This is a genomic window from Rahnella bruchi (genome assembly GCF_003614975.1).
GTDB lineage: Bacteria > Pseudomonadota > Gammaproteobacteria > Enterobacterales > Enterobacteriaceae > Rahnella > Rahnella bruchi.
In genome coordinates this window covers 114695-172365 of the sequence record NZ_QZWI01000001.1, presented here as the reverse complement: position 1 = coordinate 172365, position 57671 = coordinate 114695, and the positions used below count along the sequence as shown (strand labels likewise).

Here is a 57671-nt window from a genome sequence, read left to right as displayed (position 1 = left end):
ACCGGACCGGCTTCACGGGTCACTTTCCCGCCCGCGTTGCGGATGTCATCGCAAGTTTGCGCGACGTTATCAACGCCCAGTGCGATATGACCATAAGCGGTGCCAATGTCGTAGCTGTCAACGCCCCAGTTGTAGGTCAGTTCAATCACTGCGCCTTCGCTTTCATCGGTATAACCCACGAATGCCAGAGAGTATTTATATTCAGTATTTTCGCTGGTACGCAGCAGGCGCATGCCTAATACATCGGTATAGAAGCTGATCGCGCGTTGCAGATCGCCAACACGAAGCATGGTATGGAGTAAACGCATAGGTTCCTCTTTATTTGCAGGATGAGAATTATCGGTTCAAGCCTAACTGATAGAGACCATTTTGTCTGTAAAACGACGATCAATTGCTGAAGGCTTGACCAAAAAAAGCAGCAGAAGGAGGGCCTCTTCTGCTGCAAGGATGGGATCACATTTTTTTAATCATTACAGCGTCGGGTAGTCGGTATAACCCTGTGAACCGCCGCCGTAGAAAGTTTCTGGTTTCGGATCGTTAAGCGGCGCGTGGGATTTCAAACGCTCAACCAGATCCGGGTTAGCGATATAGCTGCGCCCGAAAGCAACGGCGTCGATGTAACCTTTTTCGATAAGCTCTTCGCCTTTCTCAGCGGTATAAGCACCGGCACCCACAATCACACCCTGATAATGGGCGCGGATCACCGCACGGAATTCAGCCGAGTAAGGTTTACCGCCTGCCCAATCTGGCTCAGAAATATGCAGGTAAGCGAGTTTACGTTTGTTCAGTTCATCGAGCAGATAGATAGCTGCCTGTTCCTGATCTTCACCGTTGTCCAGCCCGTTAAAAGGACCCATTGGTGAAATACGGATACCCACGCGGTCTGCGCCGATAGCGCCGATGGCGGCATCGACCACTTCCAGCGTCAGGCGGGTACGGTTTTCAATGCTGCCACCGTATTCGTCTTCACGCAGGTTAGACGCCGGAGACATGAACTGGTGCAGCAAATAACCGTGCGCAGCATGCAGCTCAATGTAATCAAAACCGGCTTCGGCAGAACACTCAGCAGCATGACGGAAATCATTAATGATCCCCGGGATTTCGCTCAGTTCCAGCGCACGCGGAGTAGGGGAATCAACGCGAATGGCGTTGCCTTGCTCATCGCGCAGGCTGGTGCGGGTATTTGGATTGACAGCTGAAGATGAGACCGGCGTCTGGTTATCCGGCTGCACGCTGTTATGAGAAATACGGCCTGTGTGCCACAGTTGAACCGCAATATGTCCATCTTTCTGATGCACGCCTGCTACAATTTTTTTCCACGCAGCGACCTGTTCTGGCGTGTGCAGACCCGGCGCGCCGGCATAACCTTTTGCCTGGAAGGAAACCTGAGTGGCTTCTGTAATAATCAGGCCGGAAGTGTGGCGCTGAGCGTAATATTCGCCCATCAGCGGGGTAGGAATGTCACCCGGCTCGATACTGCGCAGGCGGGTAAGCGGCGCCATAAAGACACGGTTAGGCAGTGTATTTTTGCCGACAACAATGGGGGTGAAAAGCTTGGTCATTTCAATAACTCCGGATTTAATAGACTGATCGGCAGGGTATTCAGGAACATAGTTCCCGCTACACGATCGTTTCGCAATGACTCTTTCTAACGCATCTGGCCTCTGTCTGACTACGCGTACGGTGCCTTTTTGCAGATCCTCTTGCAGGATGGGCAGAAAACGTCTTGAATAAAAGTTCACCGTTATTTGCGGAGGGCGTGTGGCCCAGCAACTTGAGTTTTTCGACATTCCCAGTCCGTGCCGTGGCATTTGTCAGGCCGATGAGCGTGGTTATTGTCGCGGTTGCCTGCGCAGCCGCGAGGAGCGCTTCGGCTGGATGAAAATGACGGATACGGAAAAACGTCACGTGATCCGTTTATGCCAGCAGCGGCTTTTACGTCAGACTCGGGCCGGAAAGCAGCCCGACGAACCTCTGCCGGAACAACCGGAACTGTTCTGATTTTTCACGCCAGCTGTCAGTGTCGTGACCGTTGTCTGCTTCTTTGCAATTCTTACGTTTCGCATCAATACAGCGCCGAAGGCGTTGTGTATTCTGTCGATCGAAAATCAAAAACTTAAGGGATTTATAATGGAAGCGCGTACCCTGATTTCTCCTCAAGGCCCAGTATTCTCAAAACTGATTTGCGGTTACTGGCGTCTGATGGAATGGAACATGACGCCGCAACAGATTCTGGCTTTCATGGAACAGCATATTGAGTTGGGCATTACTACTGCTGATCATGCTGATATTTATGGCGATTACCAGTGTGAAGCCGCGTTCGGTGAGGCTCTGCGACTCAAGCCATCCTTACGCGAAAAAATGCAGCTGGTCAGTAAATGTGGCATTGCGACGCGTGCCAATCCTGATAACAAAATCGGCCATTACATTACAGACACAAAGTACATTGTGGAACGTGCCGAGAAATCGTTAAGCAACCTGCATACCGATTATCTGGATTTGCTGCTGATCCATCGCCCGGATCCGCTGATGGATGCTGACGACGTGGCTGAGGCATTCACGCAGTTGCATAAAAGCGGCAAAGTAAAACACTTCGGCGTTTCCAACTTTACCCCGGCTCAGTTCAGTCTGTTGCAGTCACGCTTGCCGTTCCAGCTGGCGACGAATCAGCTAGAAATTTCTCCCATTCATCAGCCGGCAATTCTGGATGGCACGCTGGACCTCTGCCAGCAATTGCGCATCAGGCCGATGGCGTGGTCCTGTCTGGGTGGTGGTCGTCTGTTCAGTGATCCTGAGTTCCAGCCGCTGCGCGACGAACTTCAGACGGTGGCAAACGAAATGGGTGCCGATACTATCGAACAGGTGGTTTACGCCTGGGTGATGCGTCTGCCGTCTCAGCCATTGCCGATTATCGGTTCGGGCAAAATTGAACGCGTGAAATCAGCCTGGAAATCATTGTCTCTCGAAATGACTCGTCAGCAGTGGTTCCGCATTCGCAAAGCCGCGCTGGGCTACGACGTTCCTTAATCGATCCGATTTCAGGCTGCGGTCAACATCCGCAGCCTGAAGTGTTTAGAGTCAGGCAGGTTTGGTGGTACTGACCACTGGCTGTGCCGGACCATCCTCTGTTGAAATGGCCTGCTGCAACTGTGACAGCGAGCAGTACAGACGCCAGATAACGCCAGCCAGTTCGCGTGCTGCCGGTTCAGGGTGATGCGCCAAGGAATTGCTCATCCGCAGCAGCTCAATTAACGTAGCATCCAGATTTTCGTGGCTGACGCCGCGCTCCGTCATGACCCCTTTCAGACAGTGAATACACACGTCACGCACGGCAGAAAGCGGATCCGAACGCGTTTCCCATTCACGTAACTGCCAGACAATGTGGCTGCAATTGAGCAGCACCACCCCCCACCGCAACAGCCAGGTGCGGGAGAGCTGATCTTTACTCTGGCTGAGCTGATTCATCCGGTGATAAATCAGCGATTCAAACTGGAAATGGCTCAGGGAAGGTTTGCGGCTGAGCTGATCCATAAAATCACGGCGCAGGGCGCGGATAATGCGGCGGCTCTTGCGCTTATCCGAACTCGGCCTTAAGACCTGAAACGCGACGCCCGCGAGCATCACACCGGCGATTTTCGCCACACCGTCGTTCATAAACGACTGATAGTCAAAATCCGGCGGGTTAGTGACGGCTAAAAACGAGCCCATAAAGACAATCATTTGTCCCCACAACCCGGCATAACGTTTGTACTGCAATTTCATCATCTGCATTGTAACCAGCATCGGCAGGAAGAAAGCGCAGAACACCCAAAAGTTATCGATTTGAACCATCAGCCCGAACTTGAGCAGAAAACAGCCGACAAACAGTAAGCCCAGCGATTTGATTAACAGGGTGACGCTGCTGATAGGCGAGGCGGTCGAGGAATAGAGCACACAACTGACGGCCGTCAGCGCCACGGCACCGGCGCCTGAATCCCACTGCGTGCTCATCCAGAACCCGCAACCAATCACGATACACAAAAAGGTTCTCAGCCCGTTGTAGGCAGCTTCCAGCGTGTCGGTATGTTGCGCAAGATGGCTGATTTTGGGGGGCTGGAGTGTTTCAGCTTCCGCCACATTGGCGTTTTCCACCCGGCGCAGCCAGCGTTCACTGCGCAGATACAGCCAGCAGAAATCACGTAACCGTTGCCAGAAGGCCTGATGACGAAAGTCGGACGTGTCATGAGGTTTAATGTGCTGGAGAATTTTAGACAGTTTATATTTGTCAGTGTCGGGCTTGCGCAGTTCATCGAGCAGAACGCTCATCACTTCAGCCAGGTTTTCCGGCGGAGTCGGCCAGTTAAGCAACATGCGGCGCAGGCTGGAAATATAACTGGTCATGCGCAACTGCTGATGAAGCAGATAATTGAGCACATTATTCTGACGGCGGAGGCGGTAATGGCTCCAGACTGCCTGAATGCGCAACAGATTCAGGGTGAGGATTTGCCCGATCAGCCCTTCATGCGAGGTGCGGATCTGGTCGGATATTTCGGTACGCCATAACAGCTGCGCATGTTCCAGTAGTTGGGTATGCATTTTCCGCAGTGACGTGAGCAGGGCATCGCCGTCGGATGTGCTGGGCAGCACCATCATCATAAAACCACCGCACAAAATACCGGTGATGACTTCACCGACACGCGCCTGGGCGATATCAAAAATTTGCGTCGTATCCGTGACGTTGACGGTTGAAAACGCAATGATTGCCGCTGTGTAGCCCGCGAGAGCGAAAGCGTACGAGACGTTGTTTTGATAATGGTTGGAGACATAAGTACAAATCCCCAGCCAGGCGGCGATGGCAAAAGTAAAAAGCCATGGCTCATTCAGACAATGTCCGGCAATAAATACCGCGCCCACGGCACCCAGGATACTGCCAATTATCCTGCCGATACTTTTACTGATGACGCCGCCCACCGTCGGGAAACTGACGACGGCTGCTGAAGTCAGCGCCCAGTAAGGCTCGTCCATCTGGAATTCAAAAGCGATATACAGCGCAAGTACCATTGCAATGGAATTACGCAAGGCATAGCGCCATTGACCGCCAGTCGCTTTCCCCCACGGGGTATTTTTCCATTCGAGCCAGGAAAGATTCACGACGAAACCTTAATTACGCACGGAAATCGTACAGGTGGTTCCGGCCACCAGAACAACATGTTCTGGTACGTTTTCAAGTTTAATTCTCACCGGTATTCTCTGAGCAAGACGCACCCACGGCACATTCGGTTTTACGTTCATCAGTAAATCTTCCGGTGTATCGAGGCTCTGGTCGTAAATGGCACGGCCAATACTTTCCACCCGTCCCTGCAACGGAATATTGCCGTTAAAGAGAGTGATATCTGCCATATTTCCTTCGCGAATATTTTTGAGTTTGGTTTCTTCGAAATATCCAAGAACATAAAAGGAATGGATATCCACCAGCCCGACCAGCGGCGTACCGGTCGTGGCATAGTTGCCTCTGCGGGTTTGCAGATTGGTGATATAACCGTCAGTCGGCGCGACAATAGTGGTTTTACTCAGATTCCACTTCGCCTGTTCTAATGACGACTGTGCTGCCTGATATTGCGCCTGCATTCCTTTGGCGGTGATATTTGATTCATCTAACGATTCAGCAGAAATAACGTTAGTGCCGAGCCCGCGGCGTCGCTGGGCCTCATGATTGGCTTTGGCTAAATCAGCCGCGGCTTTCGCCAGTGCGGCTTCGGCGTTATCGACTGCGATTTTAAAGGGCACAGGGTCAAGACTGAACAGCAGATCGCCGCTTTTAACGAACTGGTTGTCGTGGACTTTTATTTCAGTGATCCGCCCGGAAACTTCCGGCGTGATATCCACAATTTCGGCCCGAACTTTGCCATCCCGTGTCCACGGGGACTGCATATAATAATTCCACATCCACCATCCGGCGCATATTGCGACTGCGAAAATCAACACTGTCGAGAAATATTTGAGAGTCTTAAATTTCATTTCAGAGGTTCACCATAAGTATCAGTGCGGCACAAATAGAGATAACGAAAAGAGATAAATCCATCAGCGTGGGATGCCAGACTTCACCAGAATAAATCCAGTCGCGCAGCAGTCGGTGTATCAGAAGCCAGAATACCAGCCCCAGTAAAAGCGCTTTGAACATCGGGGGGAAATAAAGTGAGGCACCCAGGACCAAATCCGGTAGCGGGAAGCCTGAGTGAAACATTTGCGCATTCACAATATTAATCTCTGCCGGTGATTGTGTTATAAACAAGTTTAAATCTGAAAGCGGGGACACCGCTCCCGGATGCAATAGTACCTATCATTATATATAGAATTGTAATTTATCGATTAAAGTTCCAAAAACTAAGCTAAACTCCGGGGAGTTATCTTAGCATGCTAATTATAAGGAGGGGATAATTGGAATCGAATCTGGGGTCAGATTTAGCACGATTAGTTCGTGCCTGGCGTGCGTTGATTGACGATCGGTTAAAGCCGTTGGAACTCACGCAAACACACTGGGTAACACTGCACAATATCAACATGTTGCCTCCGGAGCAGTCTCAGATCCAGCTGGCGAAAGCCATCGGAATTGAGCAGCCGTCTCTGGTCCGTACACTGGATCAACTGGAAGAAAAGAAGCTGATTACCCGTCAGACTTGTGCGAGCGATCGCCGTGCTAAGCGCATCAAACTGACTGAAGAAGCCGCGCCAATCATCAACGAAATGGAATCGGTTATTGATTCCACGCGCAAAGAAATTTTGTCCGGCATGTCTTCTGTAGAAATTGAACAACTCGGCGGGATGTTATCCCGGCTGGAAAAAAATATTGCTTCACTGCAAAGCAAATCATAAGAACCGGTTGTTAGCTCTTTTCGTCACACAGCGTCGTATTTGCTCTACCCATAAAAAAACCGAAGCCATTGGCTTCGGTTTTTTATTTGCACTCAGTGGCCGGAATCAGGCACCCGGAGAGACGGTGATGGTGCTGCCGCTGCTCGCCATGCTGACACGCTGACCTACGCTGAATTTGGTCGCGCCGACTTTCTGAACCACCTGAATTGTGGTGCCGTCATCACGACGGATTTGCAGTTCTACGCCCTGAGAGCGGTTAAGAGAACTTTGCACGCCCTGACCCGCAACGCCACCGGCCACTGCGCCCGCCGCTGTTGCCAGGCTACGGCCTGTACCGCCGCCAACCGTGTTACCCAGGAAACCACCCAGTACCGCGCCGCCCAAAGCACCGACGATATTTGAATCATCTCCGCCCTGAATTTGTACCGCACGCGTAGAAACGATAGTCCCGTAGGTCACTTGTTGAATTTGTTTTGCCTGAGACGAGGAGTAAACGTCGCCAGACAGTGAGTTATCGCTGACGCAACCAGCAAGTGAAATGCCGGCGAGTGCGACGACGAGTAAACGCTTAATCATAAATAGCTCCTTTATAATGCTGCTGTACAGCTTCAGACTAGCCACAACAACAGAGAAAAAACAGTACACAGTTCAACATCAGTGTCGAGAGTGGTCGTATACCATATTTACTTCACTTTCACCTAGTATACAGGAAGCGTGCTCAACTAATAATAAACGCTGGTTTAAGTTTTCGACAGCGACGGGTGTGATCAAATAAGTGCATCTTAAATGTTGTTCTTGCCTGATTAATCGCCAGTCTGTTTTCAAAAATTAAAATTCGTAACACGAAAAACACGAAGCCATCACAGGGTGTAATAAAAACTGAGTAACTCATGGCGTTATGCTTCCTATACCGATTACTCTGTCACTATTACTTATGTCGGATGTTTTCCGGGAGTTGAGGATGTTATCTATGAAGTCAGGTCGTTATATCGGCGTGATGTCCGGCACCAGTCTCGATGGCGTGGATGTCGTGCTGGCTGCAATCGACGAACGCATGGTCGCGCAACAGGCAAGCTATTCGCATCCCATTCCTATTGCATTAAAAAATGCCATTCTCGGCATGTGCCAGGGACAACAGGTGACGCTGGAAGAAGTCGGCAGGCTTGATACGCAACTGGGGATCTTATTCGGTGAAGCCATTTTAGCGCTGCTGAAAAGCGCCGATATTTCACCGGAAGAAGTCACCGCTATTGGCTGCCACGGACAAACAGTCTGGCATCAGCCTAAAGGCGAAAACACGTTTTCAATGCAACTGGGTGATAACAACCGCATTGCGGCCATGACCGGCATTACCACTGTCGGGGATTTCCGTCGTCGCGATATGGCGTGGGGCGGGCAGGGCGCGCCGCTGGTGCCGGCATTCCATCAGGCGCTGCTGTCTGATCCGGCCGAACGCAGGATGATCCTTAATATCGGCGGGATTGCGAATCTTTCAATGTTACTGCCGGGGCAGCCGGTGCGCGGTTACGACACCGGTCCGGGCAATATGCTGATGGATGCGTGGATCTGGCGTCATAAAGCGCAGCCTTATGACAAAGGCGCTGAGTGGGCGGGTGAAGGTCGGGTGAACTTACGTCTGCTGCAACAAATGTTGTCCGACGCTTACTTTGCCGAGCCTGCGCCCAAAAGCACCGGCCGCGAATACTTCAATATGGCGTGGCTGGAAAAGCAGCTTGCGCGTTCACCGGAAATCTCTCCGGCTGATGTGCAGGCCACGCTGGCTGAGCTCACGGCAGTCAGTATCGCCGAACAGGTTCAGCTGGCTGGCGGCTGTGACCGTCTGATGGTCTGTGGCGGTGGTGCGCGTAATCCGCTGCTGATGACGCGCTTGTCTGCGATGCTGCCGGGTACTGAAGTATGTACTACCGATGCCTGCGGGATCAGTGGCGATGATATGGAAGCGCTGGCGTTTGCCTGGCTGGCATTCAGAACGTTGTCCGGTCAGTCGGGTAACTTGCCTTCCGTGACCGGTGCCAGTCGCGAAACCCTGCTCGGAGCGATTTATCCGGTGGTTTCAACCCGCGCCTGAAGCGTTCTCGGTTTTATCTCAATGTGTTGTGCAACCCGGCATGGTACATAACAGATAAACCGAGAACACTCAGGGAGTTCAGAATGAAAAAGGCGATCATCGCTTCTCTTGCAGGATTAACGCTGGCCGGATGTAGCCAGTTCAGCCACCAGACAGAAAGCCCGACGCAGGAACTGCACTACCAGTGCGGAACATTGCCGCTGACCGTTACGCTGGATAAACCTGCGAAGCAGGTTGATATGGTGCTCGACGGCGAGCAGCTGAAACTGAAACAGGTTGAAGCCGCTTCCGGCACGAAATACAGCGATGGTCGTTATACGTTCTGGTCAAAAGGTAATCAGGCCTTTGTGCAGCGCGGTGAGAACGTCATCATTGACGATTGCGTTCAGCAATAAAAATTATTAAACCTCCGCTTTCCCTTTCTAAACCCCGCGTCAGGAACGTTGAGATCCTGACGCTGCGGGTGCACAATGCGTTTACCTTCCCTTGATACGCAATTGATCCATATGGCTGATAATAAAGAATTTGATATTGCGGACTCGCGCCGCGAATACACGCGTGGCGGATTACGTCGTGCGGAGTTAACGCCACAACCGCTGCCTTTGTTTGAACGCTGGCTAAAACAGGCGTGTGATGCCCGTTTGGCGGACCCGACGGCGATGGTTGTCGCGACGGTGGATGAAAACGGACAGCCCTTCCAGCGTATCGTGCTGCTCAAACATTATGATGAAAAGGGTCTGGTGTTTTACACCAATCTCGGCAGCCGTAAGGCACAGCAGTTGGCGGGCAATTCCCGTATCAGCCTGTTATTCCCATGGCATATGCTCGACAGACAAGTGAATGTTCTCGGTCAGGCAGAGCGTTTATCAACGCTGGAAGTGATGAAATACTTCACCAGCCGTCCGAAAGACAGCCAGATTGGCGCGTGGGTTTCTCAGCAATCCACCCGCATTTCAGCGCGCGGCGTGCTGGAAAGTAAATTCCTCGAACTGAAACAGAAATTCAGTAATGGCGAAGTCCCGTTGCCAAGTTTCTGGGGTGGTTTTCGCGTTAAAGTCGATTCAATGGAATTCTGGCAGGGCGGCGAGCATCGTCTGCACGACCGGTTCATTTATCAGCGAGATGAAGCAGAGACAGAAACTGGCTGGAAAATAGACCGCCTCGCACCTTAACCACGAAAAAACACGCGATTCCCTAGCGCTCGGACGACGAGCGCTTTATTCTATGTCGTTCCCCGTAAAGGTGAGAGAAAAGGCACATGCGTGGCATGATGTCGGACATGAATCTGCACACATTCAGTACATATTTCTAAGTACAAACAAACGGAGTCTTTGATGGCGAGCAGCAACCTGATTAAACAACTGCAAGAGCGGGGCCTCATTGCCCAGGTAACGGATGAAGAAGCGTTAGCAGAGCGACTGGCGCAAGGGCCAATTGCACTCTATTGCGGTTTCGATCCTACCGCAGACAGCTTGCATTTGGGACATCTGGTGCCTTTGCTTTGCCTGAAACGTTTCCAGCTGAACGGGCACAAGCCTGTCGCACTGGTCGGTGGCGCAACCGGTCTTATCGGTGACCCGAGCTTTAAAGCGACTGAGCGTAAGCTGAACACCAACGAAACCGTGAATGAGTGGGTGGAGAAAATCCGCCACCAGGTTTCTCCGTTCCTGGATTTCAACTGTGGCGAAAACAGCGCGATCACCGCCAACAACTACGACTGGTTCGGCGGCATGAACGTGCTGACCTTCCTGCGTGATATCGGTAAACACTTCTCTGTTAACCAGATGATTAACAAAGAAGCGGTGAAACAGCGTCTGAACCGGGATGACAGCGGCATCTCCTTCACCGAATTCTCTTACAACCTGTTGCAGGGTTATGATTTTTCTTCCCTTTATGACCTGCACAAAGTTGAACTGCAAATCGGTGGTTCCGACCAGTGGGGTAACATCACGTCAGGTATCGACCTGACCCGTCGCCTGCACCAGAAACAAGTGTTCGGTCTGACTGTTCCGCTGATCACCAAATCTGACGGCACCAAATTCGGTAAAACCGAAGGCGGCGCAGTGTGGCTGGATCCGAAGAAAACCAGCCCATACAAATTCTACCAGTTCTGGATCAACACCGCGGATGCCGATGTTTACCGCTTCCTGAAGTTCTTCACCTTCATGAGCATTGAAGACATCAATGCGCTGGAAGAAGAAGACAAAACCAGCGGCAAAGCGCCACGCGCGCAGTACGTTCTGGCCGAAGAAGTGACCGGTATGGTTCACGGCGCAGAAGGTCTGGCAGCTGCGAAACGCATCACGCAGAGCCTGTTCTCCGGTTCCCTGAGCGAAATGACCGAAGTCGATTTCGGTCAGCTGGCGCAGGATGGTCTGGAATTGTTTGAAGTGCCACGCGACACAGACCTGCAACAGGCGCTGGTCATTGCGGGTATGGCACCGTCGAAAGGTCAGGCGCGTACCATGATTTCTTCCAACGCGGTTTCTGTAAACGGCGAAAAACAGACTGACACAGAATACAGTTTTACTGACAGCGATCGTTTGTTTGGTCGTTATACTTTGCTGCGTCGTGGTAAAAAGAACTACACCCTGCTGCTCTGGGCATAAGTTTTAGGCCGGCATAACGGGGGACTGAAAAGTCTCCCGTTTTTGTTCACTGATATCAGTTATTCCGCCATCTCCCGATGACGTTGCAATCGGAAACTCCTCATGAAAAGCATTCTTTCTATCCAGTCACACACCGTTTTTGGGCACGCGGGTAACAGCGCGGCGGAATTCCCTATGCGTCGTATGGGCGCAAACGTTTGGCCGCTGAATACCGTTCAGTTTTCCAATCATACCCAGTACGGCCACTGGACAGGCTGTGTGATGCCTGCCACGCATCTGACTGAAATCGCACAGGGGATTGCGGACATTGACCGTCTGAAGGATTGTGACGCGGTGCTGAGCGGCTATATCGGCTCACCGGAACAGGGACAAAGTATTCTGGAAATTGTCCAACTGGTGAAAGCGGCGAATCCTGACGCCTGGTATTTTTGCGATCCTGTCATGGGACATCCTGAAAAGGGCTGTATCGTGGCACCGGGCGTTGCCGAGTTCCATTGTAATCAGGCACTGGTGAACTGCGACATCATTGCCCCGAACCTGCTGGAGCTGGAATTACTGAGCGGGCATGCGGTGGCAAGTGTTGAAGAGGCGGTCGCCACGGCGCGTGAGCTTATCAGCAAGGGCCCGAAAATTGTGCTGGTGAAACATTTAAGTCGTGCAGGTTATCACAGCGATCGCTTTGAAATGCTGCTGGTGACGGCGGATGAAGCCTGGCATATCGACCGTCCGCTGGTTGATTTCGGTGTGCGTCAGCCGGTCGGCGTTGGCGATCTGACCAGTGGTTTACTGCTGGTCAATCTGCTCAAAGGCGAGGCACTGGACAAAGCATTGGAACACGTCACCGCGGCGGTTTACGAAGTGATGCTGACCACCCATGCAATGGGTGAGTATGAGCTGCAAATCGTGGCGGCGCAGGACAAGATGGTCAAGCCTGAGCACCATTTCCCGGCGGTAAAACTTTAAGATTTACCCCCATAAAAAACGCCCCGTGCTGTGCTCAGACGGGGCGTTTTTGTTTGTGCATTGCTATTTAAAACTTTCAGGCGCAGAAATTATTTCAGGCCTTCCGCCGTCATTGCAGCGTCAACCGCAGGACGTGCAGCCACACGATCCAGATACGCATTCAGTTCGGCCAGTGCGCTCAGGTCAAACTTCAGGGCTTTTGCCCAGCCCATCACGGTGAACAGATACGCATCTGCCACGCTGAAACGTGCACCGAGCAGGAACTGATTGCCTTTCAGGGACTCATTCACGTAAGCAAATTTCTTGCTCAGCGCTTCGCGGGTCACGGCTTTAAAATCATCCGGCGTTTTGGGATTAAACAGCGGAGAGAAGCCTTTATGCAGCTCTGTCGCAATATAGTTCAGCCATTCCAGCGCGTGATAACGGGCCAGCGTACCTTGTTCCGGCATCAGCTGACGATCGGGTTTCTGATCGGCCAGATACTGCACGATAGCCACGCCTTCAGTCAGAATGCTGCCATCATTGAGGAGCAGCGTCGGGATTTGTCCCTTCGGGTTCACCGCCAGGAAGTCGTCACCGGTTTCAGTTTTCTTGGTCGCCAGATCAACTTTTTCGATGCTGAAGTCCAGCCCTGCCTCACGAAGAACGATATGCGGGGAAAGGGAACAGGCACCGGATTTATAATACAGTTTCATAAGTACTCCATTGGATGAGCAACCCGTCTGACGCCGTAAAACAACGAGGTTTTGCGGGACACGATACGGCTATATAAAATCTGCTTCTATCCTAGAACCGGCGGGCGCAAATGTCAGTGTTTTAATTGTGAGAGTGAGCCTGATTGCTCATATTGTGATGCGCAGAGTGACGGCCACCGCTGACCGTCACCGGGATTATCAGCGGGAATGCTGATTCAGGTAGTCCCTGACAGCCACTTCAACATTTTCCGGCGCAGGGAGCATCGGTGAACGCAGCTCATTGTTCATCAGCCCGTCGAGAGATAATGCGTACTTAATCGCCGCCGGATTGGGGGCGGAAAACATCAGGCGGATCATCGGTAGCAAGCCGAAAAACGTTTTACGCGCGGCCACCATATCCTGTTCTTTGAACTGACGGATGAGTTCTACAAACTCTTCCGGGAAAATATGCGAAGAAGCTGCAATGGCACCAGCACCGCCCAGACTCAGCGTCGAGAAAATCTGCACGTCTTCCCCGCACAGCACATCGAGTTCTCCATCAGAGAGCAGTGACAGCGTCAGGTCAATGCTACCGCCGCAATCTTTGACGGCGCTGATTTGCGGATGCTTAGCCAGCTGACGAAATGTTTCCAGCTCCATCTGCACGCCGGTACGGTAAGGAATGTTGTAAAGCATCACAGGCACTGTGGAATGGTCGGCAATTTCAGTAAACCAGGCAACCAGTGCGGCTTGAGAAGGGCGGATATAATAGGGTGCGGGGATCAGCAGGCCGGCGACAGGGCGACGAAGGATCGCATCCTGCATCTCGCGGATAACCGGCATGTGGGTACCGGAGAGACCCATGATGACCTGATGTCCGGGCACGACTTCCAGCACAGCATCCAGCACCTGAAGTTGTTCTTCTTTGGAAAGCATCGGCGCTTCTCCGGTGGTGCCGCAGACGACAACGCCATCAACGCCCCGTTTGAGCAGCCGGGTGCACAGAGATTTCAGTGCAGTAAAGTCGATCTCACCCTGTTTGAAAGGCGTGACCAGCGGGACCCAGATACCTGAAAACGATGACATGATGTATTTCCTTAAACGGCGTGATTTATCAGCCCCGATCATGTCAGTAAAACAGGGACGAGCGCCAATTGAATGAATTAATAAGGTGTTTTGAGTTATCTATGAAGCTTATGTATCCGTGTTTCAGATACTGGCTGACATATTCATTTCAGTGGTAAGCAACGTTGATAATACTTCAACCGGCACCGGCCTTGAGAAAAGATAGCCCTGAAGATGTGAGCAACCTGCTGATACTAAAAAGGATTTTTGAAGCTGATTTTCCACACCTTCGGCGATTACGTTAAGGTGCATTTTATTGCCCAGCTGGGACACGGCAGAAACGATGGCGGCAGTATCATTCACTTCTGTGACGTACTGCACAAACGAACGGTCGATTTTCACGCTGTCGACCGAGATATCTTTCAATAAACTGAGGCTGGAATAACCGGTACCGAAATCATCGAGCGAAATTTTGACGCCCGCTTTGCGCAGTTTAGCCAGATGACTCAGACTTGTCGCATTGGCGTTCATCACCGACGTCTCAGTCAGTTCAAGTTCCAGACGTGAAGGCGGGAAATTCTCTTCAGCCAGAACAACCAGAATTCGTGGCCCGAAATCCGGTTCGCCAAGTTGTACGGCGGATACGTTAATCGCCAGATTCAGCTGACCGAAGTTTTTAATATCCCGGCAGGCCTGGCGCAGAACGATCTCGCCAAGCTGGATAACCATACCGGTTTCTTCTGCCAGAGCAATAAACTGAACCGGGGAAACCTGACCGAGTACGCCGTGGTTCCAGCGTGCCAGCGCTTCCACACACACGACTTTTTCATCACGGCTGCGCAAAATCGGCTGGTAGACGCAGGAAAGATCGCCTTCTTTTGCCAGCGATTCTGCCAGCGCTTTCACCATAATCCGTTTACTGACGCTGCTGGCATCCAGCAATTCAGAATAAAACGAGAACATGTTTTTGCCGCGTTGCTTGGCTTCCAGCAGCGCGGTATTCCCGCGACGCATAATTTCACCAGCAGTAATATTTTCAGCGCCAAACATCACGATACCGAAAGAAATCGTGATCATCGGGTTTGCGCGCGTCAACGTGAAAGGTTGGCGCATCATCACCAAAATTTCCAGCGCCAGATTATTGGCCATTTCGCTGGTCGGATTATTTCGCAAAATAATGGAGAACTCATCACCGCCAATACGGGAAACTGTTCCGCTGTTACCGACTTCATTTCGTAAACGCTGCCCGAATTCACACAGAATCGCATCACCGGCCTGATAACCGTAAGTGTCGTTGATGTAATTGAAATCATTGAGATTGAGCAGGAAAAGCGCGTACGGTTCAGGGCGATACATCCTCTGCGCTGCGATCTGGCTGAGCTCTTCACTCAGCGCCGTGCGGTTCGGCAGACCGGTCAGCACATCATGGCGGGCGAGATAACGGATCTGCGCTTCGGAACTGCGCAGCAGGGAGATATCCATAATGGAGGTCAGAATAAAATGCCGTGTCTCAAGGGTGACGCGCGACTTACGCACCAGCACATTGCGCCGCTTTCCGGAAGGATCCACCAGCGTTTCTTCATTAACCGTTTTCTCACCGGTTTCCAGGACTTCGATATCACGCTGACGCTGACGGGTCGCCTGCTCGGGCTCGGTGAAAAATGACACATCCTGACCAATCAGCTCCTCACGCGAACGACCATAAAACTCACAGGCTTTCTGATTGAGAAATACCAGTTTACGGCTGTCGTCTTTGAGCACCGTTGCCTCGGGAAGAGCATCAAGAACCGCCTGGCATATCGCAATATCAGTAAGCATGAGTTAACTACCCCGAGCAGGAAATGAGTGTGGGTGTGGCACGGTGTATAAGCCGGTGACTCATCAGGTTGTTTTTGCAATTATTACTCACAATTGGATGAGAATATTACGGTTGTTTTTAAATTCTAAAATTCAATCGGTTATCACGCCCTAAGTGAGGTATTCGATATTTTGTTCGGGTGAATAACGATCAACTCAGTTCAATGCGGTTTTTACCGGCGGATTTCGCCCGATACAAAGCATGATCTGCCTGAATTAATAAATGTGAAATTGAGTCCTGATCGGGTTCACTAAAAGCCATTCCTACACTGACCGTCATCGGAATATTGTTCTGCGAGTTCTGCGCCAGCTGAAAACGAATTTTCTCTGCCATCCGTATTGCCTGTTCCCTGGGACGGGTGGTCAGGCAAGCGAATTCTTCCCCGCCTATACGGGCAAAAATATCCTTTTTCTCCAGGGAAGAATTCACCACATTACAGAAGAAAACCAGAGCTGAATCGCCACCGGCATGGCCATACTGATCATTGAGCCGCTTGAAATTATCCAGATCAAATAAGATCAGCTGCAAAGGGAAATCATTATTTTTACGCTTCCTGATAAGCTCATTACCGCGCTCAAGAAAATCCCTGCGATTACCCACACCCGTCAGTGGATCCGACAAAGAAGCCTGCTTATAACCCAGCTGACCGCGTTCATAGACCATAGCAAGAATGATGAAAGACAGGCAAATTGCGTACAAAATGGCTTCAAAAATCAGTATAGCGAAGAATCTGCTGCTATGACCGCCCGCCATCTCGGCATAGGGCAGGCTGTCATCAAAGAAAGGACGAGCCAGATAGAAACTGGCGTGGAAGAAACTCAGGGGCAGCGCGGGCCAGTAAGTCACCTGCAACTGTCTGCGCGCATGCCAAAGTTCCAGTGTCGTCAGCAGGGTATAAGTCGCGGTTAGCAATGATGTCAGGAAAATCCGCTGCTCAAGGCTGTGGTAAAACGCGGGGTACAGGCAAAACAGAAGCCAGATAAGTGGCCCGGAAAATACCACCGGCAGCAACACCCGCCGGCCAGTAAACATTCTTAATGCAGCCCACATAATTCCGTAACAAAGTAAAATCATCATGTTACTGAAAACCACGGGAATAACTTCACTTACCCCTGAGCGCATACTACTGAGCAATGTGCCTGCCGTAGAGAAAGCCAGCATCAGAGCTGTCAGCCCGAGTGTCGGATCCCTGCGCCCGCCGATCCACGCGAACAGCATGACGGCGGTGAGGAGGATGAGAATAAAAAGCTCAAATATAAATAACGTGTAAACGTCGAGATGCATAAATTTTATAAGTGGTTATTTGCGGGTATGCCGGAGGTTATTTTGACTGATTTTGAGCAAGGGGCAGAAACACTTTTATCAAATTTAGGAATTTCTTTATGGTCGGAAAGGTAAAAGGAGACGTTCAGGCAGGGTAAAAACTCAGAGATGTTTTTTAGTGCCGAATTTTTGATCCCATTCGCGGCGATAACTGCGGGATTGTTTGCGGCCTTTGAGCCACAGGAAGGTACAGACGATGCAAACACCGGCCGAGAAAACGATATTGCGCATATCTTGATCGTAAAAAATAACCAACACACAGTCGAGTGCCGCCACGATGGCAAACCATTTGTGCATGTGCGATTGCCTGCGGGTTTCCGCATTCATGCGTTTGAGCTGACGTCCTTCATCCAGGACCTTTCTTTTTTCCATGGGCATTTCCTGGAGATGGTTGAGTGAGAAAATGAATCGTGCTTTTTTAAGAATAGCAAATCACGAAAGTGAGGATCTTCAACATGATATTAACCGATCCGAAAATAATTATCGCGGATAACCGGATCATTCAATCCGGGGAAAAAAACCCCTTTAATTCCTGATTTTACAATCCGTTGTGCAATTTTCTTTGGCCTTAAAAATATAAAGAAGCGGTGAAATTGTGTTACCCATTGCTGCTACGCATTGATTTATCAGTGTGAGGTAGATTATCGTTTCGGAATTATCTTAATTTTCGGTGAGAAAATGAGCGATTCATCTTCACGAAAGATAGTAGACGGTGCCAACATCTATCAGGATTTCGAGACCCGTTTCTATGAATGGGAAGACGGGATGTCCAGCGCAGGCTTCAAGCTTGAACTGCCCGATCGTCACAGGGATGAATTTGACTGGGGTGTGACAGGATATAATTTCGGGCGCGTAATCGGCGGTGTTCTCACCGTCAGCGAGCACGATATTAACCGCCAGTACGGCAATCTGTTTTCCATGCCCGATCATATCGTGATTTTTATCATTATCATCGGCGGGATGGAATGCCAGTGCTTCGGTGAGCGTTTCACCCTGGTTCAGGGGGATATCATGATCCAGGATATGTCGCAGCCGATCAAAATCCACGTGTATCCGGGTGACCAGAAACCGCGTTTGGGCTCGTATCAGTACATTATTATGCCCAAGCACAGCCTGCATTTTAATGTCGATATTGCGGCCCTGCACGGCAAGCGCATTCCTGCGGCATCACCGGTGAACATTATTCTGCGTAACCACTTTGCGACGATGGTGCAGGTGTTTGATCAGATGACCGAGCAGGAAGTGCTGAGCACCGGCGAAGGCGCGGCGTCTGTATTCCTGCAAACGCTGCACCTGGTGGCGGGCAAAAAAGTTGAGCATCCTTTCGAACAAAGTGCCCGCCTGGAACGCATCTGTCTGTACATCGAAAAACATCTCAGCCAGCCGGTGAGTGTGGATGTGCTATGTAAAAACTTTGCCATCTCGCGCTCGGGTTTATACCGGCTATTTGAGCCACTCGGGGGGATCGCTCAGTTCATCCGCAGCCGCCGATTATTGCTCGCAAAACGTTTACTGCGGACGTCCTCAATGTCAGATCAAAGTCTGGCCGTTATTGCCCGTCAGTGCGGGCTTGAGCCAGGTGCGCTGCGTCGTTACTTCCTTGAGTTTTATGGCGCGACCCCGTCAGAAATGCGGCAGAAATACCGTCGTGACGCAGAACAATCTGGTCAGGTTGATGCTACCCATGTGAACTGGGTAAGTTCGCTTTAGCCGTTGATTTGCCGCTATTTGTGCAAATCTTGTAAAATAAATGCGTTTTTTGTGATCTGTCACTATTCTGAATTTTGCCCGGCAAGGGCGGAATCAGAGCCGGTTTTCCATTTAAACGCAGTAGACTTGATGACATATTCACCAGTCATCATCGAGAGTGCATTATGTTAGTCCCTCAACAGGCAGTTGATGAACAGGCGCGGCTTGCGATACTGGCTTCTCTGGGCATCCTGGATTCCCCCAGAATTGAGGAGATCGACCGTATCACCCGCATGGCTGCGCGCCAGTTTCAGGCCAAAGCCGTCGTTGTCTCACTGATTGATGCCGACCGGCAGTGGTTTTTGTCTCATACCGGTATCGATATCAATCAGTCCCCGCGCGATACCTCGTTTTGCGGTCATACCATTCTTGAATCCGGCCCTCTGATTGTCAGGGATGCCCGTCTGGACTTGAGGTTTCACGATAATCCGCTGGTCACCGGCGCGCCGCATATCGTCTTCTATGCCGGTTGCGCACTGCATTCCCAGCAGGGGGTTGCATTGGGCGCGCTTTGCCTGATTGACGACCGGACAAGAGAGTGGAGCGAAGAAGACGGGCAAACGTTGATCGACATGACCGCGCTGGTGCAAAGCTACATTTTTCATCTGGAAAACCGGCAGTACACGGCACGGGTGGAGGATAATCTGGCGAAGAGCGAAGCCTTATTTGAGCAGACATTCGCTCATGCGGCTGTCGGTTTTTCTCTGGTCGGCCTCGACTGGCGCTGGCTGCGTATCAATCCTCAGGTATGTAATATGCTGGGCTGCGCTGAATATCAGCTACGCAGTTGCCTGCTTCATGACGTAACGCATCCTGAAGATCTCTATGCCGAAAATATTTTGATCCCTCGTTTACTCTCAGGTGAAATTCACAGTTTTAGCGTCGAGAAGCTGCTGCAGCGTGCGAACGGCAGCACACTGTGGGTGACGCTCACCGCTTCTCTGGTGCGCAACGCTGCCGGAGAGGCGCATCACTATATCGTGGTGATCAGCGACATCACTGAGCGCAAAAACATTGAACAGACTTTGTATTCGTTGCAGGGCGACCTGGAACGCCGCGTAGCCGCACGCACTAATGAACTTCAGGTGGCGATGGAGCAGTTGCATCAGGAAATTGCACAGCGTCTGAATCGCGAGCGGGAACTGACGGAAAGCAAAAACCGGTTGCGGGCCATTACCGACAACATCCCGGCACTGATATGTCATGTTGATGCCAATGAAGAATACATTTTCGTGAACCACTTTCATGCCAGCTGGTACGGTGTGGCCGAAGATAAGGTGCGTGGCCGGCAGGTGAAAGACGTGGTAGGGCAGGAGACTTACCAGCAAATCGAGCCCTATATTCGCCAGGTGTTACAGGGGGTGGCCGTCAGTTATGACATTGAGTTACCCGGTTACTCCCGAAACGGAAAAGGAGGTGTTTTGCACACCACGCTCATTCCCTGTGATGATAGCGGTCGTGGCTACTATGGCCTTTCAACCGATATCAGTGAGATTAAAGAATTGCAGGCGCAGCTGGAATTCGAGGCCAACCATGATTCGCTGACCGGCCTCCCCAACCGGCGGGCATTCCAGCAATCCCTGATTTATGCCGCCAGACAACAAGAAAAAGCAGATAAAGACATAGCGTTACTTTTTTTAGACATTGATAACTTTAAAGCTTACAACGACACCTATGGGCACGAATTTGGCGATTTGATCCTGAAGTTTTTCGGTCATACTTTACGCGATAACCTGCGTTCTCAGGACGTGGTAGCCCGTCTGGCGGGGGATGAGTTTACGGTCTTGCTGGGCCATTTAGTGAATACTGAAAGCGACGTCAGCCGGATTTGTATCAGCCTGATGAACGCATTACGTGGTGTCGATCGTGTCGCAGGTGTGCCGGTATCGCTGTCAGCCAGCATTGGCGTGGCGGTGGGGCGTGCGCGTCAGCCGTTGTTACCCGACACCCTGATGGCGCGCGCCGATGCCGCCATGTATCGCGCAAAACAAAGCGGAAAGGGGCGTTACTATCTTGGATAAAAAGTTCGGGCGAAATGCCGTGCGCTGACGGCTCACGTTTTGATGATGATCTTGCTGCTCTTTTCGGTATAGCACACAGCATTGTCGGGGATGTTTTTATTGATGAATGACATCGCACCAATGGTGACATTGTGACCGATGGTAATATCATTGCCGATAATGCAGCAATTAGCGCCAATATCAACATTATCGCCAATCACCAGTCGTCTTGTTCCCTCATCAACTTTAATGCCGATAGTGGTGTTTTGACGGATCCGGACATTTTGCCCAATTATGCAATGCGGGTTGACGACAATACCTGTCAGATGAGGCAGTCTGATTCCTTCGCCAATTTGCGCGCCAAGCATGATCTCGATGCCATACTTTCTGATTAATGAATAGTTCATCTTGCGGGCACGGGCTTTACAGAAATGACTGTTCGTCGAATATAAATAGCTCGCGATGCGCCACCAGAAAATATACCGGTGCTGAGGTTGTTTTATGCAACGGATGATGATCCGCCGCCAGGAGAAATCTTTTTTGTTCTTAAGAATATCAGCGGATAAATAGCGGGTTAACTGCTTATATCTGCTGTGATTTTCGCTCATCAGGATTGTTCCGTTTTCGTAAGTCTCGCTTACGCAATCCTAACACAATGAATATTTTTGCTAAATCGTTGCCATAAAAAACGCCTCCCGGAGGAGGCGTTCGTCAATCATCATGAATACTTTTTACGATTACTGAGCAGCAGAAGCCAGTTCTGGTTGCTTCTCGTCAGAGTCACGATCCAGCGTCATACGATGCAGCTTAGATGCAGTTACCAGCATCAGCAGAGCAATTACACCCGTTGCGATACCAATCTGCAGGAACACGTGGCTGTAAATCGCCAGTGAGGCGTGTGCATCTTCAATCTCGGAAGGCACTGCCGTCAGGTTTGCCACGTAGCCCGCGATAATCGCAGCGGCTGCGGTAGTCAGGAACCATGCGCCCATGATGAAGCCCATCAGACGCTGTGGTACCAGTTGTGCAACCATCGCCAGACCCAGACCAGAAATCATCAGCTCACCGATACTTTGCAGCGCGTAGCTCAGCACCAGCCAGTTAACAGAAACGATGCCCTGTTCGTTGGCAAGGCTTGCACCCCAAGGCAGAACCAGGAACGCACCTGAACACAGCACCATACCAATGGCAAACTTGTGCGGCATAGGCATACGGTCGCCTACTTTGGTGTAAATAGCGGCCAGAACCGGGCTGGCAACCATGATCCAGAACGGGTTCAGAGCCTGGAACTGCTCAGGCTGGAAGCTGATGCCCAGCAGGTCATGCCCGACGTTGTGGATAGCAAAGAAGTTCAGAGAAGTTGGCATCTGACTATAAAGGACGAAGAACACTACCGCTTCCATCATCAGCATGAACGCCACAATCATCTTACGACGTGCAATACCATGCATGGCGAAGGTTTCTTTCGCAAAAACAACGATGATACCTACAGAAACAACGCCCAGAACCATACGTGCAATGGTTTGGTTATGCAGCAACCAGCTTGACAGGAACACCAGTGCAACCACGCCAACCAGAACCATCAGCAGCTTTTTGAACTGTAACGGGGCGAAGTCTGGTTTAGAACCCTGACGTTTTACCCATTTGCGGCAGAACATGAAGTTCACGATGGTGATCAGCATACCGACAACGCTCAGAGAGAACGCGACGCTCCAGCCATACTGCGCGGCCAGCCATGGGGTTGCCAGCATGGAGAAGAATGAGCCGATGTTTACGGACATGTAATACATGGTGAACGCGCCATCAAGACGCGGGTCATCTTTTTCGTAGCATGTAGAAAGCAATGAGGATGGATTTGCTTTGAACAAGCCACTGCCGACGGCGATGGTCGCCATACCCAGATAAACCCAGAACACCTCGTGGCCGGAATAGGCAACGAAGGAATAACCTAACGCCAGAACAATCGCGCCGAGCACGATCACGCGTTTTGAGCCCAGTACTTTATCGCCTAACCAGCCGCCAATGGCTACGAAACCGTAAACCAGCGCACTGAAAGAGGAGAACAGGGTGATGGAGTCAGCTTCACTCAGGCCAAGCATTTTGACCAGATAAACTGCCATGATCCCTTGCAGGCCGTAATAACCGAAACGTTCCCACAATTCGATGGAGAAGATCAGGTAAAACGCTTTTGGCTGTTTGAAGGCGTTCAGACTCACGCTTTCATTATTGGGTGTTTTGTTTGCAGTTGACACTCGTACCTCTGTTTTATTCCTTCTGCCCGTATACAGCAGAAACGCATAAGTGGCGCGAAATAAGCACCCTTTGCATTGTTATAAGATGGGATGACGGGAAGTAATGTTCACTATCTGCGTAAATGAGGCAAGGAGTTTGACATATACCGTTACATTTAACTTATCCGACCTGATTAAACTGTGTTCGAAATGTTATGCAGAATTAACGTTTATGTTTTCTAAATAGACAAACTGAATATGTTGTATAAATAACAATCCATATTCTGAATTTGTTATTGTTTTTCTGAAAAAGTCTTAACCGGGTTATTCAACCGCATAATGATGAATAAACAGTGAATGCGTCTGCAATTTTGTGCTGTTTGTAGGTTTTTCTGAAACGGGAAAACAACGCAGCAAAGGTATTGAGAACGATACATAGACTAGTGTGATCTGCATCCCGTTTTAACACTAAATTTCCGGTTGAAAATAAGATTAGTACGACTTATGGCGGTTAGGTGGTGAGGGAATTTACATTTGACCTGTCCGGCAGGTGATTATCCTGCCGGAATGAGAGGGAATAGCATGAAGGGAATTGCGGCGTTATCTCAGCGGTTGAGTGTATCTCCCAGCGTCTGGATCAGGCGGTTTGACCAGCTGAACAGTGCGGCTGTGAGCAGAATATCCAGAGATTGCGTTGCCGAATAACCCGCGTCTGATAATCCGTGTAGCTGGCGGGCGTCAAAACGTTCCGGTGTGCGTGTCAGTGTGATCACCGCGTCCAGTAATGCGGCTTCTTTTCTTTCGGACAGCATTTTCGACAGCACGTCTACCGCATCATCACGAAGATTATCTTCAAACAATGAGGCGATAATGGTTTCATTGCCACCGGCGTCGAGATAGAGCCGACCGTGGATCCCCGCGCAGTAAAGGCAGCCATTTAACTGTGAGGTGGCCACCGCCGACAGCTCACGCCATGCGGCTTTCGGGCGCTCACCTGCCTGCATCACATGATTAAAGACGGCAGAGAATTCGCTCAGCGCATCGGCGTCATGTACCAGCAGAGTATAAAACGAAGAGGAGCGTGCATCGGGAGCGATTAAGTCCAGAACATCCTGCTGATGACGGCTGGCAGTTTCTGGTGCGACTTCCGGCAGCCTTGATTTCCATTGCAGCATCGCCAGAGAAAATCCTTTCTGCTCGCAGCCTTCAGGCGCCGGGAAGCCGGGGAGTACCGCCGCTGCACGTCCGCGTAAACCATTCAGAACAGCCAGAACACGCGCCTGATAACTGACAAAACCGATCAGTTGCGTGAAAGTCACGATATCGCGCGTGCTGAATCCAACGCCGTAAAGCTGATCCAGCATCGGCGGGGTGATAAGCGTTGGCTGTGTGGCAAGTAAGCGGGCGAACTGCGTGATATGAGTCTGGCGGATGTTACTTTCACGGGAGGCATCAGGGCTTGAGAGAGGGGCGAGGCGGGCGGCGTAGTGACTACAAAGTGATTGTACGCCGGTCACCTGCGCAACGGTCAGAGCACTGCTGAGACGGTCATATAAAGAAAGCGTCTCCGTACGCGATACGCTGAGATTATCCGGGAAAAGGACTTCGTAACAGGCGCGGGAAGCACGCAGAAGTTTTTGGCGTTCGTTAAGTAGCTGACGAAGTGTCGGATCCAGCTGAATATCCAGCCCGAGCAGAAAGCGATCCTGAACTAACGCAGCATGGGGATCAAGCGGCAGGTGGCCATACTGGCTGGATTGTGTTTCATGATACCAGCCGCTGTGCGCGGCCTTGCGTTGTTGTTCCATGAACGGGTCCTTTGCTTCAAGCCTGGCATCCAGGCAAATTATCAGACCCTATCCTTGCCGATACTGTTGTCGATATAAAATAATGTTAAGCGATAAATCATATCTAAAAGGAATAGAAAACGGCAGATATGCCAGAGGAACGGGTTTGGTCGCGAATTTCATCGGCGATATCCCCGATTGCAGAGATAAAAAACGGTGCCTGTTTTCTGGCACCGTTTTTGTGTTCCGCCTGTGATTCCCCGGATCTGCGCCGGGCTAATTTCCGTCGCGACGCCAGGCGTCTGCCGTTAGTGCTTCGCCGAAATGACTTGAGATCAGCCTCTTCGTCAGGTCATGCAGGGGCGCCGCCAGCACTTCTGCGGTATTGCCGCGCTCCACCACTTCACCTTCATGCATGACCAAAACCTGATCACTGATGTGTTTCATCATGCCAAGATGCTGCGTCACGTAGATGTATGAAATTCCTTGTTTTTCCTGCAGTTCGAGCATCATGTTGATAATTTGTGAACGCATCGACATATCCAGAGATGCCAGCGCTTCATCGGCCACAATTACTTTTGGTTGCAGGATCAGTGCGCGAGCCAGTGCAACTCGCTGTTTCTGACCGGATGCCAGCATGTGCGGATAATAGTTTGCATGATCCGGCAGCATACCGACCAGCCGCAGGGTCTGATTGATGCGTTGTTCACGTTGCTGTGCGTCCATTTCGCCATTGAGGCGCAAAGGTGCTTCAAGCAACTGACCGATGCGCTGACGTGGATTAAGTGATGTGCTGGGATCCTGAAAAATCATACGAATTTGCTGACTGCGGAAACGATAATCGCGAAATTCCAGCGGATGCTCATCAATCAGGATTTCGCCGCCGCTCGGTTCAACCATCCCGGAAAGCATTTTAGCCAGTGTCGATTTACCTGAACCGTTTTCACCGATGATCGCCAGCGTTTGTTTTTCACGCAGCGTAAAGCTGACCGGTTTCACCGCATCCAGATTCATTTTGCGGAACAGTCCGGTGCGATAACGGAACGTTTTGCTCAGATTGCGGACTTCAAGCAGGGTTTCGCCCATTATTGCTCCTCCATGTTCAGCGGGAAGTGGCAGGCATAAGCGTGCGTTTTGGCCAGACGCAGGCGTGGCGTCTCGATACATTTCTTCTGTGCGTAAGGGCAGCGCGGCCCCAAACGGCAGCCGATCGGCAGATGCTCCAGTGAAGGTATTGCACCCGGCAGCGTATTCAGACGGCTTTTATGCGGCAAAGAACGGCCAAAATCAGGCATCGCGCGGATCAGCGCCTGCGTGTAAGGATGATGCGGTGCGGCAAGCAGATCCTCACACACGGCGCTCTCAACCGTCTGACCGCAATACAATACGTTAATGCGGTTCGCCCATTTGCTCATCATTTGCAGGTCGTGGCTGATGAGCAAAATCGTGGTGTTATTGTTCTGATTCAGCCGTGCCAGCAGACGGAAAATCTGCGCCTGTGTCGTCGGTTCCATAGCGTTAGTCGGCTCATCGGCAATCAGCAGACGCGGCTGATTGGCCAGCGCGATGGCGATCATTACCTTCTGACATTCGCCTTCGGTCAGTTCGTAAGGATAACTGGCCATAATGTCTTTGTGATCTTTAATCCCAACCCGGTGCAGCAGCTCAATGGCGCGTTTTTTCCGCCATTTCCAGCGCTGATACCAGCGGCCTTTATATGTCCAGCCGGGAATAGCCTGAATAAGCTGACGGCCAATACTTTCGGAAGGATCGAGACAGGATTGCGGCTCCTGAAAAATCATCGACACGTTTTGTCCGACCAGTCTGCGTCGCTCACGTGGCGACAGCTGCAACAGATCGATATTGTCAAAGCGCATCCGGTCTGCCGTCACGCGCCAGTTGTCTTTGGTTACGCCGCAAATCGCTTTAGCAATCAGGCTCTTGCCTGAACCGGATTCGCCCACCAGTCCGCGGATTTCACCGGCATTCAGCGTCATGCTGACGCGGTCAACGGCTTTGACCGGCCCATCGGCGGTCATAAATTCAATGGTCAGATTGCGGATATCGAGTAAAGGCATTATTCCACTCCCGCATTAATTGCCCGGCGCACACCGTCACCCAGCAGGTTTATCAGCAAAACGCTGATAAGGATGGCGGCACCCGGCAGCATGACAGTCCACGGCGCGACGTAGACCAGTTCCAGCGAATCACCGAGCATCGCTCCCCATTCCGGCGAGGGAAGTTGCGCGCCCAAATCCAGAAAGCCCAATGCAGCGATATCCAGAATCGCCATCGATAAGGCGCGGGTAAATTCTGTTGCCAGCACCGCAACGATATTTGGCAATACGGCATAACGCAGAATTTGCCAGGTCGAGGCGCCATCGAGACGAACCGCAACCACATATTCTTTTTCCAGCTCGTCGTGCACCGCGCTGTAAATGGTGCGCGAAATGCGTGGCAACAGCGCCAGCCAGACGGCTAGCATCGCGTGCTCCAGTTTCGGGCCGATAAAGGCCACCACAACAATCGCCAGCAGCAGGGAAGGGATCGAGAGCAGCGTATCCAGAATGTGGTTAAGAATGGCGGATTTCAGCCCGCGGGTAATCCCTGCCAGTACGCCGATAATCACGCCACACAACGAGGCTGCGAGGGTTATCACCAGCGCGCCACCAATGGTCGGCGCTGCGCCGGTTAACATCCGGCTGAGTAAATCTCGTCCCAGATCGTCCGTGCCGAGGAAAAATGAAACGTTACCGTAGCGCGACCATGAAGGTGGCAACAGCTGGTAGCCGAGGAATTGCTGGTCCAGTGCGTAAGGCGCCAGCAGATGGCCAAAAACGCATAAAAGCAGCAGCCCGAGCACGCCATAGAAACCGATCATGGAAAGCGTGTCGCGATAGAAAATCCCCCACGTATGGCGCAGCGGACTGGGTGCCTGTTTTTCGCGGTACACATTATCGAAGGGCATACCATTCCTTATGTTTCAACGGATTCATCAATGCACCGAGAATGTCCGAAAGTACGTTAACCACAATCACCAGCGAGCCGACCACCATCACACCTGCTGAAATTGCGGCGTAATCCTGCTGGCGGATAGCATTAATGAGCCAGCGGCCTATACCCGGCCAGTTAAAGACCACTTCGGTAATCATCGCCAGCGTCAGCATGGTCGAAAATTGCAGGCCGAGCTTTGGAATGACCGGCGGCAGCGCGTTGTGCAATACGTGACGACGGATGATAGTAAAGCGTGACAATCCTCGTGTCGCGGCGGCTTTGACATAGTTTTTCGCCAGCACATCGTCTGTGGAAATACGCATCAGGCGGATAACTTCGGTTGTCGGCGCAACGGCCAGCGCGGCAATCGGCAGAATCATATGGTGGATGGCGCTCATGATCATTTCATGGCGATAAGGCGAATCAGACAGCCACGCGTCAACCAGCGTCAGCCCGGTGACAGTTTTCAGCTGATAGAGGAGATCAAGGCGACCGGATACCGGCAACCAGCCGAGCTGCATTGAGAAGAACAGCATCAGCAGCACGGCCAGCCAGAAGACAGGAATGGAGAAACCGAGCAGGGCAAGGCTGCTGATCGCGACATCCGGCCATTTCCCGCGCATTACGCCCGCCAGAATACCCAGCGGAATTCCTACGACTAACGCCAGCGAAAAGGCAAGCACGCACAGTTCCATCGTCGCCGGGAATACGGCTTTGAGCTGATAAGTAATACTTTCGCCGTTGATACTCGACACGCCAAAATCAAACTGGCAGATGCCTAAAAAATAGAAACGGTAGGCATCCCATAAAGATGCACCGCGCAGCGGAGCGTTGGGCGTAAAATAGCTCAGGCTGAACGCCACCAGGCTGAGAAAGAACAGTGTGGTTATCAGCAGTAATATGCGTCGTAACGTGAAGATAATCATGGGGCTTTCCTTCCTTCATCATCACGGTTTTTGTCATCTTCGCGAAAGACGCCGGCAAACGACGAGTTACCAAACGGGCTCAGTACCAGCCCTTTGATGTCATAACGATAAGCCTGAAGCCGCAGGGAAGAGGCCAGCGGTAACACCGGCAGTTCCTTCTCCAGGATTTTTTGCGCCTGCTGATAAAACTCAATACGCTGCGAAAGTTGCTGTGACAAAAGCCCCTGACGGAGCAGTTCGTCAAATTCCGGGTTACACCAGTGAGCATAGTTGGTCTGCGAATGAAGTGCTGCACAGCTGAGCATCGGGCGGAAGAAACTGTCCGGATCGTTACTGTCCGTTGACCAGCCTGTGAGCGTCAGATCATGATTCATTTCCATCAGCTTCGCTTCCTGAAAACGCCCTTCGACCGGAACAATAGTCACTTTAATCCCGACCTGTGCTAAATCTGCCTGGATCAGTTCTGCGGTTTTCAGCGGACTCGGGTTGAATGATTGCGACGCCGTCGGTACCCACAAATGCAGATTGAGCTTTTCCTGTCCCAGATCTTTTAAAATCTTTCTGGCTTTTTCGGGATTATATTCCGTGACCTGTGCGTTGCTGTCATAGGCCCACGACGCACGAGGCAAAATTGACGCAGCGGTTTCAGCGGTGCCGTAATAAATCGACTGCATCAGACGCTGATTATTGATAGACAGCGCAACAGCCTGACGAATACGCGGATCGTTGAGCGGCGCTTTATTGGTGTTGAACGCCAGATAAGCGACGTTCATCCCCGGACGCAGAGAAAGGCGCAGGCGCGGATCTTCGCGCAAAATCGACAGCTGACTCGCCGCCGGATAAGCCAGTACATCACACTCGCCGGTCAGCAATTTGGACAAGCGACCGGTACCGCCGACACCCATATCAATCACTATCTGCGCCATGCGCGGGGTGCCTTTCCAGTACTGCCCGTTACGTGCCAGACGCACGTACTGACCGGTGCGGTATTCGCCCAGCTGGAACGGACCTGTTCCCACCGGCTGACGGTCAATTTCTTCTTCATTACCGGCTTTGGTCAGATTCGCTGCGTATTCAGCTGAAAGCACCGGTGCGTAATGTGTGGCGAGATGCCAGAGGAAAGAGGCGTCAGGATTATTGAGACGGAACTCGACGGTATAATCATCGAGTTTTTTGATGCTTTTCACTGTCCGGGCAAACTGCAGGCTGTCGAAATACGGATATTCCTCACCGTTCACCGCGTGATAGTGATTATTCGGATCCACGATGCGCTGGAAACTGAACACCACGTCGTCAGCGTTCATTTTGCGCGAAGGTGAAAACCAGTTGGTTTTCTGGAAAGGCACATCTTTGCGCAGGTGGAAACGGTAGGTCGCGCCTTCATCCAGCACTTCCCAGCTTTGCGCCAGTTCAGGGTTCAGGCGATACGTATAAGGATCAACGTCCAGCAACCGGTCATATAACTGCGCGGCTAGTGTGTCGATAATCAGCCCGCTGCTGGCTTTTTGCGGGTTAAACGTATTAACCATGCCATTTACGCAATAGACAAAGCCGCTCTGGCGAATATCTTTCACCGGCGCAGAAACTGCAGTCGGGCTGGGGTGTGTTGGGGCAGTCTCAGCAAAAACTGCTGTGGACAAGCCGCTCAGTAAAAGCATCCACAAAGTTAGACGACGCATAAAGGCTTCAAAGTTAAGGTGCAATAGCTTAAGTGTACCGTACTCTGCGAGGTACCCCAATCCATTGCACAAAACAGCCGACGATCCTGCGGCACTTCGCGCAAAAACTGTCCGTTCGGCCTTCAGTTACGGTGGCTAAAAAATAAAACCCTTGAAATAAGATTGGCGTTGTTATGTTATATTATAACAATAATCGCAGGCGAAGTATTTTTGCCTGCCCGTCATTATCTTCGAGGTTAATTATGTCCTTACTCCCCGTTACCGTACTGTCCGGTTTTCTCGGTGCCGGTAAAACTACCGTTCTTAACCATATTTTGAATAACCGGCAGGGGCTGCGCGTTGCTGTCATCGTCAATGATATGAGTGAGGTGAACATTGATGCCGCACTGGTCGCCAATGAAATCACTCTCGACCGCCAGCAGGAAAAACTGGTGGAAATGAGCAATGGCTGCATCTGCTGCACTCTGAGGGAAGATTTGCTGATTTCTGTGCGCGAACTGGCGCAGGCCGGGCGTTTTGATTATCTGCTGATTGAATCGAGCGGAATTTCGGAACCCTTGCCGGTGGCCGAAACGTTTACGTTTGAAGATGAAAATGGTGAGAGCCTCTCGCAGTTTGCCCGTCTGGATACGCTGGTCACTGTGGTCGATGGCGTCAATTTTATGCAGCAGTATCAGGAAGCGCGGAGCGTGCAGGAAGCGGGTGAAAGTCTGGGTGAGGACGATGCGCGCAGCGTGACGGATTTGCTGATCGACCAGATTGAGTTCTGTAACGTACTTCTGATAAGTAAAACCGATTTGCTCGATTCTCATCAGCAGCGTGAGGTGATTGCGTTGCTGAAAAGCCTCAATCCCGACGCACATATCATCCCGATTTGCCCCGGCAGCCTGCCGGTGGACGCTGTGCTAAATACGCACAGATTTGATTTTACGAAAGCGCAGCAGGCACCAGGCTGGCTGAAAGAGTTACGTGGCGAACACACTCCTGAAACCGAAGAGTATGGCATCAGCAGCTTTGTCTACACGGCGCGCAGGCCGTTCGATCCGGATAAATTTTACCGTGTAGTACACGGCGACTGGGGCGGCGGTACCCTGCTGCGCTCGAAGGGATTCTTCTGGCTGGCAACGCGTCCGCGTTTTGCCGGACAGTGGAGCCAGGCGGGTGGCATTGCGCGTTATGGTATGGCAGGTATTTTCTGGCGTGCGCTGCCGGAAAGCGACTGGCCGCAAGATCAGGAGACACGTGAGCAAATTATGGAAAAATGGGTGGAGCCGTTTGGGGATATGCGTCAGGAGCTGGTGTTTATCGGTCAGCACCTGAATAAAGAAGAGATAATCCGGCGCCTCGATGCATGCCTGTTAAGCGAAGAACAGATGGCAGAAGGTATCGATAACTGGATGGCAATGGCCGATCCCTTCCCGGAATGGTAGCCCTTAAAGACGTTAAGGGTGTTCAATAAGTAGCCATAACGTCATTGTGGTAATGAGAAATATTCTCAACAAAGTACTTTACAGACGATACTGAGAACCATTATCATTCTTTTCACCGGACGAGAGGCGGCCCGCCAGGGACGCAAATCGCGAGGTACGACATTGCTCACATTGCTTCCAGTATTACTTAGCCAGCTCGGGTGCTGGCTTTTTTTTGCCTGTTATTCAGAAGGTTCCTGCGAATTAACCTGAATCCCGTGCTTCTTCAACATCCCGCGTAACTGATGATAAGTCACGTTCAGCAGCTCAGCCGCCTTGCGCTGATTAAACCGCGCCTGCCGCAGAGCCTGTTCGATCAGATTCTTTTCCTGCTCGGTCACCCATTGTTTGAGATCCAGCGGAAGCGTCGGCAGATCCCCATGCTTGCTGATATCAGCCGGTTCCACAGCAGTAGCGCGCTGTGCAAAAGGGTTCAGGATAATCTTATCGAGCGGAAAATCGCTGGTGCCGTGGCGATACATTGAACGTTCCACGACGTTTTTCAGTTCGCGGATATTGCCCGGCCAGCGGTAGGCCAGCAGAGTTTCGCGGGCATATTCCGTAAAGCCGGGGAATAAAGGCAGCGAAAGTTCGCGGCACATCTGAATGGCGAAGTGCTCTGCCAGTAACATGATGTCCTGCTGGCGCTCACGCAGCGGCGGCAGTTGAACGACATCAAATGCCAGACGATCCAGCAGGTCGGCACGAAATTTTCCTTCTGCCGCCAGCAGCGGTAGATCATCGTTCGTCGCACACACCAGCCGTACATCCACCTGCAACGGCTGACTGCCGCCGACGCGCTCAAGGTGCCCGTATTCAATCACGCGCAACAGTTTTTCCTGCACCAGCATTGGTGCCGTCGCCAGTTCATCGAGAAATAAGGTGCCGCCGTCAGCACGTTCAAAGCGTCCGAGATGGCGTTTCTGTGCGCCGGTAAAAGCGCCCGCTTCATGGCCGAACAGCTCGGAATCCAGCAGGTTCTCGTTAAGCGCCGCGCAGTTAAGCGAAATGAACGGCCCCTGCCAGCGGGGAGACAGATAATGCAGACGATGCGCAATCAGTTCTTTACCGCTGCCGCGTTCGCCGGTCACCAGAACGGGTTTGTTCAGTTTCGCCAGCTGCGAGACCTGTTCCAGTACTTCAATGAAGGCATTGGCCTCACCAAGCAAATTATCTGTGTTATCCGTCATTTGGCTTTCCTTGTGTGGTGAAACACACTAACTCTTAGTGAAAATAATCATCTTGAAAAATAAGCATAGCAGATACAAAAATTAAAACTTCAATTTATTCATGAAGATAATGATTTTAAAAAGTTGGCACGGATCCTGATATAGGTTTATCGCAGCGGAATAAAATTTCCTGCTGCTTTAACCGGTAACTGATTGGCCGGAGACTCAACAAAATCAAAGAGGAATTTCGATTATGGGTATTTTTTCTCGCTTCGCTGACATCATTAACGCCAACATTAATACGCTGCTGGATAAAGCGGAAGATCCGCAGAAACTGGTACGTTTGATGATTCAGGAAATGGAAGACACGCTGGTGGAGTTGCGTTCGACTTCTGCCCGTGCGCTGGCAGAAAAGAAACAGCTGATCCGTCGAATCGATCAGGGTGAATCCCAGCAGGCTGAATGGCAGGACAAAGCCGAACTGGCGCTGCGTAAAGATAAAGACGATCTGGCCCGTGCGGCGCTCATCGAAAAGCAAAAACTTTCCGAGCTGGTCACCACACTGAAAAACGAAGTGACCGTGGTAGAAGAAACGCTGGATCGCATGAAGTCAGAAATTGGCGAGCTGGAAAGCAAACTGACCGAGACGCGTGCGCGTCAGCAGGCGCTGACTCTACGCCATCAGGCCGCAGCATCTTCGCGTGACGTTCGTCGTCAGCTCGACAGCGGTAAAATTGATGAAGCGATGGCGCGTTTTGAGCAGTTCGAACGCCGCATCGATCATATGGAAGCAGAAGCAGAAAGCGTCAGCATCGGTAAAAAGAAATCGCTGGATCAGCAATTCGCCGAGCTGAAAGCCGACGATGAAATCAGCGCACAAATCGCTGCCCTGAAAGCTAAAATGAACGGCAATCAGGACGCGTAATGTTTGCCATCAAACCTGCCTGTCCGCAGGCAGGTTGTTGCAGGATAAACGCCGTAACCGGTAATAAAAAAGACTCATAAGGAGATGCAATGAGCTTCCTGTTTTTAGCTATTCCGCTGACTATTTTCGTTTTATTCGTGGCGCCTGTCTGGTTATGGCTTCACTACAGCAATCGCCAGCAAAATGGCAGTCAGCTCAGTCAGCATGAGATGCAAAATCTCACCAGCCTGACTCATGAAGCGCAACGTATGCGCGAACGTATTCAGGCGCTGGAAGAAATTCTCGATGCCGAACATCCGGGCTGGAGGCAATCATAATGGCGACCCGTCTGTCTGAGAAAAAACTCTATCGCGTGCCGGAAGAGGGCGTGGTGAAAGGTGTGCTGGCAGGGCTCGCGCATTATCTGGGCGTACCGGTAAAACTGCTACGCATCATGGCAGTGTTGTCGGTTTTCTTCGGCTTATTCATGTTCACGTTGGTGGCGTACATCATTCTCAGCTACGTGCTGGATCCGGTACCGGCCAGCGAATATGAAGATGAAAATGCACCGTCGCCGCGTAATTTGCTGGAAGAAGCCGATCGCGAACTGAAAGCCAGCGAGCAGCGTTTACGTCAGGTCGAGCGTTACGTCACTTCCGAAACCTTTGGCGTACGCAGCCGTTTCCGCCAGCTTTAATTCTTTACTCACCGTTTTGCCTCTGGCTGCCGGACGTTGCTCCGGCTGCTATTTTCCTTCTCACCTCCCGCTTAAGGAATCTTTATGACCCGTTACCTGAATTCCTCGCTGCCGGGTAAGCGCAGCCTGTTTTCGAAAATACTGAGCATCGCTTTTACGCTGGCGCTCACTTTCGGTCCTGCCGGGCTGGCAGCACGCGTACTGGGTGTGGTGGGAAAAGGGCCACTTCGGTATGTTTTAGCACTATTATTAGAACCGTTATTCAAACGTATTCTTACCGCGCTGTTTGGGCGCTACGCCAGGGAGAGCAATGAAAAGACTACAAAACGAGTTTAATTCACTGATCAATCGCGGCATGGACAGGCATCTGCGGCTGGCTGTCACTGGTTTAAGCCGCAGCGGAAAAACCGCATTTATCACCGCCTTCGTTAACCAGCTTTTACATATGCACAGCGGCGCGCGTTTACCGCTGTTTTCGGCTGCGCGCGAAGAGCGGCTGCTGGGAGTGAAACGTGTTCCTCAGCGTGATCTGGGTGTGTCGCGATTTGCCTATGACGAAGGTCTGGCGGCACTTTACGGCACGCCCCCTGCGTGGCCAACGCCGACCCGTGGCGTCAGTGAAATCCGCCTGGCACTGCGCTACCGTTCCAATGATTCCCTGCTGCGTCACTTTAAGGACACCTCCACGTTGTATCTGGAGATCGTCGATTATCCCGGCGAATGGCTGCTGGATTTGCCGATGCTGGAACAAAATTATCTCGACTGGTCACGCCAGATGGCGGGGCTGTTACAGGGCGATCGTGCCGAATGGGCGAAGCCGTGGCTGGCGCTGTGCGAACAATGCGATCCGCTGGCTCCGGCGGATGAAAATCTGCTGGGCGCGATTGCGCAGGCGTACACCGATTATCTGGTGCGCTGCAAAACCGAAGGACTGCACTTTATTCAGCCGGGGCGTTTTGTTCTGCCAGGAGATATGGCCGGGGCGCCCGCGCTGCAATTCTTCCCGTGGCCGGAGCTGAACCGCTACTCCGATGCGCAGCTGGCGCAGGCGGATAAAAACAGCAATCTGGGAATGCTGCGCGCGCGTTTTGACTATTACTGTCAGCACATCGTGAAAGGTTTTTATAAAGACCACTTTGTGAAATTTGACCGCCAGATTGTGCTGGTCGATTGTTTGCAACCGCTCAACAGTGGACCGCAGGCGTTCAACGATATGCGCCTCGCGCTGACTCAGCTGATGCAGAGTTTCCATTACGGCAAGCGCACGCTGTTCCGCCGCCTGTTTAATCCGTGCATTGATAAACTGATGTTTGCCGCCACCAAAGCCGATCACATTACCGGCGATCAGCATGCCAGTCTGGTGTCGCTGTTGCAGCAACTGGTGCAGGAAGCCTGGCAGAACGCCGCTTTCGAAGGCATCAGCATGGATTGCGCGGGGCTGGCTTCTGTTCAGGCGACAGAAACCGGCATGGTGGAATATCAGGGGCAAAGCTTGCCTGCGCTCAAAGGCCATCGGTTACAGGATGGCGCGCCGCTGACGGTGTTCCCCGGCGAAGTACCGGCGCGTTTGCCGGGACATACGTTCTGGCAAAAACAGGGTTTCCATTTTGACGAGTTTCGTCCACGTGAAATGAGCGTGGACACGCCGTTGCCGCATATCCGCCTGGATGCGGTGATGGAGTTTTTACTGGGAGATAAAATGCGATGAGCGAACCGATAAAACCGCGTATCGATTTTGAAACGGAATTAAAAGCACCGGTCGAACCGGTGATTAAACCGGCGCTGGCCTTTGACGAACAAATTTCAGAACGCTTTATTCCGGTCACCACTGAAACCGATGAACAGCATGAAGAGGGCGAGGCTGAAGCGGTGCTTAACCGCGCGCTGAAGCCCCGCCGCAGTTTGTGGGGAAAGATTGTGCGGCTGGGCGTCGCGGTGCTGGGCATCAGCGTGGTGGCGCAGGGCGTACAATGGGTTCACGAGGCGTGGAGCCAGCAGGACTGGGTAGCGCTGGGTGCCTGCACGGCGGGCGGACTGATCATCCTCGCCGGTGTGGGTTCAGTTGCAACCGAATGGCGACGATTATACCGCCTGCGTCAGCGTGCCGATGAACGTGATGAGGCGCGTGAATTAATGCACAGTCACGGCTTAGGGCAGGGACGGGCGTTTTGCGAAAAACTCGCCGCGCAGGCCGGGCTGGATAACAGTCATCCGGCGTTGCAGCGCTGGCAGGCGTCTTTGCATGAAACGCAGAATGACCGCGAAGTGGTCGAGCTTTACGCCCGCTTAGTTCAGCCGGTGCTAGATGCCCAGGCACGCCGTGAAATCAGCCATTCGGCAGCGGAATCCGCGCTGATGATTGCCGTCAGTCCGCTGGCGCTGGTGGATATGGCTTTTATTGCCTGGCGAAACCTGCGTCTGGTCAACCGCATCGCGGTGCTGTATGGCATTGAACTCGGCTATTACAGTCGTATCCGCCTGTTCCGTCTGGTGTTACTTAACATGGCCTTTGCCGGTGCGTCTGAACTGGTGCGCGAAGTGGGTATGGACTGGATGTCACAGGATCTGGCGGCCCGTCTTTCAGCCCGTGCGGCGCAAGGCATCGGTGCCGGTTTGCTGACCGCGCGTCTTGGCATCAAAACCATGGAGCTTTGTCGCCCGCTGCCGTGGCTGGATGGCGACAAACCGAAGCTGGGTGATTTCCGGGGTGAGCTTATCGGCAAGCTGAAAAACAGCATGGTAAAGAGCGATAAAACCAAATCAGGCGTCTGATATTTCAGTCTTTTAAAACTGCCAATGAAAAAGCCCCCAAATAGACGGGGGCTTGTATTACTCTGATTAACCTTTAAAGACTGAAAACTAGGTTGTCAGATAGTTCTGTGCTTTAGCAAGACCATCGGAAATTTGTGAATACGCCTTGTTCACCGCATTACCGGTGTCACTTACCGCGTCCTGACCAAAGTTTGATAGGCGATCGGCAACTTTATTCACATCTTCCGACCAACCCGCACCATTAACCATTTCAATATCATGTTCTGTTAATTGTTTCATCTTAGGCCTTCCTTTTAATCTGTTAAAGCAAGTCCCCTTAAAAACCGGGGGCGATGAAAACATTGAGTAATGCTATGGAGATAATTTCTACGCAATGTCTTCACGGGGATTAAGCCTAGAACACTGACGGCGGAATTTGACTAGGAATAATCTCCTAAGTGAAATTGCGAATATAACTATTTGTTTTAATGGTTTATTAATAGTTAAGAAAAACTGAGTGATTAATTTTGAGGCTGAAAAATAATCGATTCTGTCTGGCAGTTATTATTGCCAGTATAAAGCGTAAATTAATATTACAACGTGACTGTCTCCGTACGAAAATACCGGCTAGCGATGTTTCAGAGTAATCGCGGTGGCAGGAGGTTTTCAGGCTGCTATCTTTCAAAGATTCTGTTTTACAGCCTGTTTTTCCGGAACAAAAAATATGCTCTTTCGAAAAGAGGTCAATGAACACCAGCAAAACCACTGGACGGGTAAGGCGTTATTACTTGCCGGTTGGCCTGTATGGATTGTGACCTCACTGACCTCTATTTTTCTTATTTCTTTACTGATATTTCTAATCTTCACTAATTACACCCGTCGGATTAATGTCAGCGGTGAAATTATCACTCAGCCGCACAGCATTAATTTGTTCAGCCCCGAACAGGGCGTGATCACTAAACTGTATGTCGATACCGGCAGGCTGGTTAAAAAAGGCCAGCCGCTTTATGAAATTGACGTCAGCCGAGTCACGCAGGCGGGCAATGTCAGCACCACCACGCTCGCCGCCATCAAAAAACAACGCGAGCAAATTGATTCGATTGTCGCTCAGCTTGAGCACAACAAGCAGGAAACGCTGCAAAACCTGCAACAACAGTTAGGGCAATATGAGAAAGCACATCAGGTTTCGCAAAGCATGGTGGATTCCGCGCAGGAAGGGCTGGATGCAATGAAAAAAAGCATGCAGAACTACGGCGCGTATCAGAAGAAAGGTCTCATTAACACTGACCAGCTGAACAATCAGCGTTATCTCTTTTATCAGCAGCAAACCTCATTTCAGAGCCTGAACACTCAGGCGATTCAGGAAGCCTTGCAAATCACCAATCTGCGCAGCGAACTGGTGACGCGCGCCGCCGAGTTTGATAACCAGATTTCACAGTACGGCTACCAGCGTAACGATCTGGAGCGACAGCTGGCGCAGGCCGATGCCAAAGGTTCGCTGCTCATCACCGCCCCGACATCCGGTAAAATCTCTTCGCTGAGCGTCACGCCCGGACAGATGGTTAACGCCGGTGACAGCCTGGCGCAGCTGGTGCCTGCCAGTAATTCCCCGTTCTTCCTCGTTGCCTGGTTGCCCAATGAAAGCGTGCCTTATGTGAAAGCGGGCGAGCATATAAACATCCGCTATGAAGCTTATCCGTTTGAAAAATATGGACAGTTCCCCGGCAAGGTGGAATCGATTTCCTCCGCGCCGGTTTCTGAACAGGAACTCAATTCGTACGCCAGCGCGCCGCGCACGGCCAACGGCACGGTCAGCGGGCCATATTACAAAGTGATTGTTTCACTGGATAAAAAAGCGATGGACTGGCACGGCGAGACGCTGAATTTATCCAGCGGAATGAAAGCCGAATCGACATTATTCCTGGAGAAAAGGCCGCTGTATCAGTGGATGTTGTCTCCGTATTACAGCATGAAGAAAAGCGTGGTGGGGCCAATCAATGAATCTCGATAACGTACGGGAGCTGGCTGACCGCCTGCACTTTAGCTGGCGCCACCGGGTGCCGCAGATTATTCAAACCGAAGCTGCCGAATGCGGGCTGGCCAGTCTGGCGATGGTTTTTGGTTATCACGGTAAACACGTCGATTTGCAGAGTTTGCGCCAGCACTACGGCATTTCCTCGCGCGGTGCGACGCTGCGCACGCTGATGGATATTGCCACGGCGAATGAGATGAAATCCCGCGCCCTGAAACTGGATATCGACGAACTGAATGCGCTGAAAACACCGTGCATTTTGCACTGGGATCTCAACCATTTCGTGGTGCTGGTCGGTGTTAAACAGGGCAAAGTGATTATCCACGATCCGGCATTTGGCCGTCGTTCGCTGGGGATGCGCGAGGTTTCTGAACACTTCACCGGTGTGGCGCTTGAGCTGTGGCCGGACAACGGTTTCACCTCCGAAAGACCGCGGGTGCGGCTGGATCTGCGCAAAATGATGGGTAACGTCAGCGGGCTTATTCCGGCGCTGACCAAAATCTTCTGCCTGTCACTGATGATCGAATCGGTCAACCTGCTGCTGCCGGTGGGGATGCAGCTGGTGATGGACCACGTGATCCCGGCCAAAGACCCGGATTTGCTGACGTTGATTTGTCTTGGTCTGCTGTTCTTCATCATATTCCGAACCGGCGTCAGTATGCTGCGCGCCTGGACGTCACTGGTGATGAGTACGTTGATTGACGTGCAGTGGAAAGCGCGGCTGTTTGATCATCTGATGAAACTGCCACTCGACTACTTTGAGAAGCGCAAACTCGGCGACATTCAGTCGCGCTTTAGCTCGCTCGACACGCTGCGCACCACGCTCACCACCAACGTGGTCAACAGTATTATCGACGGCATTATGTCGGTCGGCCTGATCGTGATGATGGTGTTATACGGCGGCTGGCTGATTTGGGTGATCCTCGGTTTTACGGCGATTTATGTCGTATTCCGTCTGACGACCTACAACGCGTACCGTCAGGTGTCGGAAGAACAAATCGTCAAAGGCGCGCGCGCCGGTTCGCACTTTATGGAAACGCTGTACGGCATCAGCACGCTGAAAGCGCTCGGTTTATCGAAAGCCCGCGCCAACTTCTGGCTGAATCTGAACATTGATAACGCCAATGCCACGGTGCGTAAAACCAAGTTTGAAATGATGTTTACCGGCGGCAATACGCTGATTGCCACGCTCGATCAGGTGGCACTGCTGTGGCTTGGCGCGTCGCAGGTGATTGACGGTCATATGACGCTCGGGATGTTCGTGGCATTTAACACCTATCGCGGGCAATTCTCCGAACGTGCGGCCAATCTGCTGAATATGGTGTTACAGCTGCGGATGCTTTCCCTGCATCGCGACCGTATCGCCGATATCGCACTGACTGACACCGAAAAATCGTTGCCGGAACGTGAACTGCTGCGGGCGGGCGAAGCGGCCTCCCTGGATGTGCGGGATCTGGTTTTCCAGTACGACAGCCTTTCTGCGCCGCTGATCAACGGGCTGAACCTGTCGGTGGCGGCGGGTGAAAGTGTGGCGATCACCGGTCCGTCGGGGCAGGGCAAAACCACGCTGATGAAAATCATGACCGGTTTGCTGACACCCACCGGGGGACGCATTCTGATTAACGGGATGGATATCACCACCGCCGGACTGAACAATTACCGCAGCTGTATTGCCTGTGTATTGCAGGATGATACGTTGTTCGCCGGGTCGATCGCCGAGAACATCGCCAGCTTCGATGAGCAGAAAGATGAAGCGAGGATTATCGAATGTGCCCGCCGCTGTAATATTCATGAGGACATCGAACGCATGCCGATGGGCTATGAAACGCTGATAAGCGAACTCGGCGGCAGTTTGTCCGGCGGGCAGAAACAGCGGTTGCTCATTGCCCGCGCGTTATACCGTCGTCCGGCGATTTTATTCCTCGACGAAGCTACCAGCCATCTGGATCTGGACAACGAAATGCGCATTAATCAGGCTATCGCCGAACTGGATATCACACGGATATTTATTGCTCACAGACCGTCAACCATTGCCTCAGCTGACAGAGAAATTAAGCTGGGATAGTGTACTTCAGGCGGTCCCGATGCCGGGAACGCCTGACCAAAATTGCGCCCTCTGTTACATCTCCTCACGGAAAGTTCATCATTTGTTTAAAAGTTATTATAAAATGCAGGCTTCATCGTCTGACGGCGCTGCATTGCCTCCTGCCGTCTGAACTGTCTGCACTCCTGTTTCTTAAAAATTTCAGTGCAACAGATTAATTTTTAGGAGTTTTCATGTCGAATCAGTTCCCGAGCTCACGCCTTCGCCGCCTGAGACAGTCCGAATCCCTGCGCACTCTTTTTCAGGAAACTGAATTTAGCGTCAATGATCTGGTACTGCCGATTTTCGTAGAGGAAGAGACCTCTGAATATGTACCGATCGAAGCTATGCCTGGTGTGCAGCGCATTCCAGAATCCCGCCTGGCGTTTGAAATCGAACGTTACGCCCGCGCCGGTATTCGCTCGGTCATGACGTTTGGTATTTCACATCATATGGATGCCACCGGCAGCGACACCTGGAACGAAAATGGTCTGGTTGCGCGTATGGCGCGGATCTGTAAAGACACCGTGCCGGAAATGATTGTGATGTCCGACACCTGTTTCTGCGAATACACCTCCCACGGGCATTGCGGCGTACTGCATGACCACGGCGTGGATAACGACGCTACGCTGATCAATCTTGGCAGGCAGGCTGTGGTTGCCGCAGCCGCCGGTGCAGATTTCATCGCACCCTCAGCCGCGCAGGACGGTCAGGTACAGGCCATCCGCAGTGCGCTGGATGAAGCCGGTTTCATCGATACTTCGATCATGGCGTATTCCACCAAGTTCGCGTCCTCAATGTACGGTCCTTTCCGCGAAGCGGGCGGCAGCGTATTGAAAGGCAACCGCAAGCAATACCAGATGAACCCGATGAACCGCCGCGAAGCCGTGCGTGAGTCGCTGATGGATGAGCAGGAAGGTGCCGACGCGCTGATGGTGAAACCAGCGGGCGCGTATCTGGATGTGATCCGCGATATCCGCGAAGCCTCTCGTCTGCCACTGGCGGCGTATCAGGTCAGCGGCGAATACGCGATGATCAAGTTTGCGGCACAGGCCGGTGCTATCGATGAACGCGCCGTGGTACGTGAAAGCCTGGGCGCGATTAAACGTGCGGGCGCAGATATTATCCTGACGTACTTTGCCATGGATATCGCTGAAAACGGGCTGTGATCTCCGCTGATGCTGCAAACGAAAAACCGGGCTTTCGCCCGGTTTTTTTATGTCCTCGCGGCAGTACCGGCAGGCAGTCTTTCGCTTCTGACTTTAAAAGGGTGGCCAGGCTGTTCTACTTTCACCATGACCGTCAGCACGGCGGCGACCAGATACAACGCGGTATACGCCCAGACGACGCCCACGATGTCGAAGAACGGCAGTACAATGGAAGCAATGGCCGGTGCGACAAAATTACTGAGACCTGCTGAAAGGTTATAAATCGATATTGCCGCGCCTTTATGGTTGGGTTCCAGCACCGGGAAGACGGCCGTCATCGGCACAAAAGCGGCGACGGTGATGCCGAGCATAATGGCCGGGATCAGCGCGACCCAGAAGTTATGTCCTGCCCACACCGGCAGATAATAAAATGCCAGGCTGGAGATCGCACAGCCGATACACCCAAACCAGCGCACCTGCCGCAGCCAGCCAATCTTCTCGCCTAATACGCCCCACATTACGTTGGTAAAAATCGTCACGAAGAAGAATACTGCCCAGATTTGCAGCCATTCCGACATCGTGAATCCCAACCGTCCGACAAACAGCATCGGCATAATGACCGCAAAGCCGAACAGCGAAATCGTATTAATAATGCGGATCAGGCAGGACAAGAAAATATTGCGGTTAGTGAACAAAATCGTCACGGCGCGGCTCAGTTCGCCGAGTTTTTCTTTTGGCGTTAAGCTGGCTTTGCTGCTGGGTTTTCCGACTTTACGCAGCAGCGTCATCGCCATCACCCCACCTGCGACTACCCACGCAATCGCAAACCACAATGTGCCGGTTTCACCCATAAAAGGAATGGTGAAACTGGGCAGATAGCTGCCGATACAACCGATACCAATTGAGTACATGGCCCAGAACCAGCCCATCGCCGAGGACAGATTTTGCTTCGGCACGGTCTGAACTACCAGCATCACAAACGAGTAGATAAACAGAGGATACGCCAGCCCGCGGATACCATAGAAAAGCAGCATCAGCGGATAGTTTTTCATACCCAGACCGAACAGCATAAACAGCACATGCATCACTACCCACAGGATAAAACCAATGCGCATGGCTTTTTGCGGGGTGATGATTTCCGCCACCACGCCGGAGCTCCACGCCGCCAGCGCGGCCGCCAGACCGTATACCGTAAAGACCACGGCAGACTCTGAGGCGGTGAATCCCATATCGATAATATGTTTGGAGAGGAAAGCCATTTCGAAGCCGTCGCCGCTCATGAAAAGCGCAATGGCGATGTAGCCCCAGAACAGATTCATCGGCAGGCCGAACCAGTGGGTGCGCGGTTTTTGTATATCGTGCATGTCAGACTCCTCTGCGAAAGGTTTCGCAGTTGGTGATGTTGTAGAGGACAGAGGCGGGGCGCTCAGGCGCCCTCGGGTGTTATTTCAATCTTCAGGCAGAGCGCAGAGCGACCTGCTGCTGATAGAGCTGGCGGTAGGTTTTCAGGCGCTCAGTGAGCATGTCGCGGGTTTCGGCGTCGGGGTGAAAATGCTGCGCCACCGGCGGCTTGCTGCACACTTCGCGAAAGTCTCCGCCCGCTGCCAGCCAGCCCAGACGAGCAGCGCCCAGTGCGCCACCTGCCTCGCCGCCACTGTGGGTGACGACCGGCAGATTCAGCGCGTCACTCATCAGTTGCGCCCAGCGGTCACTGCGCGCACCGCCGCCCACCAGCGAGCATTGCTGTAGTTGCGTTCCGGCCTGCTGCATCACATCGCACCCGTCGGCCATGCCGAATGCCACACCTTCCAGCACGGCATAACCTAAGGCCGCGCGATCGGTGGTATGGGTCATGCCATGAAATGCGCCGGTGGCATAAGGATCGTTATGCGGCGTGCGTTCGCCGGAAAGATAAGGCAGGAACAGCGGTGCCTGGCGCTGCTGCGAGGGATTAAGTTGGGCGATTTCTGCCAGCAGGGTGGTTTCATTGCTGCCCACCAGATTGCAATACCAGCGCAGCGCACTGGCGGCGGTCAGCATCACGCTCATCTGGTGCCAGCGGTCCGGCAGGGCGTGGCAGAATGCATGAACCGCCGATTGCGGGTTAGGGCGGAAGCGGTCATTGACCGCAAACAGCACGCCGGAAGTGCCCAGAGAGATAAAGGCATCCCCCGGATCTACCGCACCAATACCGACAGCGCTGGCGGCGTTATCTCCGCCACCTCCGGCGATCACCACGTTGTCGCGTAAGCCCCACGCGCGGGCGATATCATTTTTCAGCGTAGCGCTGACTTCACTGCCTTCCGCCAGACGTGGCATATGATCCCGCGTCAGGCCGCAGGCAGCGAGCAGATTATCCGACCAGTCACGTTTTGCGACATCCAGCCACAGAGTGCCCGCCGCATCTGACATGTCCGAGACTTTTTCTCCGCTCATCATCCAGCGCAGATAATCTTTAGGCAGCAGAACTGTCGCCGTTTGTTCAAATATCTCCGGTTCGTGGCGCGCCACCCACAGAAGTTTCGGCGCGGTAAAGCCAGGCATGGCCAGATTTCCGGCCACCCGATGAAGCTCAGGCGCGCTTTGCGTCAGCTGCACGCACTCCGCCGCGCTGCGGGTGTCGTTCCACAAAATAGCCGGACGCAAAACCCGCCCCTCGCGGCTGAGTAATACCGCACCATGCATCTGCCCGGATAAACCGATGGCACAAACCTCTGCCCATTGCTGTGGCAGCTTGTTGCGCAGACGGGAAATCACCCGCTGCGTGGCCAGCCACCAGTCCTGAGGATCCTGCTCTGCATGATGCGGATGCGGACGGCTCACCTCGAGCGGTTCACCGGCGCTGGCCAGCAAACGGCCCTGACCATCAATCACCACGGCTTTGATTTCCGACGTCCCTAAATCCAGTCCGAGATACATACGTTGCTCCTCAGGCGCGTTTTGCGTCATTCAGCCAGTGATGAACACGCTCAACGGACTGGCGCATCAGGTCGGTAAAGGCAATATTGCCCGCCAGCCCGGCAAACAGCTTTTCATCGGCGGCAAATTTCGCCACAGGATCTGCGCTGCTGAACAGGGCATGCACCGCGGGCGCATCAAGAATGCCGTCCTGATACTCGTAAGGCAGAAGGCCGAGATGCCATTGCTGCATGTAAACAAAAAACAGGGCGGGCAGCATGGCGGTCGCCCCTGGTGTCTGGCCGCGCTGATAGCATTCCTGCAAAGTCGGCGTAATGAATCCCGGAATTTTGGAGAAACCGTCGGCGGCAACGCGCTGATTGGTGTCCTGAATATGCGGATTACTGAAACGCTCAAGCACCACGTCGCGATAGTGCGCCAGATCTAACGGGCTTGGCATCAGGGATGGGATCACATCTTCGGTCACATAGTCATAAGCCATCTGGCAGATGGAGGCTGTGCGGGTACTTTCATCAATAAAGCGCTGACCAATAAGCGTACCCGCCCAGGCGATGCAGCTGTGACTGGCGTTGAGAATGCGGATTTTGGCTTCTTCATACGGCAGAACAGACTCCACCATTTCGACGCCGACCTCTTCAAATTGCGGGCGACCGGCGATGAAATCATCCTCAATAACCCACTGAATAAACGCTTCGCCCATCACCGGCGTGCGGTCTTTAAATCCGGTTGCCTGTTCCACACGAACGGCCACTTCCGGGGAAGGGCGCGGCGTAATGCGATCAACCATCGTGTTCGGGCTGCGGGTGTGATTTTTCACCCAGTCGCTGATTTCGTGCTGCTGACGCAGCGCCAGAAATTGCAGCAGACCGTGGCGGAAGCGCTCACCGTTATGACGCAGATTGTCGCAGTTCAGCAAAGTGACATCGCCGCCGTGAAGCGCAATTCGTCGCGCCAGAATATGGCTGATGGCGCCGTAAATCGTGCGACATCCGCCCTGAATATCGGCCTGAACATCAGTGTTTTGCTGATCAAGATTGAACTGGTTATCGAGGTAGTAACCGCCTTCCGTCACCGTAAAGGAAATCACTTTGGTCTGCGGATCCGCGCCCTGTGCTACCAGCGCCGCCAGTTCGTTATCCCACGGAATGATTTTCTGAATCGACGTGATAGTTTCGTATTCACGTTCGCCTTGCGGAGTGACCGTTTCCAGCACGTATTTGCCGTTCTGCGCCTGTAGCGCATTCAGCACAGGGACGCCATCTTCACGGATATTCCCCAATGCGATAGACCAGCTGTTATCGCCTTTAACCAGCAACCGGTGCAGATACCATGCCTGATGGGCACGGTGGAAAGATCCACTGCCGATATGCAGCCAGACGGACGATTCAGAGTGGTGAGCGTTTTTCATCGGATTCTCCAAATGGTAAAAATCATTGTTTTGGGCATAAGCTCTTTATTTGGGCTTTTGCTCGCTGGTGATTAATTTAATGGAATATTTGCCCGTTAAACGGGCTTTGGCTCACAAATTTCACGGCAGGCCGAATTTAGCGATCACGGGAGGGGGCGAAAACCGATAAAATCCGCTCAATGAAATCAGCGGGACGGAATGTGCGCATGAGTAAGAACGATAAGAAACTGGATCTGGCGGCGCGTGCGGCGTGGATGTATTACGTCGCCGGGCAAACCCAAAATGAAATCGCCGAGGCCTTAGGGGTTTCGCGACAGGTTGCTCAGCGGCTGGTCGCCAGCGCGATTGATAACGGGCTGGTCAGCGTCCACATCTCTCATTCGGTCGGGCGCTGTATGGAGCTGGCGTCGCAATTACAAAAACGCTTCGGGCTGGGAATTTGTCAGGTGGTGCCGGGACAGGGAATGACGCCGACGGGCATCAGTCATGCTATTGCAGTGGCTGGCGCAGAAGTGATGACGCAATTTATCCGCAGCGAAGAACCGATGATTATCGGCGTGGGCTCAGGGCGCAGCCTGAAAGCGGCAATCGACGAACTGGCCGATATTGAAAGGCCACAGCACAGCAGTGTTTCGCTCATTGGCGCGATTGCTTCGGACGGGTCCTGTACCCGCTACGACGTACCGCTGCTGATGGCGCAAAAAACTCAGGGACGTTATTTCATCCTGCCCGCGCCACTGTTTGCCGACGGTGAAGAGGATCGCGCCATGTGGTGTAATCACCGTATTTACCGCACCGTCAGCGAGAAGGCCAGTCAGGCCAATGTGACCTTTATCGGTATCGGCACCATTGAACCAGGCTGTCCGCTGCACAAAGACGGATTTATCAGTCTTGAGGACGTGGAAACGCTGACGAAAAACGGAGCCGTCGGGGAAGTGCTGGGACATTTTATTGGGCAGGACGGACAGCGTATCGACAGTGCGCTGAATTCACGGCTGACCAGTGTGGGGCCGCATCCGCATGATAACCAGCCAGTGATCGCGCTGGCCGGGGGGGCAGATAAACAAGTTGCCCTCCGCGCCGCCCTCGAAGGCCGCTGGATCAACGGCCTGGTGACCGACGAGGGTTGTGCTCAGGAACTGCTGTCGTAACCTACTTCTTCACAATCCCGGCAATATCATTGGTATTCATCAGATGGTAATCACCGTCCATGTCGGTGTAGCTGGTCATGCCGGTATCGCGGTCACGCTCGGGTTCGCCGTGGGCGAAAAGCTGATCACCGGCTTTGGTATTGATCACATAATCACCGGCGCAACCCGTTAAACCCAGAGCCAGCACCATTATCGTCACGCAGGATAATTTCTTCATTGTTCAGTAGTTTCCCGTTGCAATCATCTGCCCGCATTACAAAACAACCCGCCGCAAGAAGCAAAGAAAAAAATATAACAACAGGTTATCTGCCCGGATCTTCGCGTTGCATTTTGGTGCAGGGCGTTCCGGCATCGTCATTTTCCTATTATTTTCAGCACCAGCGCGGTGCGATGTGATCCCGTCGTTGTTTCTGCGAGTTCCCCGTAACGCCTGACTGGCGCTATCTATACTCACATAACCGTAACAATCACAGACGTCGGGTAACACTGGCAGATATTTTGCTTATGTTTCTTACCTTTGATGTTGTCCGCCGCGGTGGACAAACGGGATCTTCCCTCCATTGGCTTGTGCTTTAAATTTCAGATTTTCAGATTACGACTTTGCGTTGGTGTTTTTGCTACATGCGTTGCCCATAACCCGTTTGCATAAACTCAGTCCTAAGGATCATGATGATGTCGATGAAATTTATGAAAAGTCCTCTCTCTCTTTTACTGGCAGGTTGTCTGGTTACTGCGTTTTCCGCGCGTGCGGATATTGTGATTGGCGTGGCAGGTCCGTTCACCGGTCCGAACGCCACCTATGGTGATCAGTACTGGCATGGCGCGACTCAGGCCGCCGAAGACATTAATGCCGCTGGCGGGATTAATGGCGAAAAAATCAAACTGGTACAGGGTGATGATGCCTGCGAACCAAAACAGGCGGTCGCCGTTGCTAACCGGTTGGTGGATCAGGATAAAGTGCAGGCAGTAGTCGGACACTTCTGCTCATCTTCCACCATGCCTGCTTCCGAGGTGTATAACGACGCAGGAATAATCGCTATCACGCCGGGGTCAACTAACCCGCAAATCACCGAGCGCGGGATGAGCGACATGTTCCGTATGTGCGGACGTGATGACCAGCAGGGACTGGTGGCCAGTGATTACATCATCGATAAGCTGAAAGCCAAAAAAGTGGTCATCATCCACGACAAAGACACTTACGGGCAGGGGCTGGCGGATGCGACTAAAGCCGCTCTAAATAAACGTGGTGTAAAAGAGGTGATGTATGAAGGCTTATCGCGCGGCGAAAAAGACTTTAACGCACTGGTCACTAAAATCAGTGCGCAAAAACCTGACGTGGTGTTCTTCGGCGGCTGCCATCCGGAAGCCGGTCCGTTAGTCCGCCAGATGCGTGAGCAGGGCGTTCAGGCGACCTTCTTCTCCGGTGACTGTATCGTGAACGAAGAAATGGTCACTGCCGCAGGCGGACCGCAATATACCAACGGCATCCTGATGACCTTCGGTAAAGACCCGCGTCTGATCCCGGAAGGCAAAGCCGTTATCGACAAATTCCGCGCCAACAAATTCGAGCCGGAAGGTTACACCCTCTATTCCTACGCTTCCGTACAGGCTATTGCTGCCGCATTCAAAGCGACCGGCGGCAGTGACTCCGCTAAAGCCAGCGCCTGGCTCAAAGCCAACAGCGTCGATACCGTCATGGGTAAAAAATCCTGGGACAGCAAAGGCGACCTGAAAGTCTCGGATTACGTGGTTTATAAGTGGGATGACAAAGGAAAGTATCAGGAAGTTAAGGAATAAATCATTCTGATTTGCCAGTTCTAATCTGTGTCAGACCGCGCGCTCAGCAGGCGCGGTCACAAAAAGAGACTGCGTATTTATGGATTCATTCTTCCTGCAACAACTGTTTAATGGCATTACGCTCGGTGCTGTCTACGGTCTCATCGCCATCGGCTACACCATGGTTTACGGCATCATCGGCATGATCAACTTCGCGCATGGCGAGGTGTATATGATTTCTGCCTACCTTTGCGCCATCGCGCTGGCGCTGCTTTCCTTCTTCGGACTGCACTCTTTTCCTCTGCTGATCCTCGGCACGCTGATATTCACCATTGTGGTAACCGGCGTTTATGGCTGGGCGATTGAGCGCATTGCCTACAAACCGCTGCGCAACTCTACCCGCCTTGCACCGCTGATTTCAGCCATCGGGATGTCGCTGATTTTGCAGAACTACGCGCAGATCAGCCAGGGGCCGCGACAGCAGGGGATCCCGACCATGATGGATGGGGCCATCCGGTTCCATATCGGCGAAAGCTTTGTCCAGATGACCTATACCAAACTGTTTATTCTGGTGGCGTCCCTGGTCGGAATGCTGGTTTTATCCTGGATTATCAGCAACACACGGCTCGGACGCATGTGTCGTGCGGTACAGCAGGACAGAAAAATGGCCTCGATCCTCGGCATCAACACTGACCGCATTATCTCGCTGGTCTTTATGATTGGCGCGGCGATGGCGGGGCTGGCAGGCGTTCTGGTCACCATGAATTACGGCACCTTTGATTTTTATGCCGGATTTATTATCGGCATCAAGGCTTTTACCGCAGCGGTACTCGGCGGGATTGGCTCCTTACCGGGCGCGATGCTCGGCGGGCTGATTTTAGGCATCGCCGAAGCGCAGTTCTCGGGCATGGTGAACTCCGATTACAAAGACGTGTTCTCTTTTGGATTGCTGGTGGTGATCCTCATTTTCCGCCCTCAGGGCCTGCTCGGCCGTCCGGTCGTGACGAAAGTGTGAGGGAAATAAAATGACGACACAAACTGCTGTGAGCGGCGGGTTTTCGCTGAAACGCTGCCTGCTGGATGCCATTTTCGCCGGACTGGTGGCGCTGATAATTTTCGGGCCGGTAGTCGGCGTGGTGCTGGACGGTTATAGCTTTAACTTTCATTCCCAGCGGCTGATCTGGATCATCGCCGCCGTGATGCTCGGGCGTTTTTTGTTGAGCGCCTTTCTGGAAACCGCTGCCGGGCAGAAAATGCGTGCGCGATTTGAGTCGGACAGCGCGGGAGTCTACGTGCGTCCGCCGGATCACAAAAGCAATCTGCGCTGGATATTGCCGCTGCTTATTGTGCTGGCAATTTTCTTCCCCTTCGTCGCCACCAAATACATTCTGACCGTCGCTATTCTCGGGCTGATTTACGTACTGCTCGGCCTCGGGCTGAATATTGTGGTCGGTCTGGCCGGGCTTTTGGATCTGGGATATGTCGCCTTTTATGCCATAGGTGCTTACGGGCTGGCGCTGGGGTATCAGTATCTCGGCCTCGGATTCTGGTCGATGTTGCCGCTGGCCGCTCTGATGGCGGCGCTGGCGGGCGCTCTGCTGGGCTTTCCGGTACTGCGCATGCACGGCGATTATCTGGCGATTGTGACGCTCGGATTTGGTGAAATCATCCGTCTGGTGCTGACCAACTGGTTGTCATTTACCGGCGGTCCCAACGGCGTTTCCGCGCCGCCACCGACGTTTTTCGGGCTGGAGTTTGGCCGGCGGGCGAAAGAGGGTGGCATACCATTCCACGAGTTTTTCCATCTGACTTACAATCCGAACATGAAGTTTATTTTCATCTACGCGGTGCTGGTTCTGGTGGTATTGCTGGTGCTGTTCATCAAACACCGCCTGACCCGCATGCCGATTGGCCGCGCGTGGGAAGCGCTGCGCGAAGATGAAATCGCCTGCCGCGCAATGGGGCTCAATCACGTTCTGGTCAAGCTGTCGGCGTTTACGCTTGGCGCTTCCACCGCCGGTATCGCGGGGGTGTTTTTCGCCACCTACCAGGGCTTCGTCAATCCGACATCCTTCACCTTTTTCGAATCAGCGCTGATCCTCGCCATCGTGGTGCTGGGCGGAATGGGATCGACCATCGGCGTGGTGCTGGCAGCGTTTGTACTGACCGTCGCGCCGGAACTGCTGCGCAGCTTTGCAGAATACCGCGTGCTGTTGTTCGGCGTGCTAATGGTCGTGATGATGATTTGGCGACCGCGCGGGTTAATCCGCATCAGCCGTAGCGGGTTTGTCGTGCGTAAAGGAGTCGCGCCATGAGCGAAGCGTTAGCGGATAACAATATTCTGAGCGTCGAGCATTTGCGTATGCATTTCGGCGGCATTAAGGCGCTGAATGATGTGAATCTGGTGGTCAAGCGCGGCTCGATCACGGCACTGATCGGCCCTAACGGGGCGGGTAAAACCACGGTATTTAACTGCCTGACCGGTTTCTATAAAGCCTCCGGCGGCAATATTTTGCTCAATACCCGCAGGCGTACCACGAATGTGATTCAGGTGCTCGGGCAGAAATTCCAGCCGGATGACTGGATTAAGCCTGCACAGCTGGGTCAGCGGATTTTCTACAAAATGTTTGGTGGCACGCATCTGGTGAACCGCGCCGGGCTGGCGCGTACTTTCCAGAATATCCGCCTGTTTCGTGAGATGTCGGTGATTGAAAACCTGCTGGTTGCTCAGCACATGCAAACCAACCGTAACCTGATCGCCGGTGTGCTGAATACGCCAGCCTATCGTCGTGCAGAAGATCAGGCGCTGGACCGGGCATTTTACTGGCTGGAAGTGGTGGAGCTGGTCGATTGCGCCAACCGGCTGGCGGGAGAAATGTCTTACGGTCAGCAACGGCGGCTGGAGATCGCCCGCGCCATGTGTACCGCGCCGGAGATGATTTGTCTCGACGAACCGGCCGCCGGGCTCAATCCGGTAGAAACGCGGACGCTGAGCAAAATCATCCGTTTTCTGCGTGATCACCACGACATTACCGTGCTGCTGATTGAGCATGACATGGGCATGGTGATGGAGATTTCCGACCACATTATCGTGCTCGATCACGGCGATGTCATTGCCGAAGGTTTACCGCAGGCTATTCAAAATGATGAGAAAGTCATTGCCGCCTATCTTGGTGCTGATGAAGACGACGAGGTCAGCTTATGAGTGACGCGATGCTGGAATTTCGTGATGTGAATGTCTATTACGGGGCGATTCAGGCGTTACAGCAGGTCTCTTTGCAGGTAAATCAGGGCGAAACGGTGGCGCTGATTGGCGCGAACGGTGCCGGAAAATCCACGCTGCTGATGTCAATTTTTGGTCAGCCGCGCGTGCAGAGCGGGCAGATTCTGTTTCGCGGCGAAGATATCAGCCGTAAATCCACGCACTTTGTGGCTTCGGCGGGCATTGCGCAGTCGCCGGAAGGGCGGCGGGTTTTCCCGGATATGACTGTCGAAGAAAACCTGCTGATGGGCACCATTCCTATTGGCAATAAATATGCTCCGGAAGACCTGCAAACCATGTTTGATTTGTTTCCGCGTCTTAAAGAGCGGCGCAAACAGCGGGCGATGACCATGTCCGGCGGTGAGCAGCAAATGCTGGCGATTGCCCGTGCGCTGATGAGCCGCCCCAAACTGCTGTTGCTCGACGAACCCAGTCTGGGACTGGCACCCATCATCGTAAAACAGATTTTCCAGACACTGCGCGAACTGGCTCAAAGTGGTATGACAATCTTTCTGGTCGAGCAAAATGCGCATCACGCGCTGAAGCTTTCCGACCGGGGTTACGTCATGGTCAACGGGCAGATACGTCTCAGCGGCAGCGGGGAAGAGTTGTTAGGAAATCAGGAGGTGCGTAAAGCCTACTTAGGCGGAATCTGATTTTTGCTTCTTTAAGCCCGTAATACCGTGTGTTGCGGGCTTCTCCACAAATTTCTTTCTCAATTTTGCATCTCCCTCCACATTTCGCTCATACTATTCCGCTATCATGCAATTCTTACCGAAAAGTGACGGTGCTGTTAAAGTTCTGCGTTATCATCCGGCATTAACCGTCAGTAATTTGTAAAAAGTCAGTTTTTTAGGATAAATCAGTGACATGACGCAGTGTTTAGGCGTTGACCCCGCACAGGGCAACCCGCTAAATAGCGCTATCCGTTTTTGGCATGACATTTTCCTGTCTCAGGGATGAAGTGAAAGACCAGTCAGTCATTCGCTCAGTGAGTTGAACCCTCGGCGCTGCCCGTAAAGCGGCAGAGAAGGGTCGCAGAGTTTATTGTTTTAATCAGACAGGGTGCTGAAATGGCTTCTGAGATAATTTCATTTATTTTATTTCTTTCCTCAATTTTCTTATACGTCACCCGTGCGTCGGCCAGCCGTGTCTGGTTTTCGCTGGTGCTGTTTTTCCTCGGCCTCTACGTCATCCTGAATGTCATTCTGATTGGCAGTAATTACTTCACCGGCGAAGGCATCACGGATGCGGTGTTGTATACCGTCACCAGCAGCCTGAAAGGTGCCGGTCTGAATAAATACATCCTGCCATTCATAGGGTTACTGAGCGGATTGATTGCCGTTTTCGCACTGCTCGCCTGGGGATTAAAACAGCGCCGGGCCACAAACAGCAGCGTGATGTACAGCGTGCTGGCCGTCGTGCTGGCGGTTTTCTCGGTGGGTTCAACTCAGGCCTTCCAGAATATTTCCCGTCTGGTCAAAACACAGATTTCCGGTAATGGCGCTGATTTCGATACTTATTACAAAGTGCCGGAAAAAATCGTTAAAGGCGCGAAAAAGCCGAATCTGGTTTATATCTATGGCGAAAGTCTCGAACGCACCTATTTTGATGACAAAGTCTTTCCGGGGCTAACGACTCAGTTAAGCGAGCACAAAGCGCAGAGTATTGATTTTACCAACACGAAACAGGTACCAGGCACCGGTTATACCATCGCCGGTATGGTTGCCTCGCAATGTGGTATTCCGCTGTTTGCGCCTTTCGATGGCAACGCTTCGAGCGCGCTGGCGACGTTCTATCCGGAAAACGTCTGTATTGGTGATGTGCTCAAAGGTGCAGGTTACACCAACTATTTCTATCAGGGCGCAGAACTGGCATTCGCCGGTAAAGGCACCTTCCTGAAATCTCACGGCTTCGACCATCTTTACGGTTACAACGAACTGCGTCCGACCGTCGCTGACCCGACTTATAAAAATGACTGGGGCTGGTATGACGACACGTTGCTGGACGAGGTCTACAAAAAATTCGTTACGCTGAGTAAGGAAGGCAAACCTTTCTCACTGTTCACGCTGACCGTGGATACGCATCATCCGGATGGCTTTATTTCACGCGGTTGTACCCGCAACGAATATAAAGTTAACGGCAAGGCTAATCAGTCGCTGAGCGCGGTGTCCTGTAGTCAGGAACTGATTGCGGCCTTTATCGATAAAATTAAAAAATCCGGTTATTTCGATAACACCATTATCGTGGTGTCTTCCGATCACCTGGCGATGAACAACACGGCTTATAACATTCTGACTAAACAGAACCGTAAAGATCTTTTCTTCGTGATTGACGGGCGTCATTCGGTGAGTGAACTGAATGCGGCCAAGCGCAGCACCATTGATAACGGTGCGACCGTGCTCGATATCATGGGTGGCGACAACTATATCGGTCTGGGGCGCAGCGGGATTTCAGCCACATCAATGACCGCACAATTCCTCAATATTGATGACAAAGTGAATGCCTGGAAACCGGCCGTCATCAAGCAGTGGGGCTTCCCGAACAGTATTAAAAATTATACCGTGAACAATAAAGACAGCAGTTTCACGTTCTCCGGTATGACCATCAAAACGCCGTTTATTCTGAAAGTGACCGGCGACAAAATTGAACCGATGTTCGATGTTTATCTCTCCACGCCGCTGAAAAAACAGCTGGCCGGACTCGCGACCAGCGATAACTTTGTCTGGGTGGATAAATGCTACGAAATGGGGCGCGTGTGGGCACCGGAGCTTTCGCTGAATACCGGTCTTTGCGTGGCATCCGGTAACCTGGGGGCGAAACCTTCTATCGTGCAGGCGACCGGCGATATCTTCAAAGGTAAGGTTGATTTCGCCAAAGACACCTCGGGCAGTAATGCGATTTACCAGCAGACGCTGAAAACCCTGAACATTGACGATGAAGCGACCCGATATCAGTCACCGGCCATCGCCTTTATGGTGCCGGGTTTACCCGAGCAGGTGAAAGCGATTACCGGTGTATCTGCGGTGGAAAACTGGGGGCGCTGGTCGGATGCGAATCTGGCGCCATCGGTGAAAATCGATTACGTCAAACCGCTGCCAACCACCTTTGATGTGGTGATCCGCGCGCGTGCTTATGGTAATAACATCGATAAACCGGTCTCCGTCCGCGTGGGCGATCAGGAACAGTTTGTCACCTTCGGCGATCAGGACGGTATTGTGAAAGTGCAATTCACTAACCCTGAAGCGGCGCAAAGCATTGTTATCACACCGCCTGCACCGACCGAACCAACCGAAGGCACCAGCGGCGGCTTCCAGCCACGTAAACTGGGCATCGGGATGGTGTCTCTGGAAGTCCAACCGGTACAAGAACCGCAATCTTAAAACGCGCTGTTTATACGCTGCTGTACATGAAAACCCGCTCCGGCGGGTTTTTTTTATGGGCTATTTTCTCCCCGTAAAAGCCTTAGCTTTTTTATCGATTTACTATCCCAATTCAGTTATTCATTTTCGAAATAACTTTCATTAAAACAATATTATATAGAAATATGCCGCTGGGTATACTCGCCAAAATCCTGCACTGAAACACAGCCGTGTGCAGGCCTCTCATCATGCTTTTGGGGATACTTTATGCGCAAGACTTTTAACCAATCTAAGACCCGAATTAACCGTGCATTTTTACTGGCCGCGACATCCGTCGCCATCCTTTCCGGCAGTGTTCTGGCACCGCTGAGCGCGGCACATGCCGCAGATAAAACCACCATTAAAGTCGGCATTATCAGCGGGGAAGATGAAGATGTCTGGCGCGAAGTGGTCAAACAGGCAGCCGCCAAAGGGCTGACTGTGAAACCGGTTATTTTCAACGATTACAATCAGCCTAACGAAGCGTTGCAAAACGGTGAAGTGGATGCCAATGCCTTTCAGCATCAGCCATTCCTCGATAATCAGATCAAAGTGAATCACTACAATATTGTGCGCGTGGGCGATACCGCCGTGTGGCCAATCGGTTTGTATTCCAAAAAAGTAAAATCAGCCGACGAACTGAAAGAAGGCGCGGTGATTGGTGTACCTAACGATCCGTCGAACGAAGCGCGTGGTCTGATC

At 52.3% G+C, this 57671-nt stretch carries 53 protein-coding genes (2 of these 53 running past the window's edge); 28 read left to right on the top strand and 25 right to left on the bottom strand.

Annotation, left to right across the window (positions count from 1 at the left end; all coding sequences use genetic code 11):
- Positions 1-308, bottom strand: the 5' portion of a protein-coding gene (gloA, locus tag D5398_RS00795) for a lactoylglutathione lyase (protein WP_112287933.1). 100 nt of this gene lie to the left of the window's left edge; only the first 308 of its 408 coding nucleotides appear in the window; the start codon lies at positions 306-308; its stop codon lies off the left edge, out of view.
- Between the two features lie 162 nt (positions 309-470).
- Entirely contained in the window at positions 471-1568 is a 1098-nt protein-coding gene (gene nemA, locus D5398_RS00790) for an alkene reductase (RefSeq protein WP_120506648.1), read from the bottom strand.
- Positions 1569-1761: 193 nt separating this feature from the next.
- Between nemA and D5398_RS00785 the strand changes: the two genes are divergently transcribed.
- Both D5398_RS00785 and D5398_RS00780 read left to right on the top strand, forming a co-directional pair.
- Entirely contained in the window at positions 1762-2001 is a 240-nt protein-coding gene (locus D5398_RS00785; protein WP_120505937.1) for a DUF1289 domain-containing protein, read from the top strand.
- Between the two features lie 129 nt (positions 2002-2130).
- Positions 2131-3027, top strand: coding sequence for an aldo/keto reductase (locus D5398_RS00780; protein WP_120505936.1), 897 nt, complete (start codon positions 2131-2133; stop codon positions 3025-3027).
- Positions 3028-3078: 51 nt separating this feature from the next.
- Here D5398_RS00780 and D5398_RS00775 read toward each other — a convergent pair whose 3' ends face one another.
- The 3 genes from D5398_RS00775 to D5398_RS00765 are packed head-to-tail and all read right to left on the bottom strand — an operon-like array spanning position 3079 to position 6223.
- A complete protein-coding gene (locus D5398_RS00775) occupies positions 3079-5130 on the bottom strand; it encodes an FUSC family protein (RefSeq protein WP_120505935.1) in 2052 nt (683 codons plus the stop codon).
- 9 nt (positions 5131-5139) lie between these two features.
- Complete coding sequence (locus tag D5398_RS00770; protein ID WP_120505934.1) at positions 5140-5997, bottom strand: efflux RND transporter periplasmic adaptor subunit; 858 nt, start codon at positions 5995-5997, stop codon at positions 5140-5142.
- 1 nt (position 5998) lies between these two features.
- The gene (locus tag D5398_RS00765; protein ID WP_112288005.1) at positions 5999-6223 is read right to left on the bottom strand and encodes a DUF1656 domain-containing protein; all 225 of its coding nucleotides are present in this window, start codon (positions 6221-6223) and stop codon (positions 5999-6001) included.
- Positions 6224-6417: 194 nt separating this feature from the next.
- Here D5398_RS00765 and slyA point away from each other — a divergent pair, with 194 nt between their 5' ends.
- The gene (slyA, locus tag D5398_RS00760; protein ID WP_101077051.1) at positions 6418-6852 is read left to right on the top strand and encodes a transcriptional regulator SlyA; all 435 of its coding nucleotides are present in this window, start codon (positions 6418-6420) and stop codon (positions 6850-6852) included.
- Between the two features lie 105 nt (positions 6853-6957).
- Here slyA and D5398_RS00755 read toward each other — a convergent pair whose 3' ends face one another.
- The gene (locus D5398_RS00755; RefSeq protein WP_120505933.1) at positions 6958-7428 is read right to left on the bottom strand and encodes an outer membrane lipoprotein; all 471 of its coding nucleotides are present in this window, start codon (positions 7426-7428) and stop codon (positions 6958-6960) included.
- Between the two features lie 394 nt (positions 7429-7822).
- Between D5398_RS00755 and anmK the strand changes: the two genes are divergently transcribed.
- From anmK to pdxY, 5 genes are all read left to right on the top strand, one after another.
- Positions 7823-8941: an anhydro-N-acetylmuramic acid kinase gene (gene anmK, locus D5398_RS00750; protein WP_120505932.1), complete on the top strand. Its 1119-nt coding sequence runs from the start codon at positions 7823-7825 to the stop codon at positions 8939-8941.
- Positions 8942-9024: 83 nt separating this feature from the next.
- Positions 9025-9336 (top strand): MliC family protein, encoded by a 312-nt coding sequence (locus D5398_RS00745; RefSeq protein WP_120505931.1) that lies wholly within the window; start codon positions 9025-9027, stop codon positions 9334-9336.
- 111 nt (positions 9337-9447) lie between these two features.
- Positions 9448-10113, top strand: a complete 666-nt coding sequence (pdxH, locus tag D5398_RS00740; protein WP_120506647.1) for a pyridoxamine 5'-phosphate oxidase — start codon at positions 9448-9450, stop codon at positions 10111-10113.
- Positions 10114-10275: 162 nt separating this feature from the next.
- On the top strand, positions 10276-11550 hold the full coding sequence (gene tyrS, locus D5398_RS00735; protein ID WP_120505930.1) for a tyrosine--tRNA ligase: 1275 nt from the start codon (positions 10276-10278) through the stop codon (positions 11548-11550).
- Positions 11551-11652: 102 nt separating this feature from the next.
- A complete protein-coding gene (pdxY, locus tag D5398_RS00730) occupies positions 11653-12513 on the top strand; it encodes a pyridoxal kinase PdxY (RefSeq protein WP_120505929.1) in 861 nt (286 codons plus the stop codon).
- Between the two features lie 89 nt (positions 12514-12602).
- Here the strand turns inward: pdxY and gstA are convergent, their stop codons facing one another.
- The 5 genes from gstA to D5398_RS00705 all read right to left on the bottom strand — a co-directional run bounded on the left by gstA (position 12603) and on the right by D5398_RS00705 (position 17805).
- Complete coding sequence (gene gstA / locus D5398_RS00725; protein WP_120505928.1) at positions 12603-13208, bottom strand: glutathione transferase GstA; 606 nt, start codon at positions 13206-13208, stop codon at positions 12603-12605.
- Between the two features lie 198 nt (positions 13209-13406).
- Entirely contained in the window at positions 13407-14273 is an 867-nt protein-coding gene (gene dapA, locus D5398_RS00720) for a 4-hydroxy-tetrahydrodipicolinate synthase (RefSeq protein ID WP_120505927.1), read from the bottom strand.
- A 123-nt stretch (positions 14274-14396) separates the two neighbouring features.
- Positions 14397-16070, bottom strand: a complete 1674-nt coding sequence (locus tag D5398_RS00715) for a sensor domain-containing protein (RefSeq protein ID WP_120505926.1) — start codon at positions 16068-16070, stop codon at positions 14397-14399.
- A gap of 190 nt (positions 16071-16260) precedes the next feature.
- Positions 16261-17394: a GGDEF domain-containing protein gene (locus D5398_RS00710; RefSeq protein WP_120505925.1), complete on the bottom strand. Its 1134-nt coding sequence runs from the start codon at positions 17392-17394 to the stop codon at positions 16261-16263.
- Positions 17395-17535: 141 nt separating this feature from the next.
- Positions 17536-17805: a hypothetical protein gene (locus D5398_RS00705; RefSeq protein WP_120505924.1), complete on the bottom strand. Its 270-nt coding sequence runs from the start codon at positions 17803-17805 to the stop codon at positions 17536-17538.
- Positions 17806-18111: 306 nt separating this feature from the next.
- Between D5398_RS00705 and D5398_RS00700 the strand changes: the two genes are divergently transcribed.
- Both D5398_RS00700 and D5398_RS00695 read left to right on the top strand, forming a co-directional pair.
- The gene (locus D5398_RS00700; protein ID WP_120506646.1) at positions 18112-19143 is read left to right on the top strand and encodes an AraC family transcriptional regulator; all 1032 of its coding nucleotides are present in this window, start codon (positions 18112-18114) and stop codon (positions 19141-19143) included.
- A gap of 164 nt (positions 19144-19307) precedes the next feature.
- Entirely contained in the window at positions 19308-21203 is a 1896-nt protein-coding gene (locus D5398_RS00695; protein WP_120505923.1) for a diguanylate cyclase domain-containing protein, read from the top strand.
- A gap of 32 nt (positions 21204-21235) precedes the next feature.
- Here the strand turns inward: D5398_RS00695 and D5398_RS00690 are convergent, their stop codons facing one another.
- The 8 genes from D5398_RS00690 to sapA form a co-directional block, all read right to left on the bottom strand.
- Complete coding sequence (locus D5398_RS00690) at positions 21236-21790, bottom strand: serine acetyltransferase (protein ID WP_120505922.1); 555 nt, start codon at positions 21788-21790, stop codon at positions 21236-21238.
- Positions 21791-21919: 129 nt separating this feature from the next.
- Positions 21920-23434 carry a dipeptide/tripeptide permease DtpA gene (gene dtpA, locus D5398_RS00685; RefSeq protein WP_244216693.1) on the bottom strand — a complete coding sequence of 505 codons (1515 nt, stop codon included), beginning with the start codon at positions 23432-23434 and terminating at the stop codon, positions 21920-21922.
- Positions 23435-24018: 584 nt separating this feature from the next.
- Positions 24019-25221, bottom strand: coding sequence for a CMD domain-containing protein (locus D5398_RS00680; protein ID WP_120505920.1), 1203 nt, complete (start codon positions 25219-25221; stop codon positions 24019-24021).
- Between the two features lie 255 nt (positions 25222-25476).
- On the bottom strand, positions 25477-26286 hold the full coding sequence (gene sapF, locus D5398_RS00675) for a putrescine export ABC transporter ATP-binding protein SapF (protein WP_095921494.1): 810 nt from the start codon (positions 26284-26286) through the stop codon (positions 25477-25479).
- Positions 26286-27278, bottom strand: a complete 993-nt coding sequence (sapD, locus tag D5398_RS00670; RefSeq protein ID WP_120505919.1) for a putrescine export ABC transporter ATP-binding protein SapD — start codon at positions 27276-27278, stop codon at positions 26286-26288. Before sapD ends, sapF begins: the two co-directional genes overlap by 1 nt.
- The gene (sapC, locus tag D5398_RS00665; RefSeq protein ID WP_120505918.1) at positions 27278-28168 is read right to left on the bottom strand and encodes a putrescine export ABC transporter permease SapC; all 891 of its coding nucleotides are present in this window, start codon (positions 28166-28168) and stop codon (positions 27278-27280) included. Before sapC ends, sapD begins: the two co-directional genes overlap by 1 nt.
- The gene (sapB, locus tag D5398_RS00660; protein ID WP_120505917.1) at positions 28155-29120 is read right to left on the bottom strand and encodes a putrescine export ABC transporter permease SapB; all 966 of its coding nucleotides are present in this window, start codon (positions 29118-29120) and stop codon (positions 28155-28157) included. Before sapB ends, sapC begins: the two co-directional genes overlap by 14 nt.
- Complete coding sequence (sapA, locus tag D5398_RS00655) at positions 29117-30799, bottom strand: ABC transporter substrate-binding protein SapA (protein ID WP_120505916.1); 1683 nt, start codon at positions 30797-30799, stop codon at positions 29117-29119. Before sapA ends, sapB begins: the two co-directional genes overlap by 4 nt.
- Positions 30800-31041: 242 nt before the next feature.
- Here sapA and zigA point away from each other — a divergent pair, with 242 nt between their 5' ends.
- A complete protein-coding gene (gene zigA, locus D5398_RS00650) occupies positions 31042-32229 on the top strand; it encodes a zinc metallochaperone GTPase ZigA (protein WP_120505915.1) in 1188 nt (395 codons plus the stop codon).
- 221 nt (positions 32230-32450) lie between these two features.
- Here the strand turns inward: zigA and pspF are convergent, their stop codons facing one another.
- Positions 32451-33458, bottom strand: coding sequence for a phage shock protein operon transcriptional activator (gene pspF, locus D5398_RS00645; RefSeq protein WP_120505914.1), 1008 nt, complete (start codon positions 33456-33458; stop codon positions 32451-32453).
- Positions 33459-33690: 232 nt separating this feature from the next.
- Between pspF and pspA the strand changes: the two genes are divergently transcribed.
- From pspA to D5398_RS00615, 6 genes are all read left to right on the top strand, one after another.
- A complete protein-coding gene (pspA, locus tag D5398_RS00640; RefSeq protein WP_120131882.1) occupies positions 33691-34362 on the top strand; it encodes a phage shock protein PspA in 672 nt (223 codons plus the stop codon).
- Positions 34363-34451: 89 nt separating this feature from the next.
- Positions 34452-34679 carry an envelope stress response membrane protein PspB gene (gene pspB / locus D5398_RS00635; RefSeq protein WP_013576050.1) on the top strand — a complete coding sequence of 76 codons (228 nt, stop codon included), beginning with the start codon at positions 34452-34454 and terminating at the stop codon, positions 34677-34679.
- Entirely contained in the window at positions 34679-35038 is a 360-nt protein-coding gene (gene pspC / locus D5398_RS00630) for an envelope stress response membrane protein PspC (protein WP_120505913.1), read from the top strand. The genes pspB and pspC overlap by 1 nt, the downstream gene beginning before the upstream one ends.
- An 84-nt stretch (positions 35039-35122) precedes the next feature.
- The gene (locus D5398_RS00625) at positions 35123-35374 is read left to right on the top strand and encodes a phage shock protein PspD (RefSeq protein WP_120505912.1); all 252 of its coding nucleotides are present in this window, start codon (positions 35123-35125) and stop codon (positions 35372-35374) included.
- Entirely contained in the window at positions 35349-36746 is a 1398-nt protein-coding gene (locus D5398_RS00620; protein WP_120505911.1) for a YcjX family GTP-binding protein, read from the top strand. Before D5398_RS00625 ends, D5398_RS00620 begins: the two co-directional genes overlap by 26 nt.
- On the top strand, positions 36743-37810 hold the full coding sequence (locus tag D5398_RS00615; RefSeq protein WP_120505910.1) for a YcjF family protein: 1068 nt from the start codon (positions 36743-36745) through the stop codon (positions 37808-37810). Before D5398_RS00620 ends, D5398_RS00615 begins: the two co-directional genes overlap by 4 nt.
- An 87-nt stretch (positions 37811-37897) precedes the next feature.
- Here D5398_RS00615 and D5398_RS00610 read toward each other — a convergent pair whose 3' ends face one another.
- Positions 37898-38089: a chemotaxis protein gene (locus D5398_RS00610; protein WP_120131877.1), complete on the bottom strand. Its 192-nt coding sequence runs from the start codon at positions 38087-38089 to the stop codon at positions 37898-37900.
- 424 nt (positions 38090-38513) lie between these two features.
- On the opposite strand from D5398_RS00610, the gene D5398_RS00605 reads away from it, so the two are divergent.
- From D5398_RS00605 to hemB, 3 genes are all read left to right on the top strand, one after another.
- Positions 38514-39800, top strand: a complete 1287-nt coding sequence (locus D5398_RS00605; protein WP_120505909.1) for an HlyD family secretion protein — start codon at positions 38514-38516, stop codon at positions 39798-39800.
- Positions 39787-41886: a peptidase domain-containing ABC transporter gene (locus D5398_RS00600; RefSeq protein ID WP_120505908.1), complete on the top strand. Its 2100-nt coding sequence runs from the start codon at positions 39787-39789 to the stop codon at positions 41884-41886. The genes D5398_RS00605 and D5398_RS00600 overlap by 14 nt, the downstream gene beginning before the upstream one ends.
- Positions 41887-42098: 212 nt before the next feature.
- Positions 42099-43073, top strand: coding sequence for a porphobilinogen synthase (hemB, locus tag D5398_RS00595; RefSeq protein WP_120505907.1), 975 nt, complete (start codon positions 42099-42101; stop codon positions 43071-43073).
- Positions 43074-43120: 47 nt separating this feature from the next.
- Here the strand turns inward: hemB and D5398_RS00590 are convergent, their stop codons facing one another.
- The 3 genes from D5398_RS00590 to dalD form a co-directional block, all read right to left on the bottom strand.
- The gene (locus tag D5398_RS00590) at positions 43121-44416 is read right to left on the bottom strand and encodes an MFS transporter (protein ID WP_208645855.1); all 1296 of its coding nucleotides are present in this window, start codon (positions 44414-44416) and stop codon (positions 43121-43123) included.
- 91 nt (positions 44417-44507) lie between these two features.
- Complete coding sequence (gene xylB / locus D5398_RS00585) at positions 44508-45971, bottom strand: xylulokinase (RefSeq protein ID WP_120505906.1); 1464 nt, start codon at positions 45969-45971, stop codon at positions 44508-44510.
- A gap of 10 nt (positions 45972-45981) precedes the next feature.
- A complete protein-coding gene (gene dalD / locus D5398_RS00580; RefSeq protein WP_120505905.1) occupies positions 45982-47379 on the bottom strand; it encodes a D-arabinitol 4-dehydrogenase in 1398 nt (465 codons plus the stop codon).
- A gap of 206 nt (positions 47380-47585) precedes the next feature.
- On the opposite strand from dalD, the gene D5398_RS00575 reads away from it, so the two are divergent.
- Positions 47586-48530, top strand: coding sequence for a sugar-binding transcriptional regulator (locus tag D5398_RS00575; RefSeq protein ID WP_120505904.1), 945 nt, complete (start codon positions 47586-47588; stop codon positions 48528-48530).
- A 1-nt stretch (position 48531) separates the two neighbouring features.
- Here the strand turns inward: D5398_RS00575 and D5398_RS00570 are convergent, their stop codons facing one another.
- Positions 48532-48747 carry a YgdI/YgdR family lipoprotein gene (locus D5398_RS00570; RefSeq protein ID WP_120505903.1) on the bottom strand — a complete coding sequence of 72 codons (216 nt, stop codon included), beginning with the start codon at positions 48745-48747 and terminating at the stop codon, positions 48532-48534.
- 455 nt (positions 48748-49202) lie between these two features.
- Here D5398_RS00570 and D5398_RS00565 point away from each other — a divergent pair, with 455 nt between their 5' ends.
- The 7 genes from D5398_RS00565 to D5398_RS00535 all read left to right on the top strand — a co-directional run.
- The gene (locus D5398_RS00565) at positions 49203-50327 is read left to right on the top strand and encodes a branched-chain amino acid ABC transporter substrate-binding protein (RefSeq protein WP_120505902.1); all 1125 of its coding nucleotides are present in this window, start codon (positions 49203-49205) and stop codon (positions 50325-50327) included.
- 79 nt (positions 50328-50406) lie between these two features.
- Entirely contained in the window at positions 50407-51321 is a 915-nt protein-coding gene (locus D5398_RS00560) for an ABC transporter permease subunit (protein WP_120505901.1), read from the top strand.
- A 10-nt stretch (positions 51322-51331) separates the two neighbouring features.
- A complete protein-coding gene (gene livM / locus D5398_RS00555; protein WP_120505900.1) occupies positions 51332-52621 on the top strand; it encodes a high-affinity branched-chain amino acid ABC transporter permease LivM in 1290 nt (429 codons plus the stop codon).
- Positions 52618-53511 (top strand): ABC transporter ATP-binding protein, encoded by an 894-nt coding sequence (locus D5398_RS00550; protein WP_120505899.1) that lies wholly within the window; start codon positions 52618-52620, stop codon positions 53509-53511. The genes livM and D5398_RS00550 overlap by 4 nt, the downstream gene beginning before the upstream one ends.
- Positions 53508-54224, top strand: coding sequence for an ABC transporter ATP-binding protein (locus D5398_RS00545; RefSeq protein WP_120505898.1), 717 nt, complete (start codon positions 53508-53510; stop codon positions 54222-54224). Before D5398_RS00550 ends, D5398_RS00545 begins: the two co-directional genes overlap by 4 nt.
- A gap of 417 nt (positions 54225-54641) precedes the next feature.
- Entirely contained in the window at positions 54642-56951 is a 2310-nt protein-coding gene (gene opgB / locus D5398_RS00540) for a phosphatidylglycerol--membrane-oligosaccharide glycerophosphotransferase (RefSeq protein ID WP_120505897.1), read from the top strand.
- Positions 56952-57197: 246 nt separating this feature from the next.
- Positions 57198-57671: the 5' portion of a MetQ/NlpA family ABC transporter substrate-binding protein gene (locus D5398_RS00535; RefSeq protein ID WP_120505896.1), read on the top strand. 369 nt of this gene lie beyond the right edge of the window; the window shows 474 of its 843 coding nt (coding positions 1-474); it begins with the start codon at positions 57198-57200; its stop codon lies beyond the right edge, outside the window.

Bases quoted from the DNA above. Each gene is read 5' to 3' on its own strand.
- gstA (WP_120505928.1), bottom strand. From the start codon at position 13,208: ATGAAACTGTATTATAAATCCGGTGCCTGTTCCCTTTCCCCGCATATC.
- livM (WP_120505900.1), top strand. From the start codon at position 51,332: ATGACGACACAAACTGCTGTGAGCGGCGGGTTTTCGCTGAAACGCTGC.
- D5398_RS00680 (WP_120505920.1), bottom strand. From the start codon at position 25,221: ATGGAACAACAACGCAAGGCCGCGCACAGCGGCTGGTATCATGAAACA.
- pspB (WP_013576050.1), top strand. From the start codon at position 34,452: ATGAGCTTCCTGTTTTTAGCTATTCCGCTGACTATTTTCGTTTTATTC.
- D5398_RS00575 (WP_120505904.1), top strand. From the start codon at position 47,586: ATGAGTAAGAACGATAAGAAACTGGATCTGGCGGCGCGTGCGGCGTGG.
- sapC (WP_120505918.1), bottom strand. From the start codon at position 28,168: ATGCCCTTCGATAATGTGTACCGCGAAAAACAGGCACCCAGTCCGCTG.
- D5398_RS00615 (WP_120505910.1), top strand. From the start codon at position 36,743: ATGAGCGAACCGATAAAACCGCGTATCGATTTTGAAACGGAATTAAAA.
- D5398_RS00690 (WP_120505922.1), bottom strand. From the start codon at position 21,790: ATGAGCGAAAATCACAGCAGATATAAGCAGTTAACCCGCTATTTATCC.
- D5398_RS00745 (WP_120505931.1), top strand. From the start codon at position 9,025: ATGAAAAAGGCGATCATCGCTTCTCTTGCAGGATTAACGCTGGCCGGA.
- D5398_RS00545 (WP_120505898.1), top strand. From the start codon at position 53,508: ATGAGTGACGCGATGCTGGAATTTCGTGATGTGAATGTCTATTACGGG.
- D5398_RS00770 (WP_120505934.1), bottom strand. From the start codon at position 5,997: ATGAAATTTAAGACTCTCAAATATTTCTCGACAGTGTTGATTTTCGCA.
- sapF (WP_095921494.1), bottom strand. From the start codon at position 26,286: ATGGGCGAAACCCTGCTTGAAGTCCGCAATCTGAGCAAAACGTTCCGT.
- sapB (WP_120505917.1), bottom strand. From the start codon at position 29,120: ATGATTATCTTCACGTTACGACGCATATTACTGCTGATAACCACACTG.
- D5398_RS00625 (WP_120505912.1), top strand. From the start codon at position 35,123: ATGACCCGTTACCTGAATTCCTCGCTGCCGGGTAAGCGCAGCCTGTTT.
- pspC (WP_120505913.1), top strand. From the start codon at position 34,679: ATGGCGACCCGTCTGTCTGAGAAAAAACTCTATCGCGTGCCGGAAGAG.
- tyrS (WP_120505930.1), top strand. From the start codon at position 10,276: ATGGCGAGCAGCAACCTGATTAAACAACTGCAAGAGCGGGGCCTCATT.
- D5398_RS00765 (WP_112288005.1), bottom strand. From the start codon at position 6,223: ATGTTTCACTCAGGCTTCCCGCTACCGGATTTGGTCCTGGGTGCCTCA.
- D5398_RS00695 (WP_120505923.1), top strand. From the start codon at position 19,308: ATGTTAGTCCCTCAACAGGCAGTTGATGAACAGGCGCGGCTTGCGATA.
- dalD (WP_120505905.1), bottom strand. From the start codon at position 47,379: ATGAAAAACGCTCACCACTCTGAATCGTCCGTCTGGCTGCATATCGGC.
- D5398_RS00610 (WP_120131877.1), bottom strand. From the start codon at position 38,089: ATGAAACAATTAACAGAACATGATATTGAAATGGTTAATGGTGCGGGT.
- pspA (WP_120131882.1), top strand. From the start codon at position 33,691: ATGGGTATTTTTTCTCGCTTCGCTGACATCATTAACGCCAACATTAAT.
- D5398_RS00565 (WP_120505902.1), top strand. From the start codon at position 49,203: ATGTCGATGAAATTTATGAAAAGTCCTCTCTCTCTTTTACTGGCAGGT.
- D5398_RS00570 (WP_120505903.1), bottom strand. From the start codon at position 48,747: ATGAAGAAATTATCCTGCGTGACGATAATGGTGCTGGCTCTGGGTTTA.
- D5398_RS00590 (WP_208645855.1), bottom strand. From the start codon at position 44,416: ATGCACGATATACAAAAACCGCGCACCCACTGGTTCGGCCTGCCGATG.
- sapD (WP_120505919.1), bottom strand. From the start codon at position 27,278: ATGCCTTTACTCGATATCCGCAATCTGACCATTGAATTTATGACCGCC.
- D5398_RS00550 (WP_120505899.1), top strand. From the start codon at position 52,618: ATGAGCGAAGCGTTAGCGGATAACAATATTCTGAGCGTCGAGCATTTG.
- D5398_RS00700 (WP_120506646.1), top strand. From the start codon at position 18,112: ATGAGCGATTCATCTTCACGAAAGATAGTAGACGGTGCCAACATCTAT.
- sapA (WP_120505916.1), bottom strand. From the start codon at position 30,799: ATGCGTCGTCTAACTTTGTGGATGCTTTTACTGAGCGGCTTGTCCACA.
- hemB (WP_120505907.1), top strand. From the start codon at position 42,099: ATGTCGAATCAGTTCCCGAGCTCACGCCTTCGCCGCCTGAGACAGTCC.
- zigA (WP_120505915.1), top strand. From the start codon at position 31,042: ATGTCCTTACTCCCCGTTACCGTACTGTCCGGTTTTCTCGGTGCCGGT.
- D5398_RS00605 (WP_120505909.1), top strand. From the start codon at position 38,514: ATGCTCTTTCGAAAAGAGGTCAATGAACACCAGCAAAACCACTGGACG.
- dapA (WP_120505927.1), bottom strand. From the start codon at position 14,273: ATGTCATCGTTTTCAGGTATCTGGGTCCCGCTGGTCACGCCTTTCAAA.
- D5398_RS00705 (WP_120505924.1), bottom strand. From the start codon at position 17,805: ATGGAAAAAAGAAAGGTCCTGGATGAAGGACGTCAGCTCAAACGCATG.
- anmK (WP_120505932.1), top strand. From the start codon at position 7,823: ATGAAGTCAGGTCGTTATATCGGCGTGATGTCCGGCACCAGTCTCGAT.
- pdxY (WP_120505929.1), top strand. From the start codon at position 11,653: ATGAAAAGCATTCTTTCTATCCAGTCACACACCGTTTTTGGGCACGCG.
- opgB (WP_120505897.1), top strand. From the start codon at position 54,642: ATGGCTTCTGAGATAATTTCATTTATTTTATTTCTTTCCTCAATTTTC.
- D5398_RS00600 (WP_120505908.1), top strand. From the start codon at position 39,787: ATGAATCTCGATAACGTACGGGAGCTGGCTGACCGCCTGCACTTTAGC.
- D5398_RS00715 (WP_120505926.1), bottom strand. From the start codon at position 16,070: ATGCTTACTGATATTGCGATATGCCAGGCGGTTCTTGATGCTCTTCCC.
- D5398_RS00755 (WP_120505933.1), bottom strand. From the start codon at position 7,428: ATGATTAAGCGTTTACTCGTCGTCGCACTCGCCGGCATTTCACTTGCT.
- D5398_RS00710 (WP_120505925.1), bottom strand. From the start codon at position 17,394: ATGCATCTCGACGTTTACACGTTATTTATATTTGAGCTTTTTATTCTC.
- D5398_RS00560 (WP_120505901.1), top strand. From the start codon at position 50,407: ATGGATTCATTCTTCCTGCAACAACTGTTTAATGGCATTACGCTCGGT.
- pspF (WP_120505914.1), bottom strand. From the start codon at position 33,458: ATGACGGATAACACAGATAATTTGCTTGGTGAGGCCAATGCCTTCATT.
- D5398_RS00620 (WP_120505911.1), top strand. From the start codon at position 35,349: ATGAAAAGACTACAAAACGAGTTTAATTCACTGATCAATCGCGGCATG.
- D5398_RS00780 (WP_120505936.1), top strand. From the start codon at position 2,131: ATGGAAGCGCGTACCCTGATTTCTCCTCAAGGCCCAGTATTCTCAAAA.
- pdxH (WP_120506647.1), top strand. From the start codon at position 9,448: ATGGCTGATAATAAAGAATTTGATATTGCGGACTCGCGCCGCGAATAC.
- xylB (WP_120505906.1), bottom strand. From the start codon at position 45,971: ATGTATCTCGGACTGGATTTAGGGACGTCGGAAATCAAAGCCGTGGTG.